Annotated in this window: 61 protein-coding genes (1 of these 61 cut by a window edge); 57 read left to right on the top strand and 4 right to left on the bottom strand. The window is 63.7% G+C overall.

Annotated features, from left to right (window positions below):
- On the bottom strand, nucleotides 1–99 hold the start of the coding sequence (locus SE92_RS07370) for an SDR family oxidoreductase (RefSeq protein WP_063203384.1). It extends 915 nt beyond the left edge of the window; 99 of the gene's 1014 nt are visible here — the first part of the coding sequence; its start codon is at nucleotides 97–99; its stop codon lies off the left edge, out of view.
- Between the two features lie 165 nt (nucleotides 100–264).
- Here SE92_RS07370 and SE92_RS07365 point away from each other — a divergent pair, with 165 nt between their 5' ends.
- From SE92_RS07365 to SE92_RS07120, 50 genes are all read left to right on the top strand, one after another.
- Nucleotides 265–852 carry an SIS domain-containing protein gene (locus SE92_RS07365; RefSeq protein ID WP_245324494.1) on the top strand — a complete coding sequence of 196 codons (588 nt, stop codon included), beginning with the start codon at nucleotides 265–267 and terminating at the stop codon, nucleotides 850–852.
- Between the two features lie 13 nt (nucleotides 853–865).
- Complete coding sequence (locus SE92_RS07360) at nucleotides 866–1885, top strand: lysylphosphatidylglycerol synthase transmembrane domain-containing protein (RefSeq protein WP_063195104.1); 1020 nt, start codon at nucleotides 866–868, stop codon at nucleotides 1883–1885.
- 97 nt (nucleotides 1886–1982) lie between these two features.
- A complete protein-coding gene (locus tag SE92_RS07355) occupies nucleotides 1983–3251 on the top strand; it encodes a class I SAM-dependent methyltransferase (RefSeq protein WP_063195103.1) in 1269 nt (422 codons plus the stop codon).
- Nucleotides 3252–3595: 344 nt separating this feature from the next.
- Nucleotides 3596–3787 (top strand): preprotein translocase subunit SecE, encoded by a 192-nt coding sequence (gene secE, locus SE92_RS07350; RefSeq protein WP_007602984.1) that lies wholly within the window; start codon nucleotides 3596–3598, stop codon nucleotides 3785–3787.
- Entirely contained in the window at nucleotides 3787–4341 is a 555-nt protein-coding gene (gene nusG / locus SE92_RS07345) for a transcription termination/antitermination protein NusG (RefSeq protein WP_007602985.1), read from the top strand. Before secE ends, nusG begins: the two co-directional genes overlap by 1 nt.
- A 222-nt stretch (nucleotides 4342–4563) precedes the next feature.
- Nucleotides 4564–4992 carry a 50S ribosomal protein L11 gene (gene rplK, locus SE92_RS07340; protein ID WP_006611824.1) on the top strand — a complete coding sequence of 143 codons (429 nt, stop codon included), beginning with the start codon at nucleotides 4564–4566 and terminating at the stop codon, nucleotides 4990–4992.
- A 6-nt stretch (nucleotides 4993–4998) separates the two neighbouring features.
- Complete coding sequence (rplA, locus tag SE92_RS07335) at nucleotides 4999–5691, top strand: 50S ribosomal protein L1 (protein WP_014494487.1); 693 nt, start codon at nucleotides 4999–5001, stop codon at nucleotides 5689–5691.
- Between the two features lie 90 nt (nucleotides 5692–5781).
- Nucleotides 5782–6735 carry a 2-hydroxyacid dehydrogenase gene (locus SE92_RS07330; RefSeq protein ID WP_063195102.1) on the top strand — a complete coding sequence of 318 codons (954 nt, stop codon included), beginning with the start codon at nucleotides 5782–5784 and terminating at the stop codon, nucleotides 6733–6735.
- A 578-nt stretch (nucleotides 6736–7313) separates the two neighbouring features.
- Nucleotides 7314–7832, top strand: coding sequence for a 50S ribosomal protein L10 (gene rplJ / locus SE92_RS07325; protein WP_063203383.1), 519 nt, complete (start codon nucleotides 7314–7316; stop codon nucleotides 7830–7832).
- Between the two features lie 54 nt (nucleotides 7833–7886).
- Nucleotides 7887–8264, top strand: coding sequence for a 50S ribosomal protein L7/L12 (gene rplL, locus SE92_RS07320; protein ID WP_008136432.1), 378 nt, complete (start codon nucleotides 7887–7889; stop codon nucleotides 8262–8264).
- Between the two features lie 483 nt (nucleotides 8265–8747).
- Nucleotides 8748–12866 carry a DNA-directed RNA polymerase subunit beta gene (gene rpoB, locus SE92_RS07315; RefSeq protein WP_063195101.1) on the top strand — a complete coding sequence of 1373 codons (4119 nt, stop codon included), beginning with the start codon at nucleotides 8748–8750 and terminating at the stop codon, nucleotides 12864–12866.
- A 129-nt stretch (nucleotides 12867–12995) separates the two neighbouring features.
- Entirely contained in the window at nucleotides 12996–17192 is a 4197-nt protein-coding gene (rpoC, locus tag SE92_RS07310; RefSeq protein ID WP_063195100.1) for a DNA-directed RNA polymerase subunit beta', read from the top strand.
- A gap of 193 nt (nucleotides 17193–17385) precedes the next feature.
- A complete protein-coding gene (locus tag SE92_RS07305) occupies nucleotides 17386–19446 on the top strand; it encodes an FAD-dependent oxidoreductase (protein WP_063195099.1) in 2061 nt (686 codons plus the stop codon).
- Nucleotides 19447–19578: 132 nt separating this feature from the next.
- A complete protein-coding gene (locus SE92_RS07300; protein WP_063195098.1) occupies nucleotides 19579–21597 on the top strand; it encodes an ABC transporter ATP-binding protein in 2019 nt (672 codons plus the stop codon).
- 867 nt (nucleotides 21598–22464) lie between these two features.
- A complete protein-coding gene (gene rpsL / locus SE92_RS07295; protein WP_007603006.1) occupies nucleotides 22465–22836 on the top strand; it encodes a 30S ribosomal protein S12 in 372 nt (123 codons plus the stop codon).
- A gap of 15 nt (nucleotides 22837–22851) precedes the next feature.
- The gene (gene rpsG, locus SE92_RS07290) at nucleotides 22852–23322 is read left to right on the top strand and encodes a 30S ribosomal protein S7 (protein WP_008136420.1); all 471 of its coding nucleotides are present in this window, start codon (nucleotides 22852–22854) and stop codon (nucleotides 23320–23322) included.
- Between the two features lie 30 nt (nucleotides 23323–23352).
- Nucleotides 23353–25425 carry an elongation factor G gene (gene fusA, locus SE92_RS07285; protein ID WP_063195097.1) on the top strand — a complete coding sequence of 691 codons (2073 nt, stop codon included), beginning with the start codon at nucleotides 23353–23355 and terminating at the stop codon, nucleotides 25423–25425.
- A 40-nt stretch (nucleotides 25426–25465) separates the two neighbouring features.
- Nucleotides 25466–26656, top strand: a complete 1191-nt coding sequence (gene tuf / locus SE92_RS07280; protein WP_008136415.1) for an elongation factor Tu — start codon at nucleotides 25466–25468, stop codon at nucleotides 26654–26656.
- Nucleotides 26657–26739: 83 nt separating this feature from the next.
- Entirely contained in the window at nucleotides 26740–27048 is a 309-nt protein-coding gene (gene rpsJ, locus SE92_RS07275; protein ID WP_002712302.1) for a 30S ribosomal protein S10, read from the top strand.
- Between the two features lie 53 nt (nucleotides 27049–27101).
- Nucleotides 27102–27818 (top strand): 50S ribosomal protein L3, encoded by a 717-nt coding sequence (gene rplC / locus SE92_RS07270; protein ID WP_018322262.1) that lies wholly within the window; start codon nucleotides 27102–27104, stop codon nucleotides 27816–27818.
- A gap of 1 nt (nucleotide 27819) precedes the next feature.
- On the top strand, nucleotides 27820–28440 hold the full coding sequence (gene rplD / locus SE92_RS07265) for a 50S ribosomal protein L4 (RefSeq protein WP_020508797.1): 621 nt from the start codon (nucleotides 27820–27822) through the stop codon (nucleotides 28438–28440).
- Nucleotides 28437–28739: a 50S ribosomal protein L23 gene (locus SE92_RS07260; protein ID WP_063195096.1), complete on the top strand. Its 303-nt coding sequence runs from the start codon at nucleotides 28437–28439 to the stop codon at nucleotides 28737–28739. The genes rplD and SE92_RS07260 overlap by 4 nt, the downstream gene beginning before the upstream one ends.
- Before the next feature lie 12 nt (nucleotides 28740–28751).
- The gene (gene rplB, locus SE92_RS07255) at nucleotides 28752–29585 is read left to right on the top strand and encodes a 50S ribosomal protein L2 (RefSeq protein WP_061026880.1); all 834 of its coding nucleotides are present in this window, start codon (nucleotides 28752–28754) and stop codon (nucleotides 29583–29585) included.
- 12 nt (nucleotides 29586–29597) lie between these two features.
- Nucleotides 29598–29876, top strand: coding sequence for a 30S ribosomal protein S19 (rpsS, locus tag SE92_RS07250; RefSeq protein WP_008136357.1), 279 nt, complete (start codon nucleotides 29598–29600; stop codon nucleotides 29874–29876).
- A gap of 10 nt (nucleotides 29877–29886) precedes the next feature.
- A complete protein-coding gene (gene rplV, locus SE92_RS07245; protein WP_008136353.1) occupies nucleotides 29887–30273 on the top strand; it encodes a 50S ribosomal protein L22 in 387 nt (128 codons plus the stop codon).
- 17 nt (nucleotides 30274–30290) lie between these two features.
- Nucleotides 30291–31016, top strand: a complete 726-nt coding sequence (rpsC, locus tag SE92_RS07240) for a 30S ribosomal protein S3 (protein WP_014494500.1) — start codon at nucleotides 30291–30293, stop codon at nucleotides 31014–31016.
- Nucleotides 31017–31046: 30 nt separating this feature from the next.
- The gene (rplP, locus tag SE92_RS07235) at nucleotides 31047–31460 is read left to right on the top strand and encodes a 50S ribosomal protein L16 (RefSeq protein ID WP_008136349.1); all 414 of its coding nucleotides are present in this window, start codon (nucleotides 31047–31049) and stop codon (nucleotides 31458–31460) included.
- 5 nt (nucleotides 31461–31465) lie between these two features.
- Nucleotides 31466–31672 carry a 50S ribosomal protein L29 gene (gene rpmC, locus SE92_RS07230; protein WP_026202715.1) on the top strand — a complete coding sequence of 69 codons (207 nt, stop codon included), beginning with the start codon at nucleotides 31466–31468 and terminating at the stop codon, nucleotides 31670–31672.
- Nucleotides 31673–31685: 13 nt separating this feature from the next.
- A complete protein-coding gene (gene rpsQ, locus SE92_RS07225; protein WP_007603028.1) occupies nucleotides 31686–31934 on the top strand; it encodes a 30S ribosomal protein S17 in 249 nt (82 codons plus the stop codon).
- Nucleotides 31935–32018: 84 nt separating this feature from the next.
- A complete protein-coding gene (rplN, locus tag SE92_RS07220; RefSeq protein WP_007603030.1) occupies nucleotides 32019–32387 on the top strand; it encodes a 50S ribosomal protein L14 in 369 nt (122 codons plus the stop codon).
- Entirely contained in the window at nucleotides 32387–32701 is a 315-nt protein-coding gene (gene rplX / locus SE92_RS07215; RefSeq protein ID WP_007603031.1) for a 50S ribosomal protein L24, read from the top strand. Before rplN ends, rplX begins: the two co-directional genes overlap by 1 nt.
- Nucleotides 32694–33251: a 50S ribosomal protein L5 gene (gene rplE / locus SE92_RS07210; protein ID WP_018322267.1), complete on the top strand. Its 558-nt coding sequence runs from the start codon at nucleotides 32694–32696 to the stop codon at nucleotides 33249–33251. The genes rplX and rplE overlap by 8 nt, the downstream gene beginning before the upstream one ends.
- A 46-nt stretch (nucleotides 33252–33297) precedes the next feature.
- Entirely contained in the window at nucleotides 33298–33603 is a 306-nt protein-coding gene (gene rpsN, locus SE92_RS07205) for a 30S ribosomal protein S14 (RefSeq protein WP_018322268.1), read from the top strand.
- A 14-nt stretch (nucleotides 33604–33617) separates the two neighbouring features.
- Nucleotides 33618–34016 (top strand): 30S ribosomal protein S8, encoded by a 399-nt coding sequence (rpsH, locus tag SE92_RS07200; protein ID WP_018322269.1) that lies wholly within the window; start codon nucleotides 33618–33620, stop codon nucleotides 34014–34016.
- Between the two features lie 16 nt (nucleotides 34017–34032).
- Complete coding sequence (gene rplF, locus SE92_RS07195; RefSeq protein WP_063195095.1) at nucleotides 34033–34566, top strand: 50S ribosomal protein L6; 534 nt, start codon at nucleotides 34033–34035, stop codon at nucleotides 34564–34566.
- An 11-nt stretch (nucleotides 34567–34577) separates the two neighbouring features.
- Complete coding sequence (rplR, locus tag SE92_RS07190; protein WP_007603036.1) at nucleotides 34578–34940, top strand: 50S ribosomal protein L18; 363 nt, start codon at nucleotides 34578–34580, stop codon at nucleotides 34938–34940.
- Between the two features lie 44 nt (nucleotides 34941–34984).
- Nucleotides 34985–35578 (top strand): 30S ribosomal protein S5, encoded by a 594-nt coding sequence (gene rpsE / locus SE92_RS07185; RefSeq protein ID WP_025036985.1) that lies wholly within the window; start codon nucleotides 34985–34987, stop codon nucleotides 35576–35578.
- A 21-nt stretch (nucleotides 35579–35599) separates the two neighbouring features.
- Nucleotides 35600–35806, top strand: a complete 207-nt coding sequence (rpmD, locus tag SE92_RS07180; RefSeq protein ID WP_008136329.1) for a 50S ribosomal protein L30 — start codon at nucleotides 35600–35602, stop codon at nucleotides 35804–35806.
- A gap of 76 nt (nucleotides 35807–35882) precedes the next feature.
- On the top strand, nucleotides 35883–36368 hold the full coding sequence (rplO, locus tag SE92_RS07175; protein WP_063195094.1) for a 50S ribosomal protein L15: 486 nt from the start codon (nucleotides 35883–35885) through the stop codon (nucleotides 36366–36368).
- A 252-nt stretch (nucleotides 36369–36620) separates the two neighbouring features.
- On the top strand, nucleotides 36621–37952 hold the full coding sequence (gene secY / locus SE92_RS07170) for a preprotein translocase subunit SecY (protein WP_028152980.1): 1332 nt from the start codon (nucleotides 36621–36623) through the stop codon (nucleotides 37950–37952).
- Between the two features lie 12 nt (nucleotides 37953–37964).
- Complete coding sequence (locus SE92_RS07165) at nucleotides 37965–39176, top strand: preprotein translocase subunit SecY (RefSeq protein ID WP_063195093.1); 1212 nt, start codon at nucleotides 37965–37967, stop codon at nucleotides 39174–39176.
- The gene (locus tag SE92_RS07160) at nucleotides 39173–40084 is read left to right on the top strand and encodes an adenylate kinase (RefSeq protein WP_063195092.1); all 912 of its coding nucleotides are present in this window, start codon (nucleotides 39173–39175) and stop codon (nucleotides 40082–40084) included. The genes SE92_RS07165 and SE92_RS07160 overlap by 4 nt, the downstream gene beginning before the upstream one ends.
- Before the next feature lie 185 nt (nucleotides 40085–40269).
- Nucleotides 40270–40638 carry a 30S ribosomal protein S13 gene (gene rpsM, locus SE92_RS07155; protein ID WP_008549231.1) on the top strand — a complete coding sequence of 123 codons (369 nt, stop codon included), beginning with the start codon at nucleotides 40270–40272 and terminating at the stop codon, nucleotides 40636–40638.
- A 123-nt stretch (nucleotides 40639–40761) separates the two neighbouring features.
- Nucleotides 40762–41151, top strand: coding sequence for a 30S ribosomal protein S11 (rpsK, locus tag SE92_RS07150; protein ID WP_007603045.1), 390 nt, complete (start codon nucleotides 40762–40764; stop codon nucleotides 41149–41151).
- Between the two features lie 115 nt (nucleotides 41152–41266).
- A complete protein-coding gene (locus SE92_RS07145) occupies nucleotides 41267–42298 on the top strand; it encodes a DNA-directed RNA polymerase subunit alpha (RefSeq protein WP_063195091.1) in 1032 nt (343 codons plus the stop codon).
- A gap of 122 nt (nucleotides 42299–42420) precedes the next feature.
- Nucleotides 42421–42837, top strand: coding sequence for a 50S ribosomal protein L17 (gene rplQ / locus SE92_RS07140; RefSeq protein WP_014494513.1), 417 nt, complete (start codon nucleotides 42421–42423; stop codon nucleotides 42835–42837).
- A 118-nt stretch (nucleotides 42838–42955) separates the two neighbouring features.
- Nucleotides 42956–43795, top strand: coding sequence for a c-type cytochrome (locus SE92_RS07135; protein ID WP_063195090.1), 840 nt, complete (start codon nucleotides 42956–42958; stop codon nucleotides 43793–43795).
- 80 nt (nucleotides 43796–43875) lie between these two features.
- Nucleotides 43876–44664 carry an SDR family NAD(P)-dependent oxidoreductase gene (locus SE92_RS07130; protein WP_063195089.1) on the top strand — a complete coding sequence of 263 codons (789 nt, stop codon included), beginning with the start codon at nucleotides 43876–43878 and terminating at the stop codon, nucleotides 44662–44664.
- A gap of 8 nt (nucleotides 44665–44672) precedes the next feature.
- Entirely contained in the window at nucleotides 44673–44969 is a 297-nt protein-coding gene (locus tag SE92_RS07125) for a DUF1330 domain-containing protein (protein WP_063195088.1), read from the top strand.
- 55 nt (nucleotides 44970–45024) lie between these two features.
- Entirely contained in the window at nucleotides 45025–46353 is a 1329-nt protein-coding gene (locus tag SE92_RS07120) for a chloride channel protein (protein WP_063195087.1), read from the top strand.
- A 3-nt stretch (nucleotides 46354–46356) separates the two neighbouring features.
- Here SE92_RS07120 and SE92_RS07115 read toward each other — a convergent pair whose 3' ends face one another.
- Nucleotides 46357–47370: a zinc-binding alcohol dehydrogenase family protein gene (locus SE92_RS07115; RefSeq protein WP_063195086.1), complete on the bottom strand. Its 1014-nt coding sequence runs from the start codon at nucleotides 47368–47370 to the stop codon at nucleotides 46357–46359.
- A gap of 134 nt (nucleotides 47371–47504) precedes the next feature.
- Here SE92_RS07115 and SE92_RS07110 point away from each other — a divergent pair, with 134 nt between their 5' ends.
- Complete coding sequence (locus SE92_RS07110) at nucleotides 47505–47882, top strand: winged helix-turn-helix transcriptional regulator (protein ID WP_063195085.1); 378 nt, start codon at nucleotides 47505–47507, stop codon at nucleotides 47880–47882.
- A gap of 55 nt (nucleotides 47883–47937) precedes the next feature.
- Here SE92_RS07110 and SE92_RS07105 read toward each other — a convergent pair whose 3' ends face one another.
- Nucleotides 47938–49557, bottom strand: a complete 1620-nt coding sequence (locus tag SE92_RS07105; protein WP_063203382.1) for an OprO/OprP family phosphate-selective porin — start codon at nucleotides 49555–49557, stop codon at nucleotides 47938–47940.
- 315 nt (nucleotides 49558–49872) lie between these two features.
- On the opposite strand from SE92_RS07105, the gene SE92_RS07100 reads away from it, so the two are divergent.
- From SE92_RS07100 to SE92_RS07080, 5 genes are read left to right on the top strand one after another with little or no spacing between them, the layout of a single operon-like run.
- Nucleotides 49873–51279 carry a DegQ family serine endoprotease gene (locus SE92_RS07100; protein WP_063195084.1) on the top strand — a complete coding sequence of 469 codons (1407 nt, stop codon included), beginning with the start codon at nucleotides 49873–49875 and terminating at the stop codon, nucleotides 51277–51279.
- Nucleotides 51276–52607 (top strand): replication-associated recombination protein A, encoded by a 1332-nt coding sequence (locus tag SE92_RS07095; protein ID WP_063195083.1) that lies wholly within the window; start codon nucleotides 51276–51278, stop codon nucleotides 52605–52607. Before SE92_RS07100 ends, SE92_RS07095 begins: the two co-directional genes overlap by 4 nt.
- 56 nt (nucleotides 52608–52663) lie before the next feature.
- On the top strand, nucleotides 52664–52948 hold the full coding sequence (locus SE92_RS07090; protein WP_063203381.1) for a type II toxin-antitoxin system RelE/ParE family toxin: 285 nt from the start codon (nucleotides 52664–52666) through the stop codon (nucleotides 52946–52948).
- Nucleotides 52949–52957: 9 nt separating this feature from the next.
- The gene (locus SE92_RS07085) at nucleotides 52958–53275 is read left to right on the top strand and encodes a HigA family addiction module antitoxin (protein WP_063195082.1); all 318 of its coding nucleotides are present in this window, start codon (nucleotides 52958–52960) and stop codon (nucleotides 53273–53275) included.
- The gene (locus SE92_RS07080; protein ID WP_063195081.1) at nucleotides 53272–54513 is read left to right on the top strand and encodes an RluA family pseudouridine synthase; all 1242 of its coding nucleotides are present in this window, start codon (nucleotides 53272–53274) and stop codon (nucleotides 54511–54513) included. Before SE92_RS07085 ends, SE92_RS07080 begins: the two co-directional genes overlap by 4 nt.
- 164 nt (nucleotides 54514–54677) lie before the next feature.
- Here the strand turns inward: SE92_RS07080 and SE92_RS07075 are convergent, their stop codons facing one another.
- A complete protein-coding gene (locus SE92_RS07075; protein WP_063195080.1) occupies nucleotides 54678–55124 on the bottom strand; it encodes a hypothetical protein in 447 nt (148 codons plus the stop codon).
- A gap of 72 nt (nucleotides 55125–55196) precedes the next feature.
- Between SE92_RS07075 and SE92_RS07070 the strand changes: the two genes are divergently transcribed.
- Nucleotides 55197–55813, top strand: a 617-nt coding sequence (locus tag SE92_RS07070; protein WP_063203380.1) for an ATP12 family chaperone protein, incomplete at its 3' end; no start/stop codon positions are given.

Raw genomic sequence — 55813 nt, 5'->3', positions numbered from 1 at the left:
AAAATTATCGAGCGCGACGACTTCGTGGCCATCGTCTAGGAGCCGATCGACGAGGTGGCTTCCGATGAATCCTGCGCCACCAGTAACAATGCATTTCATGGGGAACATCCGTGACGCGAATGCCCAGCGAAACAGGCCCGCCAATGTTAAGTGAAACCCGAAAGCCGACTATCAGCCGCTCGCCGACTTTGCAAGTATTATACCTTTGCAATCCTTGGTAATAGCCGGTATCACCCGGACATGTTGCAATCGAGCCGCCAGCCCATGCCCGCCGTGTCCGTCGATCCCGATCACAAGGCTTTCCTCGACGATTACGTGGGGCGCCTCCATCGCGCGACGGCGGTCGACGAGCGCGTTTTCGCCTCCATCTCCGGCACCCGCGCCATCTGGCTGCGCGTGCGCGAGCAGGGCGGCCGCGTCATCTTCATCGGCAACGGCGGCTCCGCCGGCATCGCCTCGCATCTGGCGATCGATCTTTCGAAGAACGCATCGGTGCCTGCGCTCTGCTTCAGCGACGCGAGCATGATGTCGTGCCTCGCCAACGACTACGGGTTCGAGGATTGGATCGCGCATGCCGTGCGGCTCAACGCCCGTGCCGGCGACTGCCTCGTCGCGATCAGCTCGTCGGGACGCTCGAAGAACATCCTCAACGCGGTCGCGCAGGCGCGGTCGATGAAGCTCGACGTGATCACGCTGTCGGGGATGAATGCGGACAATCCGTTGCGCAATCTCGGCGACGTCAATTTCTTCGTCGACAGCCGCAGCTACAACATCGTCGAGACCACGCACCAGTTCTGGATGATGGCCGCGATCGACCTCGTCATCGGTCGCGCGGAATATCCGGCATCTTGAGGCAGGGCATCCGATGCAGTCGCGGTTCAAACAGGCGGCCCTGTTTTCGGTAAAGCTGCTGCTGTCGATCGCGGTGCTGGTCTACATCGCGCGCGGTCTCGACCTGCAGCAATTGCGCAATCATCTCGTCTCGGTCGATCCTTTCCTGTTCGTCCTCGCGCTGGCGCTGATCTTCTTCCAGACCTTCGTACTCAACGGTCGGTGGGAGCTGATCATGCGCGCGCTCGGCGTGTCGCTGGATTGGCTCGCGGGCTGGCGCATCCTCATGATCAGCCTCTGGTTCAATCAGGTGTTGCCGTCGTCGGTCGGCGGGGACGCGGTGCGGATGTGGCTGCTGCGCCAGCGGGGCGTGCAATGGCCGGAGGCGGTCAAGGGCGTTGCGGCCGACCGTTTTACGGCGTTGATCGGGTTGATCGTGCTGATGGTGGCCGGATTGCCGTTGCTGCTGTCACGCGTGTCCAACCAGGCGGCGATCCTGGCCATCGGCGGGCTGACGCTGGCAGGCGTCGCCGGCACCGTGGTGCTGCTGACGCTCGATCGTTTGCCGAAGCGCCTCATCGTGCATCCGGCGATCGCAAGCTTCGTCCGGTTCGGAACGCTGGTCAGGTTTCTGCTGCTGCAGTCCGAGCGCCGCGCCTTGTTGTTCGGATCGGCGCTCCTGATCCATCTCGTGACCGCGGCGGCCTGCTACGCCTTGGCGCGTGGTGTCGGAGCGCAGCTCTCGGTGCTGGACGCCGTCGTCCTGATTCCGCCGGTGGTGCTGTTGACGGCCGTCCCGATCTCGATCAGCGGCTGGGGCGTTCGCGAGGGGGCGATGGTCGCCTGCCTCGGTCTGGCGGGCGTGCCCTCCGAGGAAGCGCTGTCGGTTTCGCTGCTGCTGGGCGCCATCAGCGTGATCATAGGGCTCGTCGGCGGCGGGATCTGGCTGGCAAGTCCGGAGCGTGGCTCGTATTCCGCGGACAAGGCCGCCAAGGCGGCGGAGGAAGCGCCCAGCTACGACGGGCTGGGCAAGGAAGTCTCGAGCCACCCATGACCCGCTTCAGTACCCGCTTCAATCCATTGCTGCGGTTCTTGTCTTCACGGGGTGAGATTGCCTCACCCGCCTGCGCATCTCATTTTTCGGTTCCACGATGAAAAACCTGTTCTACGTCCGCCATACCTGCCGCCTCTGTCATTCGGACCAGCAAGAGCTGGTCGTTCCGATGGCAGGCATGCCCATCGGAACACCTAACTTCCAGGTCCCCGACGCCAGCGTCGACGATCCGGTGTTCCGGGCCGCGGTGCCGATGGCGCTGCATCTGTGCCGGGATTGCGGTCATCTCCAGATTCTCCATGTCGGTAATCCCGAGATTCAGTACCGCAACTACGTCTACACAACCTCGCTCTCGCTCGGCCTGCGCGAGCACTTCGCCGGCTATGCCAACGACGTCGTCAGCCGTTTCGGCATCGCGCCGGGCTCGCTGGTCGTCGAACTCGGCAGCAACGACGGATCGCTGCTCGGCTACTTCAAGGAGCGCGGCATGCGGGTCCTGGGTGTCGATCCCGCGGTCGATATCGCCAAGCGCGCGACCGAGGCGGGGATCGAGACCATCGGCGATTTCTTCACCGATGCGATCGGTCACCGCATCCTCAAGAGCCACGGCCCGGCGAGCGTCGTGATCGCCAACAACATGATCGCCAATGTCGATAATCTCGATCCGCTGGTGATCGGGGTTCGCGACGTGCTCGCGCCCGACGGGTTGTTCGTGTTCGAAACACAATACGGCGTCGACGTCACCGAGAAGAACCTGCTCGATACCGTCTATCACGAGCATCTGTCGTATTTTAACATCAAGCCGCTGATCCGTTTCTTTGCCCGGCTCGGCATGGAACTGATCGACGTCCAGCACATCTGGACCAAGGGTGGCTCGATCCGCGTGACCGTGCAGCGGGCCGGTGGCGCCAAGAAGCCGTCTGCCGAGGTCGCGCGCTTCGTCGCCGAGGAAGAACGCCTCGGCGTCGATCAGCCGGCCTATTACGCGCCTTACGTGAAGCGGATCGCCGCGATCCGCGACGAGCTGGTTGCGATGGCCGATGCCGCTCATGCGCGCGGGCAGCTCGTTGCCGGCTACGGTGTCTCGGTCGGCACCACGACGCTGCTGCCGCAGTTCGGCCTGGAGAGCAAAATCGACTTCCTGGTGGACGACGACCCCAAGAAGGCGAACGTGATGGCCGGCCCGGGTTACGACATCCCGATCCTGCCGCCCGCCGCCCTTTACGAGCGCAAGCCGGCCTTCGTGGTCGTGTTCGCCTGGCGCTATGTCGACCCGATCCGGGCCAAGCACGCCCGCTATTTCGCCGAAGGCGGAAAGTTCGTGGTGCCGCTGCCGGGCATTTCGATCGTCGACCGGGCGGACTGACGGCCGTCGAGGCGGGAAGGGGACGCGGCACCAGGCCGCCCCCTGCACCGGTGGATCATCAGGGCCGGTAAAGCCTTGATTCGCTTGGAATCTGCCGGAGCCTGGGGCGGATCCGGGGAGCCTGGCGGGCCCACCGCTACCTTGACCTTTGCTCTCATCCGCAGTAGATACCCCGCACTCGCAGCCGGCCCGTTAGACGCGGATCTCCGGCGCGGCTTTGAAATCCCCGAACAATCGAGCCCGGTTTCCGGCTCATCCTTCGCGACAGAGGGCTGGGCCAACGGCGGCTGTTCGGATCCCTGAAATTCATTCGCGTCTGTCGACGGACGTTGGACATCAAAACGATGGCAGTCAGCCCGTTCAAGTTCTTGCAGGAAGTGCGTTCGGAGACCGCCAAGGTCACCTGGCCGACCCGCCGTGAGACCACGATCACCACCATCATGGTGTTCGTCATGGTCGCCGTGGCCTCGATCTTCTTCTTCGCCGCCGACCAGATCATCCGCGTCCTCATCACCTTCCTTCTGGGCATTCACTGATGGCAACAGCAACCGCTCAACTGTCTGACAAGCGCTGGTACATCGTCCACGCCTATTCGAACTTCGAGAAGAAGGTCGCCGAATCGATCCGCGAGCAAGCCAAGCAGCGCGGGCTCGAGGAGCTGTTCGAGCTGGTGCTGGTTCCGACCGAGAAGGTCACGGAAGTGCGCCGCGGCCGCAAGATCGACGCCGAACGCAAGTTCTTCCCGGGCTACGTGCTGGTGAAGATGAAGCTGACCGACGAGGCGTTTCATCTGATCAAGAACACGCCGAAGGTCACGGGCTTCCTCGGTGCCGAAAACAAGCCGATGCCGATTTCGGAAGCCGAGGCGATGCGGATCCTGCACCAGGTGCAGGAGGGCGTGGAACGGCCGAAGGCGTCGGTGTCGTTCGAGATTGGCGAGAACGTGCGCGTGGCCGACGGCCCGTTCGCCTCGTTCTCGGGTGTGGTCGAGGAAATCGACGAGGCGCGCTCGCGCGTGAAGGTCGCGGTGTCGATCTTCGGCCGCGCCACGCCGGTCGAACTGGAATTCGGTCAGGTCGAGAAGGTCTGATCCGATGCTGTCATTGCCGGGCTTGACCCGGCAATCCATCTGCTTCGTAACAAAGCACTTTACGAAGCGGGATGGATGCCCGGGTCAAGTCCGGGCATGACGAGAGTGGAGGCGGCGACGTCTCTGAAGAGGCCGTGGGAGGGAGAGGGCGGTTGCCAGCCGCATCCGACCCAGACCACGAACCTGAAACCGCCGGCGCTGCCGGCACAACAGGAGTGATACATGGCAAAGAAAGTGACCGGATACCTGAAGCTTCAGGTCCCGGCCGGTGCGGCGAATCCTTCGCCCCCGATCGGTCCCGCGCTCGGTCAGCGCGGTCTCAACATCATGGAATTCTGCAAGGCGTTCAACGCGCAGACCCAGAAGGAAGAGAAGAACACCCCGATTCCCGTCGTGATCACGATCTACGCCGATCGTTCGTTCACGTTCGAGATGAAGACCCCCCCGATGTCGTTCTTCCTCAAGCAGGCTGCCAAGATCCAGTCCGGCTCGAAGGCGCCGGGCCGTGACAAGGCCGGCAAGGTGACCAAGGCGCAGGTGCGCGAGATCGCCGAGAAGAAGATGAAGGATCTCAATTGCGACTCGATCGAATCGGCCATGAAGATGGTCGAGGGCTCTGCCCGTTCGATGGGTCTGGAAGTGGCGGGGTAAGCGGCTATGGCAATCGGAAAGCGTTTGAACAAAGCCCGCGAAGGTGTTGACCGCGAGAAGCTTTATCCGCTCGCGGACGCCATCAAGATGGTCAAGGAACGCGCGAAAGCGAAGTTCGACGAGACCATCGAGGTCGCCATCAATCTCGGCGTCGATCCGCGTCACGCCGACCAGATGGTCCGTGGTGTCGTGACCCTGCCGAACGGCACCGGTCGTACGCTCCGCGTCGGCGTGTTCGCCCGCGGCGCCAAGGCCGATGAAGCCAAGGCTGCGGGTGCCGACGTCGTCGGCGCCGAAGACCTGGTCGAGAAGGTCCAGAACGGCTCGATCGATTTCGACCGCTGCATCGCCACCCCCGACATGATGCCGCTGGTCGGTCGTCTCGGTAAGGTGCTCGGCCCGCGCGGCCTGATGCCGAACCCGAAGATCGGCACCGTGACCATGGACGTCACCGGTGCGGTGAAGGGTGCCAAGGGCGGCTCGGTCGAGTTCCGCGTCGAGAAGGCCGGCATCCTGCAGGCCGGCGTCGGCAAGGCCTCGTTCTCCGAGGAGAAGCTGGTCGAGAACATCAAGGCTCTGGCCGATGCCGTCTCGAAGGCGAAGCCGGCCGGTTCCAAGGGCACCTACATCCAGCGCGTTGCGGTGTCCTCGACGATGGGCCCGGGCGTAAAGGTCGAGCCGGGCACCATCCTCGGCTAAGGTCTCGAAATTGCATGAGGCGAGGGGCGGAATCGGGTGACCGATTCCGCCCCTCGTCGTTTGTGAAGGCATTCACCGGAAACAAGAACAATGGCTGACAAGGTCCTGATCTATTCGCGCTTTCCCAAGACGATGATGGCGCGTTTCGCCGAGCGGTTCGAATTGCTCGACACCGGCGGCAAGCCCGCGGGGGAGGTTTTTCCGGCCGAAGAACTCGCCGGCATCCGCGCGCTGCTGACCGCCGGCGGTTCGCCGCTCGGCGCGGAGGCGATGGACCTTTTTCCAAAACTCGGCGCCATCGTCTGCTACGGCACCGGCTATGACGGCGTCGATCTGAAGGCTGCGGCAGCGCGCAACATCGCGGTCGGCCACAGTCCGGGCGCCAATGCGGCGTCGGTCGCCGACATCGCGATGACCCTGATGCTGGCGACGACACGGCGGATCCTGGCGGCCGATCAATATGTCCGCAGCGGCGATTGGGCCGCCTCGAAGCAATCGCCGATGATGCGACCCCAGGCCGGCATGCCCGGCCGCCGCATCGGCGTCTACGGCATGGGCGAGATCGGCCGCAAGATCGCAGCGCGCTGCGCCGCCTTCGAGAGCGAAATCGGCTATTTCAGCCGCAGCAAATACGATCTGCCCTATCAATATTTCCCGACCCTGGAGGCGCTGGCCGATTGGTGCAGCGTGCTGATGATTGCGGTGCGGGCAGGGGCCGAGACCCAGCATGCCGTCAATGCCGACATCCTGAGGCGTCTCGGCGTCGACGGCTATGTCGTCAACATTTCGCGGGGCTCGGTGATTGATGAGAAGGCTCTCGTAGCGGCCCTCTCCGACAAGACCATCGCCGGCGCTGGCCTCGACGTATTCGAGAAGGAACCGCACGCTCCCGACGCGCTGACGGCGCTGCCGAACGTGGTGTTCGCCCCGCATATCGGCGGTCACACCCTCGAATCGCACGTCGCCATGCAGGCTTGCGTGCTGGCGAACCTGACGGCGTTCTTCGCGGGCAAGCCGCTGCCTCATGAAGTCAAATTGGCCTGAATCAGTCCTTGTCGGCCCGGCTCAAGCCCGGCCGGCAAGGGATTGGAACTGGTGTGAATTTTGCTCTTGGCAAGCAGGGCCGGAGCGGTTAAAGAACCGCATCCGGACGTGCCGGCCTCGGCTGGCGCGTTCGTGCACGCATTCCAAAACCCGACACGACAGGAGATCATTCCTTTTCAGGACGTCCGTGAGGATTTGCCCGAAAAGGAAGGAAAACCCGTCGGTTGGCGGAATGTGGGCAGGGGTCGGGCGGTTCGCCGGCTGACCTCGTCCTGTCCAAGACTGCAGGCGCCCGCGGGGAATTTCGATTTCTCAACGGCTTAATCGCATGGCCTGCATAGACGGGTGAAGACCGGATTTCACTTCGCATCCAGCTTTAACGGCTGGCTTCGCGAAACGGGTCTGGTTCGGACCTCGACACGCCGTGGGCCCTAGGGCTCCCGGAGGGCAGGCTTTGAATCGTCGTTTTGCCCGGCGTGTCCTCAGGCTATTGCCCCGAGGTTCAGGTTTGGGTGGGACGATGGGTGCAACCCGGCGGTCCCGCTTTCGCGTTGACCGCCAACCGGAAAGAGCTTGCTGTGGAACGAGCGGCAAAAAAGGACGCGGTCGAACAGCTCAATGGGGTCTTCAAGACCACGAGCGTCGCGATCGTTGCCCAATATTCCGGCCTGACCGTTGCCCAGATGCAGAAGCTGCGGATGCAGATGAAGCAGGCTGGCGCCTCGGTAAAGGTCTCGAAGAACCGTCTCGCCAAAATTGCTCTTGAAGGCACTGACGTCGTTGCCATCGGTCCCATGCTGAAGGGACCGACCGTGATCGCCACTTCGAACGATCCGGTAGCGGCGCCAAAGGTCGCCGTCGAATTCGCCAAGGCGAACGAAAAGTTCGTCATCATTGGCGGCTCGATGGGAAAGACCGTCCTGAATGTCGACAGCGTGAAGGCCCTTGCCTCACTGCCGTCGCTTGATGAACTGCGCGGCAAGATCGTCGGCCTGCTTGTGGCCCCGGCGACCAAGCTCGCTCAGCTCGCCAATGCGCCCGCGGGCAAGCTCGCGCGCGTCATCCAGGCTCATGCCTCAAAGGGCGAAGCGGCCTGACGCCCTTCGCAAAACTCAAACCCGAACCAGACTTACATCTAAGGAAACTGAACAATGGCTGACTTGCAGAAGATCGTTGACGACCTCTCGAGCCTCACCGTGCTCGAAGCTGCTGAACTCGCGAAGCTCCTCGAAGAGAAGTGGGGCGTTTCGGCTGCCGCGGCCGTCGCCGTGGCCGGTCCGGCTGGTGGTGGCGCTGCCGCCGCTCCGGCTGAAGAGAAGACCGAGTTCACGGTTGTCCTGGCCTCGGCTGGCGACAAGAAGATCGAGGTCATCAAGGAAGTCCGCGCCATCACCGGCCTGGGCCTGAAGGAAGCAAAGGACCTCGTCGAGGGCGCGCCGAAGCCTGTCAAGGAAGGCGTGAACAAGGACGAAGCCGAGAAGATCAAGGTCCAGCTCGAGAAGGCTGGCGCCAAGGTCGAGCTCAAGTAAGCATCGCTTATTGACGAGATCCCGGGCGCGCATCGAGCGAAGCCCGGGATCTTGGTCCATACCTCGAAGGGTGGACCGGATGCAAAAGGCGTGCGACGGAACGTCCCGGCGCAGGTCGAACACGAAAAAGTGTGGGGATTGGAGGGTTTACCCCTCGAATCTGCACTATTGTCGCCCCATATCGGGTCGGCAGCACGAAAGCGCGGTGGGCAGGGATGCCGGATTTCCCTGTAAGCCGTTGGGAGAGCAAGCTATTTCGGGCTTTTGCAGTCCGTGAAAACGATCGTTGTGACGGGCGGGCGTGCCTATGCGCCCCGCGCGTCGTTTTGCGTTTTGAAGGTCTGAAGAACAGATTCAGGACATTCCCACCTGAAACTGAGTCTCCGGCCCCCAAAGCGGGTTCGAAAAATTCAACCCGGGGAGCGGCGGCAGCTGCGTCCCGGACGGTTCGCCCGGAGCGGGCGACGAAAATGAGAGGCCACGATGGCGCAGCAGACATTCACCGGTCGCAAACGCGTTCGCAAGTTCTTCGGACACATCAAGGAAGTGGCGGAGATGCCGAACCTCATCGAGGTTCAGAAGGCGTCCTACGACCAGTTCCTGATGGTCGATGAACCCCAGGGTGGCCGTCTCGACGAGGGTCTGCAGGCGGTGTTCCGCTCGGTGTTTCCGATCTCCGACTTCTCGGGCACCTCGATGCTGGAATTCGTCCGCTACGAGTTCGAGCAGCCGAAATACGACGTCGACGAGTGCCGCCAGCGCGGCATGACCTTCGCGGCTCCCCTCAAGGTGACGCTGCGCCTCATCGTGTTCGATATCGACGAGGAAACCGGCGCGAAGTCGGTCAAGGACATCAAGGAGCAGGACGTCTACATGGGCGACATCCCGCTCATGACGATGAATGGCACCTTCATCGTCAACGGCACCGAGCGCGTCATCGTCTCGCAGATGCACCGCTCGCCCGGCGTGTTCTTCGACCATGACAAGGGCAAGACCCATTCCTCGGGCAAGCTGCTGTTCGCCGCCCGCGTGATCCCGTATCGCGGCTCCTGGCTCGACATCGAGTTCGACGCCAAGGACATCGTCTATGCGCGTATCGACCGTCGCCGCAAGATTCCGGTGACGTCGCTGATGTTCGCCCTCGGCCTCGACGGCGAGGCGATCCTGTCCACGTTCTACAAGAAGATTCTCTACAAGCGGACCAAGGAAGGCTGGCGCGTTCCGTTCGACGCCAATCGTTTCCGCGGCTACTCGACCGTCAACGATCTGATCGATGCCGACACCGGCAAGGTCGTGCTCGAGGCCGGCAAGAAGCTCACCGTCCGCGCCGCCCGCCAGCTCCAGGAGAAGGGGCTGAAGGCGCTGCGCCTGGCCGACGAGGAACTGGTCGGCAACTACATCGCCGAGGACCTCGTCAACCCGAAGACGGGCGAGATCCACGCCGAAGCCGGTGAGGAAATCACCGACAAGTCGATGAAGGTGCTCAACGAGCACGGCTACAAGGAACTGCCGCTGCTCGACATCGACCACGTCAATGTCGGTCCCTACATCCGCAACACGCTCTCGGCCGACAAGAACATGACGCGTGAAGACGCGCTGTTCGACATCTACCGCGTGATGCGTCCGGGCGAGCCGCCGACGCTGGATTCGGCGCAGGCCATGTTCCAGTCGCTGTTCTTCGACGCCGAACGCTACGACCTTTCCGCGGTCGGCCGCGTCAAGATGAACATGCGCCTCGACCTCGATGCGCCCGACACCCAGCGCACGCTGCGCAAGGAAGACATCCTCTCCGTCATCAAGACGCTGGTGGATTTGCGCGACGGCAAGGGCGAGATCGACGACATCGACCATCTCGGCAACCGCCGTGTGCGTTCGGTCGGCGAGCTCATGGAGAACCAGTACCGCATCGGCCTGCTGCGCATGGAGCGCGCGATCAAGGAGCGCATGTCCTCGGTCGACATCGACACGGTCATGCCGCAGGACCTGATCAACGCGAAGCCGGCGGCTGCCGCCGTGCGCGAGTTCTTCGGCTCCTCGCAGCTCTCGCAGTTCATGGACCAGACCAACCCGCTCTCGGAGATCACCCATAAGCGCCGTCTCTCGGCGCTTGGACCGGGCGGTCTGACCCGCGAGCGCGCCGGCTTCGAAGTCCGCGACGTGCATCCGACCCATTACGGCCGCATCTGCCCGATCGAGACGCCGGAAGGTCCGAATATCGGCCTGATCAACTCGCTCGCGACGTTCGCGCGCGTGAACAAGTACGGCTTCGTCGAGACGCCGTACCGCAAGGTCAAGGACGGCCGCGTCACCGACGAGGTCGTGTACCTCTCGGCGATGGAAGAGGGCCGCTACACGGTCGCGCAGGCCAACGTGCCGCTCGACCCGAAGGGCCGCTTCACCGAAGACCTCGTGGTCTGCCGTCACGCCGGCGAAGTCTTGCCGGTGACGCCGGACAAGGTCGACTACATGGACGTGTCGCCGAAGCAGCTCGTTTCGGTCGCCGCGGCGCTGATCCCGTTCCTCGAGAACGACGACGCCAACCGCGCGCTGATGGGCTCGAACATGCAGCGCCAGGCGGTGCCGCTGGTTCGCGCCGAGGCGCCGTTCGTCGGTACCGGCATGGAAGGCGTGGTCGCGCGTGACTCGGGTGCCGCGATCGCGGCGCGCCGTTCGGGCGTGATCGATCAGATCGACGCGACCCGCGTCGTCATCCGCGCCACGGAAGATCTCGATCCGACCAAGTCGGGCGTCGATATCTACCGTCTGATGAAGTACCAGCGCTCCAACCAGTCGACCTGCATCAACCAGCGTCCGCTGGTGAAGGTTGGCGACATCGTCAAGAAGGGCGACATCATCGCCGACGGTCCGTCGACCGATCTCGGCGAGCTCGCGCTCGGCCGGAACGTGCTCGTCGCGTTCATGCCGTGGAACGGTTACAACTTCGAAGACTCGATCCTGCTCTCCGAGCGGATCGTGAAGGAAGACGTCTTCACCTCGATCCACATCGAGGAGTTCGAGGTGATGGCCCGCGACACCAAGCTCGGCCCTGAGGAAATCACCCGCGACATTCCGAACGTCTCGGAAGAAGCGCTGAAGAACCTCGACGAAGCCGGTATCGTCTACATCGGTGCGGAAGTGCGCGCCGGCGACATCCTGGTCGGCAAGATCACGCCGAAGGGCGAGAGCCCGATGACGCCGGAAGAAAAGCTCCTGCGCGCCATCTTCGGCGAGAAGGCTTCCGACGTTCGCGACACCTCGCTGCGCGTTCCCCCGGGCGTGCAGGGCACGATCGTGGAAGTCCGCGTGTTCAACCGTCACGGCGTCGACAAGGACGAGCGTGCGCTGGCGATCGAGCGGGAAGAGATCGAACGTCTGGCCAAGGACCGCGACGACGAGCAGGCGATCCTGGACCGCAACGTCTACAACCGTCTTGCCGAGCTGCTCGAAGGGCGGCAGGGCATTGCCGGTCCCAAGGGCTTCAAGAAGGACACCAAGATCACCCGTGCGGTGCTCGAGGAGTACCCGAAGTCGCAGTGGTGGCTGTTCGCCTCGCCGAACGACAAGCTGATGGCCGAGATCGAGGCCATGCGGAAGCAGTACGACGAGTCGAAGAAGGGCCTCGAGCAGCGCTTCCTCGACAAGGTCGAGAAGCTTCAGCGCGGTGACGAATTGCCGCCCGGCGTGATGAAGATGGTCAAGGTCTTCGTCGCGGTGAAGCGCAAGATCCAGCCCGGCGACAAGATGGCCGGCCGCCACGGCAACAAGGGCGTGGTGTCGAAGATCGTGCCGATCGAGGACATGCCGTTCCTCGAAGACGGTACGCATGCCGACATCGTGCTCAATCCGCTCGGCGTGCCCTCGCGCATGAACGTCGGACAGATCCTCGAGACCCATCTCGGCTGGGCCTGCGCCGGCCTCGGCAAGCGTATCGGCCAGACGGTCGATGCGTATCTGTCGAAGCAGGACATCAAGCCGCTGAAGGAAACCTTGAAGAAGGTCTACGGCGAAGACGAGACGATCAAGTCGCTCAACGACAACGAGCTGATCGAGCTCGGCCATAACCTCAGCCGCGGCGTGCCGATCGCAACGCCCGTGTTCGACGGCGCCAAGGAAGCCGACATCGAGGAGATGCTGAAGCTTGCGGGTCTCGACGCTTCGGGCCAGTCGACCGTCTATGACGGCCGTACCGGCGACGCGTTCGATCGCAAGGTGACGGTGGGCTACATCTACATGCTCAAGCTGCACCATCTCGTCGACGACAAGATCCATGCGCGTTCGATCGGTCCGTACTCGCTCGTGACCCAGCAGCCGCTGGGTGGCAAGGCGCAGTTCGGCGGCCAGCGCTTCGGCGAAATGGAGGTGTGGGCGCTCGAGGCTTACGGCGCGGCGTACACGCTCCAGGAAATGCTGACGGTGAAGTCGGACGACGTCGCCGGCCGCACCAAGGTGTACGAGGCGATCGTGCGCGGCGACGACACGTTCGAGGCCGGTATTCCGGAATCGTTCAACGTGCTGGTCAAGGAAATGCGCTCGCTCGGCCTCAACGTCGACCTGCACAACTCCAAGGTTGGACCGGCGCCGACGTCGGAAGCGGCCGAGTAACGCGACCTTTCATGCCCGGCCTTCACGGCCGGGCATCGGCGCCCCTCCCGATGCCTTGAGGGCAGGGCGCCCTGCTTGAGTGATTTTCGAATTTGCGGCCGGAGGCGACCGGCACGCGAGGAGAAGACGATGAACCAAGAAATTATGAATCTCTTCAACCCGACGACGCCGGCTCAGGTCTTCGACCAGATCCGGATCTCGATCGCGTCTCCAGAGAAGATTCTGTCCTGGTCCTACGGCGAGATCAAGAAGCCGGAGACCATCAACTACCGTACCTTCAAGCCCGAGCGCGACGGCCTGTTCTGCGCCCGCATCTTCGGGCCCATCAAGGACTACGAGTGCTTGTGCGGCAAGTACAAGCGCATGAAGTACAAGGGCATCATCTGCGAGAAGTGCTCGGTCGAGGTCACGCTGTCGCGCGTCCGGCGTGAGCGTATGGGCCATATCGAGCTCGCGGCCCCCGTCGCCCACATCTGGTTCCTGAAGTCGCTGCCCTCGCGCATCGGCCTGCTGCTGGACATGACGCTGAAGGATCTCGAGCGGATCCTCTATTTCGAATACTACGTCGTGCTGGAGCCGGGCCTCACCGCGCTCAAGGACCGTCAGCTGCTGTCTGAAGACGAGTATCTGAAGGCGCAGGACGAGTACGGCCAGGACAGCTTCACCGCCATGATCGGCGCCGAGGCGATCCGCGAGCTGCTCAAGGGCATGGACCTCGAGAAGCTCGAGGCGAGCTTGCGCGTCGAGATGCAGGAGACCGACTCCGACATCAAGCACAAGAAGCTCGCCAAGCGCCTGAAGATCGTGGAAGCGTTCCGCCACTCCGGCAACAAGCCGGAATGGATGATCATGACCGTGGTCCCGGTGATTCCGCCGGACCTGCGTCCGCTCGTGCCGCTCGACGGCGGCCGTTTCGCGACCTCTGACCTCAACGACCTCTACCGCCGCGTCATCAACCGCAACAACCGCTTGAAGCGGCTGATGGAGCTGCGCGCGCCGGACATCATCATCCGCAACGAGAAGCGCATGCTTCAGGAAGCGGTCGATGCGCTGTTCGACAACGGCCGCCGCGGCCGCGTCATCACGGGCGCCAACAAGCGCCCGCTGAAGTCGCTCGCCGACATGCTCAAGGGCAAGCAGGGCCGCTTCCGTCAGAACCTGCTCGGCAAGCGCGTTGACTATTCGGGCCGTTCGGTGATCGTGGTCGGTCCCGAGCTGCGCCTGCATCAGTGCGGCCTGCCGAAGAAGATGGCGCTCGAGCTGTTCAAGCCGTTCATCTATTCGCGGCTTGACGCCAAGGGCCTGTCCACCACCGTCAAGCAGGCCAAGAAGCTCGTCGAGAAGGAGCGGCCCGAGGTCTGGGACATCCTGGACGAGGTGATCCGCGAGCATCCGGTGCTGCTGAACCGCGCGCCGACGCTGCATCGCCTCGGCATCCAGGCGTTCGAGCCCGTGCTGATCGAAGGCAAGGCGATCCAGCTTCACCCGCTGGTCTGCTCGGCGTTCAACGCCGATTTCGACGGCGATCAGATGGCCGTGCACGTCCCGCTGTCGCTCGAAGCGCAGCTGGAAGCGCGCGTCCTGATGATGTCGACCAACAACATCCTGCATCCGGCGAACGGACAGCCGATCATCGTGCCGTCGCAGGACATCGTGCTCGGTCTCTACTACGTCTCGATCATGCGCGAAGGCCTGCCCGGCGAGGGCAAGATCTTCGGCGACATGGCCGAGCTCGAGCACGCCCTGCACGCGAAGGTCATCCACCTGCACACCAAGATCAAGTACCGGTGGCAGGGCATGGACGAGACCGGCAAGGTCTCGACGCGCTGGATCGAGACTACCGCCGGCCGCGTCATGCTCGGCAATCTGCTGCCGAAGAACCCGCGGATCACGTACGAGATCATCAACAAGCTGATGACCAAGCGCGAGATCTCGGGCGTCATCGACCAGGTCTACCGTCACTGCGGCCAGAAGGAGACGGTGATCTTCTGCGACCGCATCATGGCGCTCGGCTTCTACAACGCGTTCAAGGCCGGCATCTCGTTCGGCAAGGACGACATGGTCGTGCCGCACTCCAAGTGGAAGATCGTCGACACCACCCGTACGCTGGCGAAGGATTTCGAGCAGCAGTACAACGACGGTCTGATCACCCATGGCGAGAAGTACAACAAGGTCGTCGACGCCTGGTCGAAGGCCACGGAAGAAATCGCCAAGGCGATGATGAAGGAGATCTCCTCCACCAAGAAGACGGCGAGTGGAGCGGATGCCGACATCAACTCGATCTACATGATGGCCCACTCCGGTGCCCGCGGTTCGCCGGCCCAGATGCGCCAGCTCGCCGGCATGCGCGGCCTGATGGCCAAGCCGTCGGGTGAGATCATCGAGACGCCGATCATCTCGAACTTCAAGGAAGGCCTCTCGGTTCTCGAGTACTTCAACTCGACCCACGGCGCCCGCAAGGGTCTCGCGGACACCGCGTTGAAGACGGCGAACTCGGGCTACCTGACCCGTCGTCTGGTCGACGTCGCGCAGGACTGCATCATCACGCAGAGCGACTGCGGCACCAAGCTCGGCATCAAGATGCGCGCCATCGTCGATGCCGGCACGGTGGTGGCTTCGCTCGGCTCGCGCATCCTCGGACGCACGGCCTGCGAAGACATCCGTGACAGCTCGGGCAAGGTGATCATCAAGCGCGATACGCTGATGGAAGAAAGCCATCTGGACGCCATCCAGCAGGGTGGCGTGCAGGAGGTGAAGATCCGCTCGGCGCTGACCTGCGAACTCGTCAACGGCATCTGCGGCATGTGCTACGGCCGCGACCTCGCCCGCGGCACGCCGGTCAACCACGGTGAAGCGGTCGGCGTCATCGCGGCGCAGTCGATCGGCGAGCCGGGCACCCAGCTCACCATGCGCACCTTCCACATCGGCGGTGCGGCGCAGCTCAACGAGCAGTCGTTCGTCGAAGCCAATTTCGACGGCAAGATCGTGATCCGGAACAAGGCCATCGCCCGAAACAGCGAAGGTCACCTGGTCGCGATGGTGCGCAACATGGTGGTGGCGATCGTCGATGCCGACGGCACCGAGCGTGCGACGCACCGCGTCCAGTACGGCTCGCGCCTGCACGTCGACGAGGGCGACACCGTCAAGCGCGGCCAGCGCATCGTCGAGTGGGATCCGTACACCCGTCCGCTTCTCACTGAAGTGGAGGGCACCATCGGCTTCGAGGACCTGATCGAAGGTCTGTCGATCTCGGAAACGCTCGACGAAGCCACCGGCATCGCCAAGCGCGTGGTCATCGACTGGCGTTCGACGCGCGGCGGCGGGGACCTGCGTCCTGCCATCGTGGTCAAGGGCAAGGACGGCAAGGTGCTCAAGCTCGCCCGTGGCGGCGATGCCCGCTACATGCTGTCGGTCGACGGCATTCTGTCCGTCGACATCGGAGCCAAGGTCCAGGCCGGCGACATCCTCGCCCGTGTCTCGACCGAAAGCGCCAAGACGCGTGACATCACCGGCGGTCTGCCGCGGGTGGCGGAACTGTTCGAGGCACGGCGTCCGAAGGATGCGGCGATCATCGCCGAAATCTCGGGCACCATCCGGTTCGGACGCGACTACAAGAACAAGCGTCGCATCTCGATCGAGCCGATGGACAAGACCGACGAGGCGCGCGAGTACCTGATCCCGAAGGGCAAGCACATCCACCTTCAGGACGGCGACGTCGTCGAAAAGGGCGACTTCATCGTCGAAGGCAACCCGGCGCCGCACGACATCCTCGCGGTCAAGGGCATCGAGGAGCTCGCGGCTTACCTGGTCAACGAGATCCAGGAGGTCTACCGGCTCCAGGGCGTGCTCATCAACGACAAGCACATCGAGGTGATTGTCCGTCAGATGCTCCAGAAGGTGGAAGTCACCGACCAGGGCGACACGGACATGATCTCCGGCGAGCAGGTCGACAAGATCGAGTTCGACGCGCTGAACGAGAAGGCCAAGGAAGAGGGCAAGAAGATCGCCACGGGTACGCCGGTTCTGCTCGGCATCACCAAGGCGAGCCTCCAGACCCGTTCGTTCTTCTCGGCGGCCTCGTTCCAGGAGACCACCCGCGTCCTCACGGAAGCGGCGGTCAACGGCAAGGTCGATCCGCTCGAAGGCCTCAAGGAGAACGTCATCGTCGGCCGTCTGATCCCGGCGGGCACCGGCGCCTCCATGGCCAAGATCCGCGAAGTCGCCATGAAGCGCGACAAGCTGATCCTGGACGAGCGCGAGAAGCAGGCGGCCGTGGTGTCCCCCGCGCCGGAAACGGAGCTTCCTGCGCTGCCGCCGGCGGAATGATGGTTCATCCGTAGGAATACCGAGGACAATGAAAAGGCCGGCGCAAGCCGGCCTTTTTGCTGCTTTCATTGCCTGTTGCGATGCGGGATCAACCTTTGTTCATCTTTCCTTCAGGCGCAAAAGCGCTTCTGCTAGGGGAGTTTAGACCGGTGGATCCCGTGACGGGGACAGGGCCGGAGACCACGGAACTCACATGCTTGATCTCGCAATCGTCGGCGGCGGCCCCGGTGGGCTGATGAGCGCCTGGTACCTGAAGCGCAAGCTCGGCGATCTCTGTCGCGTCACCATTTACGAGGCCTCCGACCGGCTCGGCGGCAAGATCGTCACGCGCAAGTTCGATTCGGCGCCTGCGATATACGAGGCCGGCGTTGCCGAGATCTACGACTACTCGATGACCGGGCCGGATCCGCTGCGCGAGCTGATTCAGCATTTCGGGCTGCAGACCATTCCGATGGATGCCGAGCAGGTGCAGTTCGGCGGCGAGCTGCTGAACGATGTGCCCGGCATGCGCCGCAAATACGGCGCCAAGACCGCGGCCGCGATCGAGGCGTTCCGCAAACGTTGTACCGAGGTGATGTCGCCGATCGAATATTACGAGGGCGTCGGCGCGCACGACAACGACAACCCCTGGGCCTACAAGACCGCCGAGCAGGTGCTCGACGAGGAGGTCGAGGACGAGACCGCAAAGCGCTTCTTCAAGGTGATGGCGCGCTCCGACATCGCGACCGAGAGCCACAACACCAACGGCCTCAACGCGCTCAAGAACTATCTGATGGATGTCGACGGCTATATCGGCCTCTATTCCATCCAGAACGGCAATGAGCAGCTGATCGAGTGCCTCCAGTCGGAGGTCAACGCCGACATCCAGCTCAATCACCGCGTGCTCGCCGTCGGCAAGGCGCCGACCGGCCGCTACCAGCTCAAGATGATGAACGGCAAGGGACCGGAGACGCGCGACTTCGATCTCGTGCTGGTCTGCCTGCCGCATTCCTGGCTCGCCACCTTGGGGTGGGAAGGCGAGCAGCTGCGCAAGTCGATGGTCAAGCACGTCTCCTATTTCGACCGGCCCGCGCATTACCTGCGCGTCTCGATCCTGTTCGACACCCCGTTCTGGGGCGAGAAGATCCCCGGCGCCTGGTTCATGTCGGAGGCTTTCGGCGGCTGCTGCGTCTACAACGAGGGCGCGCGCCACGACGTCGGCAAGCACGGCGTGCTGAACTGGCTGATTCCCGGCTCCGACGCGCTGGCCTTCGCCAATCTGTCGGACCAGGAGCTGATCGACGCCGCGCTGAAGTCGCTGCCGGCCTCGCTCGGCGATGCGCGTTCGCATTTCATGGAAGGCAAGATCCACCGCTGGCTGTCGTCGGTGAACGCGATCCCGGGTGGTCTGCCCGTGCGCGACGTCATGACCAACCACCGGCCGGAGCCGAAGGAGCATCCCGGCATCGTGGTGGTCGGCGACTATCTGTTCGACTCGACGCTGAACGGCTTGCTCGACTCCTCGGACGCGGCGACCGACATCATCCTGACCGAGATGATGCGCCTGCGCCGCCAGCGCGCGCAGGATGGCAAGCCGGTCTCCGACAAGATCGACCGCGACTATTTCGAGAACTATCGCGGCCTTGGTCCCTATCACGAGGCATGGCGCCACTTCACCGACCCCGACTATCTCACCAAGCTGCTCGGAATCGTCTGGGGCAAGACCAAGGGCGCCAAGCTGCTCGTCGCGGGCTCGGCCAGCGGTGAGCTGGTCGGCGCGCTGCGCGAGCGCGGCATCGATGCCTTTGGCATCGAGAACAACCGTGCCGTCCACGCCCGGACGCCGAAGGCGCTGAAGAAGTACAACAAGCTCGGCTCGATCACCGACATGCCGTTCAAGGACGGCGCGTTCGATTTCGTGTTCGAGACCAGCCTCTGCCATGTTTCCCCGAAGCAGGTGGTCCGCGCGATCAAGGAACTGAACCGCGTGGTCAAGACCGGCCTCGTGTTCGGCTCGATCACCTCGGACATGGCGCCGGCTCTGATCGATCGCTACGATCTCTTGCGCGGGGTCAAGAAGCTCGGCACCTGGTGGGAATGGTCCGAGCTGTTCTTCGGCAACGGGTTCGACCTCTCGATGCACCGCAAGGATTGCACCGACGCGCTCTGGGAGGCGACGCTCGCTGCCAACAAGGGGCCGGGGCAGTGGTACGCCGACGCCGACAGCCTGCGCTATTCCTTCTTCGACAAGGTCGAGGACGAGGATGACGATTAGCCGCTTGGAGCGAAAGCCTTCGCCAATTGTTTTGCCGAATTCATCTTGATCGCATAGAATCGGTGCAATAGCGGTTACCGCTATTTCCTGCTTTCTCTGCGGTCATGCCGGCCGTCAGCATCGGTTGGTTTCATGGCGTCCAAGCCCCTCCCGCCCGACAAACAGAAGCTCGCCGCGGAAGAGGCGGCCGAGCTCGACGACAAGCTCGCCGCGTCTGCCAAGTCGGGCCTCGAAGACGACGAGGACGACGAAGACGAGGGTGATGACGAGCTGGAGCTCGATGACGACGATGAGGACGAGGACCTCGTCGTCTTTACCGCGCGCGAGGCCGCCGGCGCGCTCGCGACCATCGTCGGGTTCGTCAAGCCCCATCTGACCAACTACAAGCGGATGCTGTCCTTCGTGGCGTTTGGCGTCTTCGTCGAGACGCTGTTCAACGTCATCATGCCGCTCAGCCTCAAGTTCCTGATCGACGACGCGCTCGGCGAGGAGGACTTCCAGGCGCTCTACAAGATCCTCGGCGTGCTCGCCGTCGCCGGCATCTTCACCTCGATCGTCGCCGTCTGGTACGAGCGCTGGGATGCGCGGCTGGCGGCCTGCATCATCTCGGATGTCCGCAGGCGCCTGTTCGAGCACGTCCAGGACCTGCCGACGGCCTATTTCGGCCGCACCAAGCGCGGCGAGATCCTGTCGCGCTTCTCGGTCGACCTCTCGGCCTTCGAAGGCTCGGTGAAGACCTTCGCCAACAGCGCCGCGCTGCCGTTTCTGGAATTGATCGCCGGCATCGTCCTGATGGTGTTCTTGAACTGGCAGCTCGCGGCGGTTGCGCTGCTCGTGTTTCCGATCACGCTGATCGGCCCGCGGATCCTGACGCCCAAGGCGGTGCAGGCCAATTACGAGCAGAAGCTCAACGAGAGCGCGCTGCTCGGCATGGTGCAGGAGAACGTGGCGGCGCAGGCCGTGATCAAGGCCTTCAGCCTGCAGCGCAAGATGTTCGGATTCTTCACCTTCCGTAACGACGAGACGCGCAACAAGATCGCCTCGGCCGCGTTCCTCTCGACCATGGTGGAGCGCACCGTGACCATCTCGGTGCTGTTGCTGCATCTCGTGGTGCTCGCGATCGGCGCGTATCTGGCGACCAAGGGCCAGATCACCATCGGCACCTTCGTGACCTTCGAGAGCGCGTTCTGGGAGGTCTCCTACAACATCGCCCATGTGATGCATTTCATCCCGGTGTCGATCTCCTCGGCCGCCGCGATCCGCCACATCCAGGAGCTGCTGGACCAGCCGACCCGCGCCGCCGATCGCCCTGGCGCGCCCGACCTGCCGCGCATCACCAACGACATCACCTTCGACCACGTCACTTTCCAGTACGAGGGCAGTCAGACGCCGGTGCTGGACAATCTCAGTCTCAAGCTCAATGCGGGCAAGCGCATCGCGATCGTCGGTCCGAGCGGCTCCGGCAAGAGCACGTTGCTCAACCTGATCCTGCGGCTCTACGTGCCCGATGAAGGGCGCGTCACCATCGACGGAGTCGATGTCCGCAAGGTGACGCTGGATTCGCTGCGCCGGAGCATGGCGGTGGTGTTCCAGGAGAACATGCTGTTCAACATGTCGATCCGCGAGAACATCCGGCTCGGCAAGGAGGGCGCGAGCGACGAAGAGGTGGAGGAGGCCGCCAAGAAGGCCGAGATCCACCGCTACATCATGAGCCTGCCGCAGCGCTACGACACGCCGGTCGGCGAGCGGGGCGATACCCTGTCGGGCGGCCAGCGCCAACGCATCGCGATCGCGCGCGCGATCATTCGCAACCCTTCGGTGCTGCTGCTGGACGAAGCCACCTCGGCGCTGGACCAGACCACGGAAGCTGCGATCAACCGGACGCTGCTCAAGGTCGCCAAGGGCCGCACCATGATCTGGTCGACGCATCGCCTGACCTCGGTGGTCGAGATGGACGAGATCATTGTGATTTCAGGGGGCAGGGCGATCGAACGCGGCTCGCATGCCCAGCTGCTCGCCAAGAACGGCACCTATCGCAAGCTGTGGAACGACCAGATCCACCAGCCGCACGGCGCGGCGGCTCTCGCCGACGACGGCGGGGACGACGAAGACGACCTCGAGGATGATGAGGACGAGGACGACGAGGAGTGACCGGGCCGCGCCGATTCTGTGATTCTGGTCTTCGGCGGTCGCGGAATCGTACCGATGAATTCCTCGATTCGAAAGCTCGGCCGGATAGCTCTCATGTGAATCGATTGGGATCGGATGTCCCGGACGTTGATCGCGCGGGCGACCTTTCGCCCAGCATGGTAACGTCCCGGCTGCCGATTGGCTGTCGAAGCGAAGAGTTTAACGCGCATTAACGCTTCAAGAGCCCAAAAAGGCCTTGAGGATCGTTATAAAATTATATTTCGCCCGGATTTAAATGTTCGGCAGGCTGGCGAACAGGGTGCTGCGCTCCTATATCAGGGGCAGGCGGTGAGGGCGGCAAATAGCGATTTTGACAGGCTCCAGAGCGCTTTGTGACTGTCGTTTCGCCTTGACTTGATCGATTCTCACGCATAGAAAGCGCCTCACTTAACGACAGGCGGTGAGCATCGCCAGCGTCGGAACGGGCCACCCGTTAGATCCCCCAGGACCAAAGCCGTAAGGGATCGCTCAGGACGGGCACCAACCTCGACGAATGCCGCTCAAACGCTGTCGATCATAGCTAGGCAATGCCAGTGCGATTCTAGTTCTCTTGAGCTCGTTCTCTTGAGATCGAATTCGGATGCATGACCTCAGTGCGCGGGCCGCGGCTTTATGCTGAACGGCCTCAATACTGCGGTCCTCTGTGGCGTCGAAGCGCTTTCCGCCCGTTGATGGGGCGGTTGGCGCGATTTCGCTTTGTGCGGATTGTTCCGTGCCAAGCGACCTCGTCGGGCGGGTAGCTCGAAAGAATTTGCAGTCCCGGCAACGGGCTGCGGCAAGACAGTGAATCCGAAGAGGGTTCGCGACAGAACAAAGGGTAAGGCCAGGATGCCGACGATCAACCAGCTGATCGCTCAACCGCGTGAAGTGCAGAAGTCGCGCAAGAAGGTGCCGGCGCTGCAGCAGTCGCCGCAGAAGCGTGGTGTTTGCACCCGCGTCTACACCACGACCCCGAAGAAGCCGAACTCGGCGCTTCGTAAGGTCGCCAAGGTGCGCCTGACCAACGGCTTCGAGGTGATCGGCTACATCCCCGGTGAGGGCCATAACCTCCAGGAGCACTCGGTCGTCATGATCCGCGGCGGTCGTGTCAAGGACTTGCCCGGCGTGCGTTACCACATCCTCCGCGGCGTGCTGGATACCCAGGGCGTCAAGAACCGTAAGCAGCGTCGTTCGAAGTACGGCGCGAAGCGTCCGAAGTAAGCGGGAACCAGCTCCATGTCTCGTCGCCACTCAGCGGAAAAGCGCGAAGTCCTTCCCGATCCGAAGTTCGGGAACATCATCGTCACGAAGTTCATGAACTCGGTGATGTACGCCGGCAAGAAGTCGGTCGCGGAAGGCATCGTCTACGGTGCGTTCGGCATCATCGAATCCAAGACCAAGCAGAACCCGCTCGGCGTGTTCGAGCAGGCCCTCGAGAACGTCATGCCGACGATCGAAGTGCGCTCCCGCCGCGTCGGCGGCGCGACCTACCAGGTTCCGGTCGAAGTTCGTTCGACCCGCCGTCAGGCGCTGGGCATCCGCTGGCTGATCTCCGCCGCGCGCGAGCGCAACGAGAAGACCATGACCGAACGCCTCTCGGCCGAGCTTCTGGACGCGTCGAACAATCGCGGAAACGCCGTCAAGAAGCGCGAAGACGTGCACCGGATGGCGGAAGCCAACCGCGCCTTCTCGCACTATCGCTGGTAACGGCGACACACGGAATCTAAGGAACACCCCATGCCCCGCGTTCATGCCATAGAGAATTACCGCAACTTCGGTATCATGGCGCATATCGATGCCGGCAAGACCACGACCACCGAGCGCATCCTCTATTACACCGGCAAGAGCCACAAGATCGGCGAAGTGCACGAAGGTGCCGCGACGATGGACTGGATGGAGCAGGAGCAGGAGCGTGGCATCACGATCACCTCGGCTGCGACCACTGCGTTCTGGGCCGGCAAGCGTCTGAACATCATCGACACCCCCGGCCACGTCGACTTCACCATCGAAGTCGAGCGTTCGCTGCGCGTGCTCGACGGCGCCGTCTGCGTGCTCGACTCCAACCAGGGCGTCGAGCCCCAGACCGAGACCGTCTGGCGCCAGGGCGACAAGTACAAGGTTCCGCGCATCGTCTTCGCCAACAAGATGGACAAGACCGGTGCCGACTTCTTCAAGTGCCTGGCCGACATCGTCGAGCGCCTCGGCGCCAAGCCGATCGCGATCCAGCTTCCGATCGGTGCCGAGAACAACTTCAAGGGTCTCGTCGACCTCGTGAAGATGCAGGGCATCATCTGGAATGATGAATCGCTCGGCGCGAAGTTCGATTACGTCGACATTCCGGAAGATCTCGTCGAGCAGGCCAAGGAATACCGCGAGAAGATGGTGGAAGCCGCCGTCGAGCTCGACGACGACGCCATGGCCGCCTATCTCGACGGCAAGGAGCCGGACGAAGAGACGCTGAAGCGGCTGATCCGCAAGGCGGTTCTGACCGGCGCGTTCTATCCCGTGCTGTGCGGCTCGGCCTTCAAGAACAAGGGCGTTCAGCCGCTGCTCGACGCCGTCGTCGACTATCTGCCGTCGCCGATCGACGTGCCCGCGATCAAGGGCACCGACGACCGCGGCAACGAGGTCGTGCGCAAGGCGGACGACAAGGAGCCGCTCGCGCTGCTCGCGTTCAAGATCATGGACGACCCGTTCGTCGGCACCATCACCTTCTGCCGCATCTACTCCGGCGTTCTGCAGAGCGGCACCGGCGTCGTGAACTCGACCCGCGAGAAGAAGGAGCGCATTGGGCGCATGCTCCTGATGCATGCGAACAACCGCGAAGACATCAAGGAAGCCTATGCCGGCGACATCGTCGCGCTGGCCGGCCTGAAGGAAGCGCGCACCGGTGACACGCTGTGCGATCCCGACAAGCAGGTGATCCTGGAGAAGATGGAATTCCCCGAGCCGGTCATCGAGATCGCGATCGAGCCGAAGTCCAAGGCCGACCAGGAAAAGCTGGGCGTGGCGCTGGCCAAGCTCGCCGCGGAGGATCCGTCCTTCCGCGTGTCGACCGACCAGGAGTCCGGCCAGACCATCCTCAAGGGCATGGGCGAACTCCATCTCGACATCAAGGTCGACATCCTCAAGCGCACCTACAAGGTCGACGCCAATATCGGCGCGCCGCAGGTTGCGTTCCGTGAGCGCGTCACCAAGAAGGCCGAGGTCAAGTACACCCACAAGAAGCAGACCGGCGGTACCGGTCAGTTCGCGGAAGTGTCGATCGTGGTCGAGCCGAACGAGCCCGGCAAGGGCTACGAGTTCGAGTCCAAGATCGTCGGTGGTGCGGTTCCGAAGGAATACATCCCCGGCGTTGAAAAGGGCCTCAACAGCGTGATGAGCTCTGGCGTGGTCGCGGGCTTCCCCGTGGTCGACGTCAAGGTTCAGCTCGTCGACGGCAAGTATCACGACGTCGACTCGTCGGCGCTCGCCTTCGAAATCGCATCGCGCGCGGCTTTCCGCGAAGCGCTGCAGAAGGGCAAGTCCGTCCTGCTCGAGCCGATCATGAAGGTCGAAGTGGTGACTCCGGAAGACTACACCGGCTCGGTCATCGGCGACCTGAATTCGCGGCGCGGTCAGATCCAGGGTCAGGACATGCGCGGCAACGCCAACGTCATCAATGCGATGGTGCCGCTCATGAACATGTTCGGTTACGTGAATAACCTGCGCTCGATGAGCCAGGGTCGCGCAACCTTCACCATGCAGTTCGACCACTACGCAGAAGCGCCGGCCAACGTGTCGGCAGAAGTCCAGAAGAAGTTTGCCTGATTGTCGTCGGTCACGAACTGACGATTGAACGGAGAGTCAAATGGCCAAAGCAAAGTTTGAACGTAACAAGCCGCACTGCAACATCGGCACCATCGGTCACGTCGACCATGGCAAGACGTCGCTGACCGCGGCGATCACCAAGGTTCTCGCCGAAGCGGGCGGTGCGACGTTCACCGCGTACGACCAGATCGACAAGGCGCCGGAAGAGAAGGCGCGCGGCATCACCATCTCGACCGCGCACGTCGAGTACGAGACGCCGAACCGCCACTACGCGCACGTCGATTGCCCCGGCCACGCCGACTACGTGAAGAACATGATCACCGGCGCCGCCCAGATGGACGGTGCGATCCTGGTCGTGTCGGCTGCTGACGGCCCGATGCCGCAGACCCGCGAGCACATCCTGCTCGCCCGCCAGGTCGGCGTGCCCGCGCTGGTCGTGTTCCTGAACAAGTGCGACATGGTCGACGATCCGGAACTGCTCGAGCTCGTCGAGCTCGAAGTTCGCGAGCTGCTCTCGAAGTACGACTTCCCGGGCGACAAGATCCCGATCATCAAGGGTTCGGCGCTCGCCGCTCTCGAAGACTCCGACAAGAAGCTCGGCCACGACGCCATCCTCGAGCTGATGAAGAACGTCGACGAGTACATCCCGCAGCCGGAGCGTCCGATCGACCAGCCGTTCCTGATGCCGGTCGAAGACGTGTTCTCGATCTCGGGCCGCGGCACCGTCGTCACCGGCCGTGTCGAGCGCGGCATCGTCAAGGTCGGCGAGGAAATCGAGATCGTCGGTCTGCGCGCCACGCAGAAGACCACGGTCACCGGCGTCGAAATGTTCCGCAAGCTGCTCGACCAGGGCCAGGCCGGCGACAACATCGGTGCGCTGCTCCGCGGCACCAAGCGTGAAGACGTCGAGCGCGGCCAGGTGCTGTGCAAGCCGGGTTCGGTCAAGCCGCACACCAAGTTCAAGGCCGAGGCTTACATCCTCACCAAGGAAGAGGGCGGTCGCCACACCCCGTTCTTCACCAACTACCGTCCGCAGTTCTACTTCCGCACCACCGACGTGACCGGTGTCGTGCATCTGCCGGAAGGTACCGAGATGGTGATGCCGGGCGACAACATCGCGATGGAAGTGCACCTGATCGTGCCGATCGCGATGGAAGAGAAGCTCCGCTTCGCGATCCGCGAAGGCGGCCGCACCGTCGGCGCCGGCGTCGTCGCCTCGATCATCGAGTAACAAGCGAATAGGGAATGGTGAGTGGCGAATAGGGAGTTCTATTCGCTACTCGCTACTCGCCACTCACTAGAGAAAGCACGGCAATGAACGGCCAAAATATTCGTATCCGTCTCAAGGCGTTCGACCATCGTATCCTCGATACGTCGACCCGCGAGATCGTGAACACGGCGAAGCGCACCGGCGCGCAGGTCCGCGGACCCATTCCGCTGCCCACCCGCATCGAGAAGTTCACCGTCAACCGTTCGCCCCACGTCGACAAGAAGAGCCGCGAGCAGTTCGAGATGCGCACTCACAAGCGTCTGCTCGACATCGTCGATCCGACCCCGCAGACCGTCGATGCTTTGATGAAGCTCGACCTGGCCGCCGGTGTCGACGTCGAGATCAAGCTCTAAGATTTTTTGGATCCCGTTCGCGCAAGCGGACAGAAAGAACAGGAAGCAAGCCGATGCGCTCCGGAGTGATCGCACAAAAGGTCGGGATGACGCGGGTCTTTACTGAGGCCGGCGAACATATCCCCGTGACCGTGCTGAAGCTCGGCAATTGCCAGGTCGTAGGCCACCGCACCGAAGAGAAGAACGGTTACGTCGCGCTCCAGCTTGGTTCTGGCGCCCGCAAGACCGTTTACATGCCCAAGGCTGAGCGCGGCCAGTTCGCGGTCGCCAAGGTCGAGCCGAAGCGCCGGGTCGAGGAATTCCGCGTCACCGCGGATGCCATGATCCCGGTCGGCGCCGAGATCCTTGCCGACCACTTCGTCGTCGGCCAGTTCGTCGACGTCACCGGCACCTCGGTCGGTAAGGGCTTCGCCGGCGGCATGAAGCGCTGGAACTTCGGCGGTCTGCGCGCCACCCACGGCGTCTCAGTCTCGCACCGCTCGATCGGTTCGACCGGTGGCCGTCAGGACCCCGGCAAGACCTGGAAGAACAAGAAGATGCCCGGCCACATGGGTGTCGACCGCATCACCACGCTCAACCTTCGCGTCGTTCAGCTCGATGTCGAGCGCGGCCTGATCCTCGTCGAGGGTGCCGTTCCCGGCTCCAAGGGCGGCTGGATTCGCGTGCGCGACGCCGTCAAGAAGCCGCTGCCGAAGGAAGCTCCGAAGCCCGGCAAGTTCAAGGTTGCGGGTGGCGAAGCCGAGGCTGCGGCCCAGCAGGAGGGTGCGTGAGATGGAATTGAAGGTCACCACCCTCGAAGGTAAGGAAGCCGGCTCCGTCCAGCTGTCCGACACCATTTTCGGTCTCGAGCCGCGCCAGGATATCATTGCACGTTGCGTGCAGTGGCAGCTCAACAAGCGCCAGGCCGGTACCCACAAAGCCAAGGGGCGCGCCGAGATCTGGCGCACCGGCAAGAAGATGTACAAGCAGAAGGGCACCGGCGGTGCTCGTCACGGCTCGGCCCGCGTGCCGCAGTTCCGTGGCGGCGGCCGTGCCTTCGGTCCGGTGGTGCGTTCGCACGCCACCGACCTGCCGAAGAAGGTCCGCGCGCTGGCACTGAAGCATGCGCTCTCGGCCAAGGCCAAGGACGGCGATCTCGTCGTGATCGAGAAGGCCGCGCTGGAAGCCGCCAAGACCAAGGCGCTGCTCGGTCACTTCTCGGGTCTGGGTCTGACCAACGCGCTGATCATCGACGGCGCCGAGCTCAACAACGGCTTCGCCGCTGCGGCTCGCAACATCCCGAACATGGACGTGCTGCCGATCCAGGGCATCAACGTCTACGACATCCTGCGCCGTCAGAAGCTCGTTCTGACCAAGGCCGCCATCGATGCGCTGGAGGCGCGCTTCAAATGACGAAGAACATCGAGGCTCGCCACTACGACGTGATCCTGTCGCCGGTCGTGACCGAAAAGGCGACGATCGCTTCGGAGCACAACAAGGTGCTGTTCAAGGTCGCCGCCAAGGCGACCAAGCCGCAGATCAAGGAAGCGATCGAGAAGCTGTTCGACGTCAAGGTCAAGAGCGTCAACACGCTGGTCCGCAAGGGCAAGACCAAGATCTTCCGCGGCAATCTCGGTTCGCAGTCGAACTCCAAGCGCGCGATCGTGACTCTCGAAGAGGGTCACCGGATCGACGTGACCACCGGTCTGTAAGGTCGCACGACGATGGCACTGAAGACATTCAATCCCACGACGCCGGGCCAGCGCCAGCTGGTCATGGTCGATCGTTCGGCCCTCTACAAGGGCAAGCCGGTCAAGGCGCTCACCGAAGGCAAGCACTCCTCGGGCGGCCGCAACAGCACGGGTCGCATCACTGTGCGTTTCCGCGGCGGTGGTCACAAGCGGACGCTGCGCACCGTCGATTTCAAGCGTGAGAAGGTCGACGTTCCCGCGACCGTCGAGCGGCTGGAATACGATCCGAACCGCAGCGGCTTCATCGCGCTGATCAAGTATCAGGACGGCGAGCAGGCCTACATCCTGGCGCCGCAGCGCCTGGCCGTGGGTGACACCATCGTCGCCGGCAACTATGTCGACGTGAAGCCGGGCAACGTCATGCCGCTCGGCAACATGCCGGTCGGCACGATCATCCACAACATCGAGCTCAAGATCGGGAAGGGCGGCCAGCTCGCCCGTTCCGCGGGTACCTATGCCCAGCTCGTCGGCCGCGACCAGGATTACGTGATCATCCGCCTGAATTCGGGCGAGCAGCGCCTGGTGCACGGCCGTTGCCGCGGCACGATCGGCGCGGTGTCGAACCCGGATCACATGAACACCTCGATCGGCAAGGCCGGCCGCAACCGTTGGCTGGGCCGCAAGCCGCATAACCGCGGTGTTTCGATGAACCCGATCGACCATCCGCACGGCGGTGGTGAAGGTCGTACCTCGGGCGGCCGCCACCCGGTCACCCCGTGGGGCAAGCCGACCAAGGGCAAGAAGACCCGGACCAACAAGTCGACCAACAAATTCATTCTCCTAAGCCGCCACAAGCGGAAGAAGTAAGGAACGCCGGACATGGTTCGTTCAGTCTGGAAAGGCCCGTTCGTCGAGGGTTCTCTGCTCAAGAAGGCAGATGCCGCCCGCGCGTCCGGCCGTCACGACGTCATCAAGATCTGGAGCCGTCGCTCGACGATCCTGCCGCAGTTCGTCGGCCTGACCTTCGGCGTCTACAACGGTCAGAAGCACGTACCGGTCGCCGTCAACGAGGAAATGGTGGGGCACAAGTTCGGCGAGTTCTCGCCGACCCGGACCTTCCATGGCCACTCCGGCGACAAGAAAGCCAAGAAGGCTTGAGGATTAAACGATGAGCAAACCCAAGCGCGAACGGAGCCTCGCCGAGAACGAGGCCAAGGCGGTCGCCCGCATGCTGCGGGTGAGCCCGCAGAAGCTCAACCTGGTCGCCCAGCTCATTCGCGGCCGGAAGGCGGCTGCTGCGCTCGCCGACCTGCAGTTTTCGCGCAAGCGGATCGCGGTCGACGTGAAGAAGTGCCTGGAATCGGCTATCGCCAACGCCGAGAACAACCACGACCTCGACGTCGACGATCTCGTCGTGGCGCAGGCCTTCGTCGGCAACGGCCTCGTGATGAAGCGCTTCGCCGCTCGCGGCCGTGGTCGCTCGGGCCGTGTCTACAAACCATTTTCGCAGCTGACGATCATTGTTCGTCAGGTCGAAGCTGAAGCCGCCGCTTAAGGGCGCAGGAGAACACGATGGGTCAAAAGATCAATCCGATCGGTCTGCGCCTCGGCATCAACCGTACCTGGGATTCCCGCTGGTTTGCCGGCAAGCAGGAATACGGCAAGCTGCTGCACGAGGACGTCAAGATCCGTGAGATCCTGCACAAGGAACTTAAGCAGGCAGCCGTCGCCCGCATCGTGATCGAGCGTCCGCACAAGAAGTGCCGCGTCACCATCCACTCGGCCCGTCCGGGCGTGGTGATCGGCAAGAAGGGCGCTGACATCGACAAGCTTCGCAAGAAGGTCGCGGACATCACCTCGTCCGACGTCGTCATCAACATCGTCGAAATCCGCAAGCCGGAGCTCGATGCGACGCTGGTGGCCGAGTCGATCGCTCAGCAGCTGGAGCGCCGCGTGGCGTTCCGCCGCGCCATGAAGCGCGCCGTGCAGTCGGCGATGCGTCTCGGCGCGGAAGGCATCCGCATCAACTGCTCGGGTCGTCTGGGCGGTGCGGAAATCGCGCGCATGGAGTGGTACCGCGAAGGTCGCGTGCCGCTGCACACGCTGCGCGCCGACATCGACTACGGCGTTGCGACCGCGTTCACGACCTTCGGCACCTGCGGCGTCAAGGTCTGGATCTTCAAGGGCGAGATCCTCGAGCACGATCCGATGGCCCAGGACAAGAGAATGGCCGAAGGCGAGACGGGTGGCAGTGGTGATCGTGGTGGCCGTCAGCGCCGCGATACGGCTGCAGCCTAAAGCCGCACAGGAATTTGAGGGCTCAAAGCCATGATGCAACCTAAGAAAACGAAGTTCCGGAAGGCGCATAAGGGCCGCATCCACGGCGTTGCGTCTTCGGGCGCGACGTTGGCGTTCGGCCAGTTCGGCCTGAAGGCGACTGAGCCTGAGCGCGTTACCGCGCGCCAGATCGAAGCCGCCCGCCGCGCGCTGACCCGTCACATGAAGCGCGCCGGCCGCGTCTGGATCCGCGTATTCCCCGACGTTCCGGTGTCGAAGAAGCCGGCCGAAGTCCGCATGGGCTCCGGCAAGGGTTCGCCGGAATTGTGGGTCGCGCGCGTCAAGCCGGGCCGGGTTCTGTTCGAGATCGACGGCGTCAACACCCAGACGGCGCGTGAAGCGCTGACCCTGGCGGCCGCCAAGCTGCCGATCAAGACGCGCTTCGTCGAGCGCATTGCGGAGTAATGGCCATGGCCCAGATGAAGATCGAAGACATCCGCGCGATGAGCCCCGACCAGCAGGACGACGCCGTCCTGAACCTCAAGAAGGAGCGCTTCAACCTGCGCTTCCAGCGTGCCACCGGGCAGCTCGAGAACACCTCGCGCCTGCGCGAGGCCCGCCGTGACATCGCCCGGATCAAGACCGTCGCCGCGCAGACGCGCGCGAAGAAGAAGTAAGAGGCTTACGAAGATGCCGAAACGTACTTTGCAGGGCGTGGTCGTCAGCGACAAGCAAGCCAAGACCATCGTGGTGCGCGTCGATCGCCGCTTCACCCACCCGATCTACAAGAAGACGATCCGCCGTTCGAAGAACTACCACGCGCACGACGAGAGCAACGAGTTCAAGCCGGGCGACATGGTGTGGATCGAGGAATCGAAGCCGATTTCGAAGTTGAAGCGCTGGGTCGTGATCCGGGGCGAACACAAGAAAAGCGCCTGATCTGTTGGCTTTAGCCGACTGACTTCAGGGAAATGTTGAGCGCCGGCTGGGCTGGCGCAAGAGAGAAGAGGACGAGGTGCATCAATGATTCAGATGCAGACCAACCTCGACGTGGCCGACAATTCTGGCGCACGCCGTGTCATGTGTATCAAGGTGCTCGGGGGCTCCAAGCGCCGCTACGCCACGATCGGCGACATCATCGTCGTTTCGATCAAGGAAGCAATTCCGCGTGGCAAGGTGAAGAAGGGCGACGTGATGAAGGCCGTCGTGGTGCGCGTCCGCAAGGACATCCGCCGCGCCGACGGTTCGGTCATCCGCTTCGACCGCAACGCCGCCGTTCTGATCAACAATCAGTCCGAGCCGGTCGGCACCCGTATCTTCGGGCCCGTGCCGCGCGAGCTGCGCGCCAAGAACCACATGAAGATCATCTCGCTCGCGCCGGAGGTGCTGTGATGGCTGCGAAGATCCGCAAGGGCGACAAGGTCGTCGTGCTGACCGGTCGCGACAAGGGCCGCACCGGCGAAGTGTTCGAAGTGCGCCCCGACGCCGGCACGGCGCTGGTGCGCGGCATCAACATGGTCAAGCGTCACCAGAAGCAGACGCAGGCCCAGGAGGGCGGCATCATCTCGAAGGAGTCGCCGATCCAACTGTCCAACATCGCGTATGTCGGCAAGGACGGAAAGCCGACCCGCGTCGGATTCAAGATTCTGGCGGACGGCAAGAAGGTCCGCATCGCCAAGAGCTCGGGAGCTGAGATCGATGGCTGAGGCCGCTTACACCCCGCGCCTGCGCGCGGAATACGATGCGAAGATCCGCACGGCCATGACCGAGAAGTTCGGTTATGAGAACGTTATGCAGGTTCCGCGCCTGGACAAGGTCGTGCTGAACATGGGCGTTGGCGATTCCGTCAACGACCGCAAGAAGGCCGAGACCGCCGCTGCCGAGCTGACCCAGATCGCCGGCCAGAAGGCGATCGTGACCTATTCGCGTATCGCGATTGCGACCTTCAAGCTGCGCGAGAACCAGCCGATCGGCTGCAAGGTCACGCTGCGCAAGGCCCACATGTACGAGTTCATCGATCGCCTGGTGACGGTCGCGCTGCCGCGCGTCCGCGACTTCCGCGGCCTGAACCCGAAGAGCTTCGACGGCCGCGGCAACTACTCGCTCGGCATCAAGGAGCACATCATTTTCCCCGAGATCGACTTCGACAAGGTCACGGAAGCCCGCGGCATGGACATCACCGTCTGCACCACGGCCAAGACCGACGAAGAGGCGAGGGCCTTGTTGACCGCTTTCAATTTCCCGTTCCGGCAGTGAGACGCTGACCTAAAGCCTCTCAAACGCGGATACCCAGGAGCCAAGCATGGCAAAGAAGAGTTCAGTCGAGAAGAACAACCGGCGCAAGCGGATGGTGAAGAACGCCGCCGCCAAGCGCGAGCGGTTGAAGGCGATCATCGCCGACAAGAAGCTGCCGATGGAGGAGCGGTTCGCCGCCACCCTGAAGCTCGCGGAAATGCCGCGCAATTCGTCGGCAACCCGCATCCGCCTGCGTTGCGAGCTGTCGGGTCGCCCGCGCTCGAACTACCGCAAGAACAAGCTGTCCCGTATCGCGCTGCGCGAACTTGGCTCCAAGGGCATGGTCCCGGGCCTCGTGAAGTCCAGCTGGTAAGGAGGGTCGTTTAGATGTCTACGCACGATCCAATCAGCGATCTGATCACCCGTATCCGCAACGCGCAGATGCGCTCCAAGACCAAGGTTTCCACGCCTGGTTCGAAGATGCGCGAGAACGTGCTCGAGGTCCTCAAGTCCGAGGGCTACATCCGCGGTTACGCCACGCTCGAGCACTCCTCGGGCCGCAGCGAGATCGAGATCGAGCTGAAGTATTTCGACGGCGAGCCCGTCATCCGCGAGATCGAACGTGTTTCCAAGCCCGGGCGTCGCGTCTACGCCTCGGTGAAGAACCTGCCGCGGGTCAACAACGGGCTCGGCATTTCGGTGTTGTCGACGCCGAAGGGGATCATGGCCGACCACAGCGCGCGCGACGCGAATGTGGGCGGTGAAGTCCTCTTCACGGTGTTCTGAGAAGGATTTTTCATCCATGTCACGTGTTGGCAAAAGGCCTGTGGCGGTGCCGTCGGGTGTTACCGCGACCGTCGATGGGCAGACCGTCAAGATGAAGGGGCCGAAGGGTCAGCTTCAGTTCGTCGTCCACGACGACGTCGAGGTGAAGCTCGAGAGCGGCCAGATCAAGGTCAAGCCGCGGCTCGAGACCAATCGCGCGCGCGCGCTCTACGGTACCGCTCGCGCCCAGGTCGCGAATCTGGTCGAAGGCGTCACCAAGGGCTTCGAGAAGAAGCTCGAGATCACCGGCGTCGGTTACCGCGCCGCGATGCAGGGCAAGAACCTGCAGCTCGCGCTCGGCTATAGCCACGACGTGATCTACACGATCCCCGAGGGGATCACGATCGCCGTGCCGAAGCCGACCGAAATCACGGTCTCGGGCAGCGACATCCAGCGTGTCGGCCAGGTCGCGGCCGAGATCCGCAGCTATCGCCCGCCGGAGCCCTACAAGGGCAAGGGCGTGAAGTATGTTGGCGAATTCATCTTCCGCAAGGAAGGCAAGAAGAAGTAACGGAGCCGGTCATGTCCAAAGCCAAGGTTACGAATGCCCGGCGCAAGCGGAGTGTGCGGCTGAAGCTGCGCCGCTCCGGTGGTGGCCGTCCGCGTCTGTCGGTGTTCCGCTCGTCCAAGCACATCTACGCCCAGGTCATCGACGACCTGAAGGGCGAGACGCTGGCCTCTGCCTCATCGCTCGAGAAGTCGATGCGCGACGGCGGCAAGACCGGCGCCGACATCGATGCGGCGAAGGCGGTCGGCAAGCTGCTGGCCGAGCGCGCCGCCGAGAAGGGTGTCAAGGAAGTCGTGTTCGATCGCGGCAGCTATCTCTATCACGGGCGCGTCAAGGCTCTTGCCGACGCGGCGCGTGAGAGTGGGCTGAGCTTCTAACGCAATTTGAGGATTGAGGCGCAAGCCTCTGAAGGATTGGAAAAATGGCAGAACGCGAACAGCGTGGTGGACGCGATCAACGCGGCGGCGGACGTGAACGCAGGGAGCGCGAGGAGCGCGACAGCGAGTTCGTCGACAAGCTCGTCCACATCAACCGCGTGGCCAAGGTCGTCAAGGGCGGCAAGCGCTTCGGTTTCGCAGCGCTGGTCGTGATCGGCGACCAGAAGGGCCGCGCCGGCTTCGGTCACGGCAAGGCGCGCGAAGTGCCCGAGGCGATCCGCAAGGCCACCGAGTCCGCCAAGCGCAACCTGACCCGCGTGTCGCTGCGCGAGGGCCGCACCCTCCATCACGACATCGCCGGCCGTCATGGCGCGGGCCGTGTCTACCTGCGTGCAGCTCCGGCCGGTACCGGCATCATCGCGGGCGGTCCGATGCGCGCCGTGTTCGAGACGCTCGGCGTCCAGGACGTGGTCGCCAAGTCGATCGGCTCGTCGAATCCCTACAACATGGTTCGCGCAACCTTCGACGCGCTGAAGCATCAGGATTCGCCGCGTTCGGTCGCAGCCCGCCGCAACATCAAGGTGTCCACTCTGCAGTCGCGCCGTATCGGTGGCGATGCCGAGGCGGCTGCCGACTAACGGAAGCTGGAGTAGACTCCCATGGCCAAGGACGCCGCTAAGTCCAGCAAGACGATCAAGCTCGAGCAGATCGGCAGCGCGATCCGCCGCCATCACTCGCAGCGCTCGACGCTGATCGGGCTCAAGCTCAACAAGATCGGTCGCACCAGCGAACTGCAGGATACCCCGGCAGTCCGCGGCATGATCGAGAAGGTTCACCATCTCGTCCGCATCGTCGACGAGAAGTAAGAAGCGGCGTGCGATCCCGAGAAGCGGGCTACCCGTTCTCGGTGAAGATCGTGCGCAAGACACAAGGAGAAGGGCGATGAAGCTCAGCGATATCGCCGACAACGCCGGCTCGCGCAAGAAGCGTATGCGCGTCGGCCGCGGCATCGGTTCGGGCAAGGGCAAGCAGTCCGGCCGCGGTGGCAAGGGCCAGACCGCGCGTTCGGGCGTGCGCATCAAGGGTTTCGAAGGCGGCCAGATGCCGATGCATCGCCGTCTGCCCAAGCGCGGCTTCAACAACATCTTCCGCGTCGAGCTCGCCGAGATCAATCTCGACCGGCTCCAGGAAGCGGTCGATGCCAAGAAGATCGACGCCGGCAGCGTCGTGAACGTCGAGGCCCTGGTGAAGGGCGGCGTGCTGCGTCGCGCCAAGGGCGGCTTGCGGCTGCTCGGCCGCGGCGAGCTCAAGTCGAAGCTCAACATCGAAGTGCACGGCGCCTCCAAGACCGCGATCGCCGCGGTCGAGAAGGCCGGCGGTTCGGTGAAGATCCTCGCCCCTGCCAAGGAAGAAGGCGAGGCGGCGTAACAACTGCGTCATTGGCCCGCGGCTCGCGGGCCTTTACGCATGAGGGACGTGGACTTATCGAAGCCGAGCCCCAGATAATGTCCGGCGTCCGCTAGAGCATGATCCGGACCCGAAGGGCCGCGCTAGCGCAAAGTGCGACGCGGTTTTCCGGAAAGATCATGTTCAAACGATAGCCTGAAGCGCGATATGTTCGCGCTTTAGTAGCCCGGCCGCGGGCATGACGGCGCAATAGGCGGCGGGAGAAAGTCCAAGATGGCCTCTGCAGCGGAACAACTGGCAGCCAATCTCAATTTCGGTGCGTTTGCCAAGGCTGACGAACTGAAGAAGCGCATCTGGTTCACCCTGGGTGCGCTGCTCGTTTATCGGCTCGGGACCTACATCCCGCTCCCCGGCATCGATCCCAATATCTGGGAGCAGGTGTTCCGCTCCCAGGCGGGGGGCATCCTCGGCATGTTCAACATGTTCGCCGGCGGCGGCATCCACCGCATGGCGATCTTCGCGCTGAACATCATGCCGTATATCTCGGCCTCGATCATCATCCAGCTCCTCACCACCGTCTCGCCGCAACTCGAGGCGCTGAAGAAGGAAGGCGAGTCCGGCCGCAAGCTGCTGAACCAGTACACCCGCTATCTCACGGTGATCCTGGCCGCGTTCCAGTCCTACGGCATCGCCGTGGGCCTCGAGGGCGCCGGCAACGTCGTCAGCGACCCCGGCATGTTCTTCCGCCTGTCCACCGCGATCACGCTGACCGGCGGCACCATGTTCCTGATGTGGCTGGGTGAGCAGATCACCTCGCGCGGCATCGGCAACGGCATCTCGCTGATCATTCTCGCCGGCATCGTCGCCGAGCTGCCCGCTGCGCTCGCCAACATGCTCGAGCTCGGCCGTCAGGGCGCGATGTCGACCGGCCTCATCCTGGTCGTCATCATCATGGCCGTCGCCGTGATCGCCTTCATCGTGTTCATGGAGCGCGCGCAGCGCCGCCTCCTGATCCAGTATCCGAAGCGCCAGGTCGGCAACAAGATGTTCGAGGGCCAGTCCTCGCATCTGCCGCTCAAGCTGAACACGTCAGGCGTGATCCCGCCGATCTTCGCGTCCTCGCTGCTGCTGCTGCCGACCACGGTCGCGAACTTCAACGCGGGCAGTGGGCCGGAATGGTTCCAGTGGATCACCACCCAGCTCGGCCACGGCCGTCCGCTGTTCCTGATCATGTATCTGGCGCTGATCGTGTTCTTCGCCTTCTTCTACACCGCGATCGTGTTCAACCCGACCGAGACCGCGGACAATCTGAAGAAGCACGGTGGCTTCATTCCGGGCATTCGTCCCGGCGAGCGCACCGCGGAATATATCGACTACGTGCTCTCGCGCATCACCGTGCTGGGCGCGATTTATCTCGCGATCGTCTGCTTGATCCCGGAGATCCTGATCTCCTACGCCTCGGTGCCGTTCTACTTCGGCGGCACCTCGCTGCTGATCGTCGTCAGCGTCACCATGGATACGGTGGCACAGGTGCAGGGCTATCTGCTGGCGCACCAGTATGAAGGCCTGATCCGCAAGTCGAAGCTGCGCGGCCGCCGCAGGTAAGCCCGCCCGCAAATGACCATCGAGCTCGCGCGCCGCATCGCCATCACGATCGGCGCGCTTCTCGTTTTCAGGCTGGGCACGCAGATCCCGATTCCCGGGGTTGATGTCTTCGACGTCTCGCCGACGCTGGATCTCGTCTCCCGGCTCTCGATCTTTGCGCTGGGCCTCATTCCTTATCTGACGGCAGCAATCCTGATCCGGCTGCTGTCTGTGGTGTGGCGTCGCCTGAATTCCCTCGAGCGGTCAGGCGAGCGCGGACGGCGCAAGATTGCGCGTGCCACGCTTGGCCTGACGCTCGGACTTACGGCCTTTCAAGCCTACGGCTTCGCCTCGGCGCTGACGTCGATCCCGGGCCTCGTCAGGAATCCCGACGGCTGGTTCGTGATGACGGCCTCGGCCTCATTGGTCGGCGGCGTCTTCATGCTGGTCTGGCTGAGCGAGCAGATCACACGCCACGGCATCGGGAACGGCCTGGCGCTGATCCTGAGCGCCGGTTTTCTGGTCGCGATTCCGCAAAACATCGCCGGCATCATGGATGCTTTCCGGCAAGGCATGATCTCGGGTAACCTCGTCCTCGGCCATGCCGTGTTCTGGGTCGTGGCCGTTGTCGTGATCGTGCTCGTCGAAGGTGCGCGGCGAAATATCCAGGTCCGGTTTGCCGCACGCAACGTCGGCTCGCGGCAACTGCCGGCACGGGACGCGACGCTGTCGATCAAGCTCAACAACGCCGGGTTTTTGCTTCCGGCCACCGTGGCGCCCTGGATTTTCTTTCTGCCGCTTGCCTTTGCCGGCTTCGTCCTGGGCAGCGATCATCCGCTGGTCGCGGCGGCCTATCAGCATCTTCAGCTGGGCCAGCCGCTGCACATGATCCTGGTGTCGATCGCCGTGTTCGCGCTCGCCTTCATCTACACGGCCTATGTCGTCGATCCCGAGTACACGGCGAAATCCCTGGCGCAGCGTGACGGTATCATTCCCGGGGTCGCGCCCGGCGAGGCGACCGCTGCCCATCTCGATCGCGTCGTGTCATTGACGACGGTCGTCGGAGCCGTCTACCTGACTGCGTTGCAGTTGATTCCGGAGGTGTTCGAGCTTTACGGGATCGGACTGCCTTATAGTATGGTCGTCAATGGTGGTGCGGCGGTGGTAGTGGTTTGCACTGCTCTTGATATCAAAACACAGGTGCGCGACGTATCGCTCACCAATCCGGGGGGCGTACGCCGATGAGAATTATACTTCTGGGACCGCCGGGGTCGGGCAAGGGGACCCAGGCGCAGCTCTTGGTGCAGCGCTATGGCATCGTCCAGCTCTCGACCGGGGAGATGCTGCGTGCGGCGGTTGCGGCGGGAACGCCGGTCGGGCTGAAGGCCAAGGAGATCATGGCCAGCGGTGCTCTCGTGCCCGACGAGGTCGTGGTCGGAATCATCTCCGACCGGATCGACCAGCCGGACGCCCGCAACGGCTTCATCCTCGATGGTTTCCCACGCACCGTGCCGCAAGCCGAGGCGCTGGACGATCTGCTCAAGCAGAAGCACCTCAAGCTCGATGCCGTGATCGAGCTCCGCGTCAACGAGAGCGCGCTGCTGCACCGTGTCGAGACCCGCGTCGCCCAGATGCGTGAGCGAGGGGAGGAGGTCCGACTCGACGACACCCCGGAGGTCCTGACCAAGCGGTTGGCCAACTACCGCAACCAGACGGAACCGCTGATTCACTACTATTCCGAGCGGCGGAAGCTCTCGACCATCGACGGTATGATGGCCATCGACGAGGTCACCCGCGCCATCCATCGCCAGCTCCTGGCGCTGGGGGCGGTCGAGCCCGCTACCCGCGCCAAGAGCGTAGCCAAGGCGGCGCCGGCCAAAAAGGCGAGGGCGGCCAAGGCAGCGACCCCAAAGGCCGCCAAAAAGCCGGCGAAAACGGCCAAAAAGCCCGCCAAATCGACGAAAAAGGCCGCCAAGGCGGTGAAGGGCCCGAAGGCAGCCAAGAAGACTGTCAAGAAGGCCGGCAAGAAAGCCGGTAAGAAAGCCGGTAAGAAAGCAGCGAAAAAGGCCACCAAAAAGACCGCCAGGAAGGCGGTCAAAAAGGGTGCCAGGAAGGCTGCAAAAAAGGTCACGAAAAAGCGAGCCAAACGCTAGCAGCGGTTGACGAAAGCCCCCGGAATCCCCTAATAAGCCCCGCATCCAAGTCGGATAGTTTCAGACGATGCCGGGCCCCAGGAAGACCGGGGGTGGGCGTCGTGTTCGCGTTTGTGAACACCTGCCCGAGAAACATAAGCACTTAAGCCCGGTCCTGACGAGGATCGGCGACAGGAGAGAAGGCCGTGGCCCGTATTGCCGGCGTGAACATTCCCACCAACAAGCGCGTGCTGATCGCGCTCCAGTACATCCATGGCATCGGTCAGAAGATCGCCGGTGAGATCCTGGAGAAAGTGAAGATCCCCGTGGATCGTCGCGTCAATCAGCTCAGCGACGCTGAAGTGCTCCAGATCCGCGAAGTGATCGACCGCGACTATCTCGTCGAGGGCGACCTGCGCCGCGAAGTCGGCATCAACATCAAGCGTCTGATGGACCTCGGCTGCTATCGCGGCCTGCGTCATCGTCGCGGTCTGCCGGTGCGCGGCCAGCGCACCCACACCAATGCGCGCACGCGCAAGGGTCCGGCGAAGGCCATCGCTGGCAAGAAGAAGTAAGTTTTCGAATCTAACCACGGCGTGCGGCGAACAGGGGATGACCCGTTCGCTGCGCGCTTTTCGTTCCACAGGTGTAGCCGCTGGCATTACGGCGGCGTTTGAGATCTTCAGGAAAGGTACTCTATGGGCAAGGAAGCCACCCGCGTTCGTCGTCGTGAGCGCAAGAACATCGCCTCCGGCGTCGCGCATGTGAACTCGTCGTTCAACAATACGACCATCACCATCACCGACGCGCAGGGCAACACGATTGCCTGGTCCTCGGCCGGCACGATGGGCTTCAAGGGCTCGCGCAAGTCGACCCCGTACGCCGCGCAGGTTGCCGCCGAGGACGTGTCCAAGAAGGCGCAAGAGCACGGCATGCGCACGCTGGAAGTCGAAGTTGCCGGTCCCGGTTCGGGCCGCGAATCGGCGCTCCGCGCGCTTCAGGCCGCAGGCTTCACCGTCACCTCGATCCGCGACGTGACCACGATCCCGCACAACGGTTGCCGTCCGCGCAAGCGTCGTCGCGTTTGATTTCGACCGGTTGCGGGCGCATTGGCGCCCGCAATGACTTTTCTAAGAAGCCGCGGGAATGATCTGCGGCCTTTCTCCAACGCCAGTATTTGAACTTTCAAATGGACTGGCCTGTATGGGTGAAACAGTGACGATCCAGAAAAATTGGCAAGAACTGATTCGACCGAACAAGCTCCAGGTCACGCCCGGCAGCGATTCGAACCGTTTCGCAACCATCGTCGCCGAGCCGCTCGAGCGCGGCTTCGGCCAGACCCTCGGCAACGCGCTGCGCCGCATCCTGCTCTCCTCGCTCCAGGGCGCGGCAGTGCAGTCGGTGCACATCGACGGCGTGCTGCACGAGTTCTCCTCGATCGCGGGCGTCCGTGAGGACGTCACCGACATCGTGCTCAACATCAAGGACATCTCGATCAAGATGCAGGGCGAAGGCCCCAAGCGCATGGTCGTGAAGAAGTCCGGCCCGGGCGTCGTCACCGCCGGCGACATCCAGACCGTCGGGGACGTCGTGGTGCTCAATCCGGACCTGCAGATCTGCACCCTCGACGAGGGCGCCGAGATCCGCATGGAGTTCACCGTCGCCACCGGCAAGGGGTACGTGCCCGCCGAGCGCAACCGTCCCGAGGATGCGCCGATCGGCCTGATCCCGGTCGACAGCCTGTACTCGCCGGTCCGCAAGGTCTCCTACAAGGTCGAGAACACCCGCGAGGGCCAGATCCTCGACTACGACAAGCTGACCATGACGATCGAGACCAACGGCGCGATCTCGCCGGATGATTCGGTGGCTTACGCCGCCCGCATCCTGCAGGATCAGCTCAACGTGTTCGTCAACTTCGAAGAGCCGCGCAAGGAAGTCGCCCAGGAGATCATCCCGGACCTCGCCTTCAACCCGGCCTTCCTCAAGAAGGTGGACGAACTCGAGCTGTCGGTGCGTTCGGCCAACTGCTTGAAGAACGACAACATCGTCTACATCGGCGACCTCGTGCAGAAGAGCGAAGCGGAAATGCTCCGCACCCCGAACTTCGGCCGCAAGTCGCTGAACGAGATCAAGGAAGTGCTGGCCCAGATGGGTCTGCATCTCGGCATGGAAGTGCCGGGTTGGCCGCCGGAGAACATCGACGAGCTCGCCAAGCGCTTCGAGGATCACTACTGATCTGAATTCACCGTCGCGGCCGGATATCTCCGGCCGCGATTTTTATGGGCGAACGCAGGCAGCCCACCTGAGCAACATGTCCGACGAACCGTCGCGGCAGTATCGAACGAAGGAATAGTCACATGCGTCACGGCAAGGTTCATCGGAAGCTCAACCGCACTGCCGAGCATCGCCGCGCGATGTTCGCCAACATGTGCGCCGCGCTGATCAAGCACGAGCAGATCGTCACCACGCTGCCCAAGGCCAAGGAGCTTCGTCCGATCGTCGAGAAGCTCGTCACCCTCGGCAAGAAGGGCGGCCTCTCGATGCGCCGCCAGGCGATCTCCGAAATGCGCGACAAGGATCAGGTCAAGAAGCTGTTCGACGTCCTGGCGCCCCGCTACAAGGACCGCCAGGGCGGCTATACCCGCATCATCAAGGCCGGCTTCCGCTACGGCGACAACGCCGCGATGGCCGTGATCGAGTTCGTCGATCGCGACGTCGATGCCAAGGGCCAGGATTCCGGTCCGGTGCAGGAAAAGGAAGCCGAGGCGGCGTAAGCCGACCGGCTTTGAGGTTTTCGAAAGCGGCGCCCCTGGGCGCCGCTTTTTTGTATGGCGCGGCCATTTCTCAAGCTGCGCATCGTCTGATGAACGCGATGCCGGTCGGGGGCTTTCGATGAGGATGGTGTTGGGGATCGTGCTGGCGCTCGCGATGGCGCCGGCCTCCAGCGAGACGCTGGTCGAGCGCGGCGCCTATCTCGTCGGCAGTGTGATGGTCTGCCATAACTGCCACACGCCGCGCGGGCCGCAGGGCCCCGATCTCTCGCGTGCGCTCTCGGGCGGCAGCCAGGTCTTCGACGAGCCTCGGTTCAAGGTCTCCGGCTCCAACATCACGCCGGACAAGGACACCGGGATCGGCGGCTGGAGCGATGCCGAGCTGAAGCGGTTTCTGGTCAGCGGCAAGCGGCCCGATGGCACCAGGGTGGCGCCGATCATGCCGACGGCGTTCTACGACGTGCTGACGGCGCGCGATCTCGACGCGCTCACGGCGTATCTGCGCTCGGTGCCGGCGGTGCGCCACGAGGTGCCGGCGCCGGAATACAGGATGGCGTCGAAGCCGGAGACACCGACCTATGCCGGCAAGCAGGCGAGCGAGGCCGAACTGGGCGACCCGCTGGCGCGCGGCCGATACCTGCTGACCATTGCCCATTGCCTGGAGTGCCACACGCCGGAGGGACCGTCCGCCGTGCACGATTTCGCCGGCGCGAGCGGTAAGGGCGGCCGCACCTTCAAAGGACCGTGGGGCGAGTCCGTCTCCGCCAACATCACCTCCGATCCCGCCGCCGGCCTTGGCCGGTGGAGCGACGAGGAAATCAAACGTGCGATTACGCAAGGCATCGCGCGCGACGGACACAAGCTCAAGCCGCCGATGGCCTATGCTGCCTATGCCGGCATGACGGCGCAGGATCTCGATTCCATCGTCGCCTTTCTCAGAACACTGCCGCCGCGGAGTTAACTCCTCACGCGTCGGTGAGGGACGATTGAAGCTGCTTATGCAGCGCACGATATCTCCGTCAGCGTCAATGGAGATGATTCATGAAGATCGACCTTTCCGGAAAAACCGCTCTCGTTACCGGCTCGACTGCCGGCATCGGCCATGCCATCGCCAAAGGCCTGGCGGCGTCCGGCGCCAGCGTCGTGATCAACGGCCGCGGTCAGGACAAGGTCGATGCGGCCGTGCGCAAGCTGGCAGGGACGGGTGGCAAGGTCCGCGGCGTCGCCGCCGACGTCTCGACCGCCGCGGGCTGCAAGGCGCTGGTCGCGGCGCTGCCAAGCGTCGACATCCTCATCAACAATGCCGGCATCTTCGAGCCCAAGGACTTCTTCGAGATTCCGGACGAGGACTGGAGCCGCTTCTTCGAGGTCAACGTGATGAGCGGCGTGAGGCTGTCGCGGGCCTACATGAAGGGCATGATCGAGCGCAATTGGGGCCGCATCGTCTTCATCTCATCGGAGTCCGGGCTCAACATTCCCGTCGAGATGATCCACTACGGCATGAGCAAGACGGCCCAGCTCTCGGTGGCGCGGGGTCTCGCGCAGCTCACCCGCGGCACCGGCGTCACCGTCAATTCCGTGCTGCCGGGCCCGACCATGTCGGAAGGCGTCGAGACCTTCGTGAAGGATCTCGCGAAACAGAACGGCCAGTCCGTGGACGAGGCCGCCGCCAATTTCGTCAAGCAGCATCGCCCGAGCTCCCTGATCCAGCGTTTTGCCAGCGTCGACGAGATCGCCAACATGGTGGTCTATGTCGCCTCGAAGGAAGCCTCCGCCACCAACGGCGCGGCGTTGCGGGCGGAAGGCGGCATCGTCAATACGATCGCCTGAGGTCGCTCATGGCTGCCTACGTGATTTCCGAGGTCGAGATGCGGGATCAGGCCGCAATGGAGGCCTATCGCGCGCTCGCGGCGCAGACCATCGCTCAATATGGCGGCCGCTATCTCGCGCGCGGTGGCGCCACCGAATTGGTGGAGGGCGGCCCGCCGGCGAAAACCATCATCATGGTGGAGTTTCCCTCGATGGCTCGCGCGCGGGAATGGTACGCTTCGCCCGAGTATGCCGAAGCGCTCAAGCTGCGGGAGACCGCATTGGAGCGGCGACTCATGTTCGTGGAGGGTGTGGTTCCAGCCTAGCTGATCTGCCCACTTGTCGCTTCATTTCGGAGCACAAGGCGCTTAAACGGCGTTTATGCTCTGGTCCCTGTCTACGCGCCACAAACGTCTGTTCAGGCTGACTTCCGCGCGATGGCAGCGGCAGGCGATCTTCCTGCTCGGTGGCATCGGGGTTGGCGCAGCGGCGGTGGGGCTGGCGCAGCTTGCCGATCTAGCTCAGCAAGCTTTCGTGCTGCTGCTGGCGAAGTCGCGCTACGCCGTGCTGGCGGTGACCCCGCTCGGCTTCATGCTGTCGGCCTATCTGACCATCCGGCTGTTTCCCAACGCGCAGGGCAGCGGCATTCCACAGGCGATCGCCGCACGCCATCTGACCGATCAGAGGGCACGCGAGAGTCTGGTCTCGATTCGGATTGCGGTCGGAAAAGTGATCCTCACTCTGTTCGGTCTGCTGTGTGGCGCCTCCGTCGGCCGGGAAGGGCCCACGGTTCAGGTCGGTGCGTCCATCATGTTCGCGCTCGGCCGCGTCTCGCCGCGCCGCCAGCCGGGCTTGATCCTGGCCGGCGCCGCAGCAGGCGTCGCCGCAGCGTTCAACACGCCGCTGGCCGGCATCGTTTTCGGCATTGAAGAGATGAGCCGCGCGTTTGAGACCCGCACCTCCAGCCTGATCATTGCGGCCGTGATCGCGGCTGGTCTGACCTCGCTGGCTCTGGCGGGCAATTACGCGTATTTCGGCAGCAGCACGATGTCGCTGGCGCCTGGCACGGACTGGCTGGCCGTTCCGCTCTGTGGCGTGGTCGGCGGCCTCGCGGGCGGCATCTTCAGCCGCATCGTCATCGCGATGGCGCGCGGGTTCAAGAATCCGCTCGGACGCGCGATCAAAGGGCATCCGCTCTGGTTCGCATTCGCGTGCGGCATCGCTGTCGCGATCTGCGGCCTGGTGTCCGGCGACACGATCTACGGCACCGGCTATGAGCAGGTGAAGACGGCGCTGGAGCATGGCTCGTCATTGCCGCAGGATTTCGGCGTGCTCAAGCTCCTCGCGACGACCTTTGCCGCGATCAGCGGCATACCGGGCGGCATTTTCTCGCCGTCGCTGGCCGTCGGTGCCGGTATCGGCAGCAACATCGCCTCGCTCTTCCACGACGCGCCGCTCGGCGCGATCATGCTGCTCGGCATGGTCTCGTACTTTGCCGGCGTGGTGCAGGCGCCGATCACGGCGTTCGTGATCGTGACCGAGATGACGGACAATCACGGCATGGTCGTGCCGTTGATGGCGGCCGCGCTGATTGCGCACGTGACCTCGCGGATGATCTGCGAGGAAGGCATCTATCACGCACTGGCAAAGGGCTTTGTCGAGCGGACGGCGCGTCCGCCTGAAGCGAAGGCGCCGCACGCTTCGCGCTAAAGCCTACCACCCCTCCAGCACGATCTTGCCGCGCGACTTGCCGCTCTCGAGCAGCGCGTGCGCGCGCTTGAGGTTGGCGGCGTTGATCGTGCCGAAGGTCTGGTCGAGCGTGGTGCGCAATACGCCCTTGTCGATGAGGTCGGCGACGTCGTTCAACAGATGATGCTGCGCGATCATGTCCGCCGTCTGGAACGAGGACCGCGTGAACATCGATTCCCAGTGGACCGAGATCGCCTTGCCCTTGAAGGTGCTCATGGTGAACTCCGGGGGATCGTCGATCAGGCCGAACTTGCCCTGCGGCGCCATGAAGTCGGCGATCGCCTTGTAGTGCTGATCGGTGAAGGTGAGGCTCGCCACCAGCGCGACCGGAGGAAGCTTCAGCTTCTCGATCTGCTCCTTCATCGGCTTGCCGTGGTCGATCACCGCATGCGCGCCGAGATCGAGACACCATTTCTGCGAGTCCGGCCGCGTCGCGGTCGCAACCACCGTGAGACCAGTGAGGCGGCGGGCAAGCTGGATCAGGATCGAGCCGACGCCGCCGGCGCCGCCCGTGATCAGCAGCGTGCGTGGGTCGACGCTCTTGCCGGGTACCGCGCCGAGCCGGTCGAACAGCAGCTCCCATGCGGTGATGGAGGTGAGGGGAAGCGCGGCGGCCTGCGCGAAGGACAGGCTCTTCGGCTTGAGGCCTGTGATGCGCTCGTCGACCAGATGGAATTCGGCGTTGGTGCCCTGGCGCAGGATCGAGCCGGCATAAAACACCTCGTCGCCCGGCTTGAACAGCGTGACCTCGGGCCCGACCGCATCGACCACGCCGGCCGCGTCGTAGCCCAGGATCTTGGTCTCGCCCTCTGGCGGAGCAGCGCGCTTGCGCACCTTGTAGTCGACCGGATTGGCCGAGATCGCCTTCACGGCGACGCGGATGTCGCGTCCCTTGGGCTCGGGTTTTGCGGTCTCGAAATCGATCAGCGAATCCGCGTCCTCGATCGGAAGCGATTTCTTGTAGCCGACGGCCTTCATGGCTTGTCTCCATCAGATGGCGCAAGGCTTTGGCATGGGCGCCTGACCTGCTAACTGTCCCGCTAGCTCCGATTTGGCAAGTACTGTAAATTCGGGGATATAGTCCCTGTTTGTATACTATTGGGAAAACACGCATGAAACGGCGCGATTTTGCCCGGCGCCCGGGCTGCTCGGTCGAGGCGACGCTGGACCTGATCGACGGCAAGTGGAAGGGCGTGATCCTCTATCACCTGCAGAGCGGCACCCAGCGCTTCGGCGAGCTGCGCCGCCGGATGCCCGGCATCACCCAACGCATGCTGACAAAACAGCTTCGTGCGCTGGAGGAGGATAAGCTCGTCATCCGCAAGGTCTATGCCGAGGTGCCACCGCGGGTGGAGTATTGTCTCTCCGAGCTCGGCGAGAGCCTCAAGCCGGTGATCGACATCCTGAAGGCCTGGGGCGAGAGTCACCAGCAGCGGCTGTCCTGCGCGCCGCCGCCGGTGGTGGTGAGGAAGCCGAAGCGCGCGGCGTAATTCCAGCATTGGTCCCGGGCTCGCGCTTGCGCGCGCCCGGGGATGACGGGAGATGTTAGAACGCGAACTGCGTCCGCATCGCGACCGCGTCGAACTTCGAGCCGACATTGGCGGTCGAGACCGGTGAAGCCTGCCGCGACACCGTGCCATGCAGATAGTCGAGCATGAAGCGGACGTTGCCGTTGACGTACCAGTTGAGCGCTGCGGTGTAGACGGTCTGCCGCCCGCCGGCGATCCCGGTCGCTGTGCCCAGCTGATTGTTGAGGTCGACCGTCGAGAACCGTCCCGCGATTTCCCACGCGCCCCAGCCGCCGCCTTCGAGCGAAAACGGGTGCGCCGGCTTGACGCCGCCATAGGCCGCGTTCGCGGCGTTGTAGCTGCGGCCTTCGCCTGTCAGCACGTAGCCGGCCTGCGCATAGCCGCCCTGGAATTTCAGGCTGGGTGCGCCGACCAGCGGGACGCCGGTGTTGGCGGTTCGGTCGATATTGTACCAGAAGTACTCGCCCTGAACGATGAACGGACCATAGGTCGCCGCCGCTTCGACGCTGTAGACCTGCGCGCCCGAGGCATTGGCGATCGCGCCGGTCGAGATCAGCGTGGTCGGATCGAGACGCAGTTCCGGGCGATCGCTGAGCGTGACGGTTTGCGTGTTGGCGATGAGGTTGCGCGGCGGCTGGATCAGCCACTGGGCGTCGGCGCCGATATGCACCGAATAGTCCTTGCCGCTGATGGGGTTGCCGGCAACGCGCGCGACGGCGCCATATTGCTCGCTGGTGCCCGCCGGCGCCGCGCTCGAAGCCGAGTGGATCGCCCCGGTCGACGGCCCCGTGACATAGCCGCCGATCCAGAGCTGGTCGTTGTACCAGCGCGTACCGGCCGCGGAGCGGAAATCGCCGGCGGCGATATTGGTGGCGATGATACCGGCCGAGGCGCGCTCCATGAACATGATGTCGTTGGAGCTGGTGGCCTCGTCGAGCGTGTAGGGCAGGTCCATGATGCCGGCTTCGACCGCCATCTTGCCGCCGAACGGCTTCAAGCCGGTATAGCTGAGATAGGCGTTTTCGACGCCGGAGACGCCGCCGCCCGGCAGTGAGCCTGGCGCCGCGCCGCCAAAGCCGTCGGACGAGCCGCCGAAATCGTAGATGAGCGCGAAGTTCCAGTCGTTGAGAAACTTGCCGGTGACGCCGATGCGGGCGCGGCGCACGTTCTGGCCACTGTCGAGCTTCTGCGGCACGGTGGCGGCTGTGTTGGGACGATAGTCGTAGCCGCCGACATCGTAGTGCACGCGGCTGGTGATGGCGACGCAATTGGCCTGGTCGGCGGTGCAGATGGTGGGCCGGTTGTTCGGCATGGTCACGACCACGCCGGACGCCGGTGCCGGGCCCTTGACCGGGATCGCCGCGTTTGCGTTGGCCACCACCGCCTTCTCCTCCGAGCGCGCCTCAGCCTTCGCCTTCGCCTCCGCCTTTGCCTCGGCCTTGGCCTTCGCCGTCGCGGCCGTGTTCGCCGCGGTCTGGCTCTGGAGTTTGTCGAGCTTCTGCTCCAGCATCTTCAGCTGCTGCTTGAGCAGCGCGATCTCCTGCTCGCTGCTGTTTGCCGATTGAGCCCGGGCCTGCGAGGCCGCCAGCACGCCGGCGAGGCCCATCGCCGTGGCCGCGATCAATGTCCTGCTCACGTTCACACCTCCATCGTTTGACGAAACTTCCCCAAGTCGAACGCGGGAGAGCCTAGGTATGATCGATGACTGCCCCGCGACGCTGCGTCCCGTTGACCGGGTTCCCGATGATGCAAATTCGTCGCAACCGAATCCACTCGGCTCCACAATGCGGGATGATGCATTTGATGCCAATCGAGCCTTCCAGCGAATTGCCGATTCGCACGCCGAGCTTGCATTCCGGGCACACCGGCAAGGCGGCCGAATTGCCGCCCGGCGCCCTTCTATTGGCTGCCGAAAACGCCTATATTCCATCGTCTTTTCCGAGAGGTATGAATGTTTCGATCGACCTGGACCGCCGTCGTCACGGCGGTGTGCATAGCGCTTTCGTCCAACTTCAATCCGGCCGCGGCGCAGGACCGCCGGGTGCCGTCCTCGCCGGCCGAGCTGCGGCTGTCCTACGCGCCGATCGTGCAGCGGGTGCAGCCGGCCGTGGTCAACGTCTATGCCGCCAAGGTGGTGCAGAACCGCAACCCGCTGCTCGATGATCCGATCTTCCGCCGCTTCTTCGGTGTGCCGGGCCAGCAGCCCGAGCAGATGCAGCGCTCGCTCGGTTCCGGCGTCATCGTCGATGCCTCCGGCCTCGTCGTCACCAACGTGCACGTCATCGAGGGCGCGGACCAAGTGAAGGTGTCGCTGTCGGACAAGCGCGAGTTCGAGGCCGAGATCCTGCTGAAGGATTCCCGCACCGATCTCGCCGTCCTCCGTCTGAAGGACACCAAGGAGAAATTCCCGACGCTGGACTTCACCAATTCCGACGAGCTGCTGGTCGGCGACGTCGTGCTCGCGATCGGCAATCCCTTCGGCGTCGGCCAGACCGTGACCCACGGCATCATCTCGGCGCTCGCGCGCACGCAGGTCGGCATCACCGACTACCAGTTCTTCATCCAGACCGACGCGGCGATCAATCCCGGCAATTCCGGCGGTGCGCTGGTCGACATGAGCGGCAAGCTCGCCGGGATCAACACCGCGATCTATTCGCGCTCCGGCGGCTCGCAAGGCATCGGCTTTGCAATTCCCTCCAACATGGTTCGCGTCGTCGTCGCCTCTGCCAAGAGCGGCGGCAAGGCGGTGAAGCGTCCCTGGCTCGGGGCAAAATTGCAGGCGGTGACGCCCGAGATCGCCGAGAGTCTCGGTCTGCGCTCGCCAACCGGCGCGCTGGTCGCGAGCGTGGTGTCGAACGGCCCCGCGGCGAAGGCCGGCTTGAAATCCTCCGATCTCATCACTGGGATCGATGGCCAGACCGTGGATGATCCCAACGCGTTCGACTATCGCTTCGCCACCCGTCCGCTCGGCGGCACCGCGCAGATCGACGTGCAGCGCGGCGGCAAACCGCTCAAGCTGACGATCGCGCTGGAGACGGCGCCCGATACGGGCCGCAACGAGCTGGTCGTCACCGCGCGATCGCCGTTCCAGGGCGCGAAAGTCTCGACCATCACGCCTGCGGTCGCCGACGAGCTGCATCTTGATGCCGACACCGAAGGCGTCGTGATCACCGATCTCGGCGGCGACAGCGCAGCCGCGAATGTCGGCTTCCAGAAGGGCGATATCATCCTCGCGGTCAACAACGTGAAGATCAGCAAGACTGGCGACCTCGAAAAGGCGGCCGGTGAGCGCCCGCGAATCTGGCGCATCACGCTGGTGCGCGGCGGTCAGCAGATCAACGTCACGCTAGGCGGATGAGTCCGAAGCGGCCACAAACGCCAACTCTCTTTGCCGCGGCGGGGCTCGACCACGAGGCTCCGCATCCGCTGCCGGACCGGCTGCGCCCGCGCACGCTGTCGGAAGTCGTCGGCCAGGACCACATCCTCGGCCCCGATGGCGCGCTGACGCGCATGCTGGAGACGCGCACGCTGGGATCCCTGGTGTTCTGGGGACCGCCCGGCACCGGCAAGACCACGGTGGCGCGGCTGCTGGCGGATGCGACCGACCTGCATTTCGAGCAGATCTCCGCGGTGTTCTCCGGCGTTGCCGATCTGAAGAAGGCCTTCGATGCCGCCCGCGCACGCCGCGAGATGGGCAAGGGCACGCTGCTGTTCGTCGACGAGGTGCACAGGTTCAATCGCGCCCAGCAGGATTCGTTTCTGCCGGTGATGGAAGACGGCACGGTGGTGATGGTCGGCGCTACCACCGAGAACCCGTCCTTTGAGCTCAATGCGGCGTTGCTCTCTCGCGCGCGCGTGCTGGTGTTCCGCTCGCTCGATGCCGCCGCGATCGAAAAGCTGTTCACGCATGCCGAGGAGGTCGAGGGCCGCAAGCTGCCGCTCGATGACGAGGCGCGCGCGGTGCTGGTGCGCATGGCCGACGGCGATGGCCGCGCGTCGCTGACGCTCGCCGAAGAGGTCTGGCGCTCGGCGCGGGCGGACGAGATTTTCAACGCTGCGCAATTGCAGGACATCCTGCAGCGCCGCGCGCCGATCTACGACAAGTCGGCCGACGGCCATTACAATTTGATCTCGGCGCTGCATAAATCGGTGCGCGGCTCCGATCCCGATGCCGCGCTCTACTATCTCTGCCGCATGTTCGATGCTGGCGAGGATCCGCTGTTCCTGGCCCGCCGCGTCGTGCGCATGGCGGTGGAGGACATCGGGCTTGCCGATCCGCAGGCGCTCGTCATCGCCAACGCAGCGAAGGACGCCTTCGATTTCCTCGGCCATCCCGAAGGCGAACTCGCGATCGCCCAGGCCGTGGTCTATCTCGCCACCGCGCCGAAATCGAACGCGGTCTACACCGCCTTCAAGGCTGCGATGCAGACCGCAAAGCACGGCGGCTCGCTGCTGCCGCCAAAGCACATCCTGAATTCGCCGACCAAGCTGATGAAGTCGGAAGGCTACGGCGCGGCCTACGAATACGACCACGACGCCCCAGACGCCTTCTCCGGCCAGGACTACTTCCCGGAAGCCCTCGGCCGCCAGACCTTCTACGACCCGCCCGAACGCGGCTTCGAGCGCGAGATCCGCAAGCGGCTGGATTACTGGGCCAAGCTGCGCAAGGAGCGGGGCGGGAAGTAGGCATTCCTGGCGAATTTACTATTTACGTAACTCGTAAATCCTGCTAACGGATGCACATGATCGTCAGCTACCGCGACAAGCGTACGGAGCGATTTGCAGCTGGCCAGCACGTCAAGGAATTCTCGGGATTTGCCCGCCAGGCAGAGACTCGCCTCGATCGATTGGACGCGGCAACGAGCTTAGCCGACTTGGCGGCATTGCCCGGTAATCGGCTGGAGACCTTGAAGGGCGATCGTGTAGGACAATTCTCGATCCGAATCAACGATCAATGGCGGATCTGCTTCGTTTGGTCAGAGGGATCGCCAGGTCCAACCGATGTAGAGATCGTCGACTATCACTGAAGGAAGCTCATGCCCCGCACGCCCATTCATCCCGGCGAACAGCTCGCCGAAGAACTGCGCGAACTCGGCATCACGGCCGCGGAGCTGTCGCGTCAGATCGACGTGCCGGTCAATCGCATCACCGGCATCATCAACGGCCAGCGCGGTATCACCGCCGACACCGCGCTGCGCCTTGGTCATTGGTTTGGCACCAGCCCGCAATTCTGGATGAACCTGCAACAGCAATATGAGCTGCGGCTGGCGGAGAAGGAGGTCGGCGCGCAGGTTGCGTCGCTGCCCCGCCGCGCCAGCGCGCAGTCGACACGCAAGCTTGGAAAGACCGCATGAGCCGCCGCATCAAGAGAATGAATCCCAAGCCTCGCGATCGCGACGAGCGCAAGGAGGCGCGCCCGTTCAAGGCAGGGAGCGCGAAGAAGGCCGGGCCGCGCCCGGGCGGCAAACCCAGTGGTAAGCCCAGCAGCAAGCCGCCGCGCTTTGCGGGCGAGCGTGCCGAGCGGCGTCCGCCCAAAGCCAGGCTGGAGAAGGCTGAATTCGAAAGGACTGCGCCCGAAAAATCCGTTGAGCCGCTGCTGCCGACCAAGGTGCAGACCGTCAAGGTGAGCGCCGACGAGAACAACATGCGCGTCGACCGCTTCCTCGAAGCGCGTTTTCCCGGCCTGTCGTTCTCCCACATCCAGCGTGTCGTCCGAAAAGGCGAGCTGCGCGTCGACGGCAAACGCGTCGACAGCAAGGATCGTCTGGAGGAGGGGCAGAGCGTCCGCATTCCGCCGCTGAAGCTGGACGCGCCGAAGGTCGTCGGCGAGCTCTCGGAAGCCGCGCAGAAGACGCTCAAGGCGCTGAAGGAGATGACGATCTACGAGGACGACGACGTTCTCGTTCTGAACAAGCCCGCCGGCCTTGCGGTGCAGGGCGGCTCGGGCATGACGCGTCACATCGACCAGATGCTTGAGGTGATGCGCGATTCCAAGGGCCAGAAGCCGCGCCTCGTGCACCGCATCGACCGCGAGACGTCGGGCTGTCTGCTGATCGCCAAGACGCGCTTTGCCGCCTCGCATCTGACCGGCGCCTTCCGCTCGCGGTCGGCGCGAAAGACCTATTGGGCGCTGGTGCCGGGCCTGCCGAAGCCGAAACAGGGCCGCATCTCGACTTTCCTTGCCAAGGAGGAGACCGAGGACGACACCATCATGCGCATCGCCGAGCACGGCGACGAGGGCGCCAGCCATGCGGTGACGTATTACGCGGTGGTAGAAACCGCCGGCAACAAGCTGACCTGGGTGTCGCTCAAGCCGGTGACGGGCCGCACGCATCAGCTCCGCGCTCACATGGCCCATATCGGGCATCCCATCGTCGGCGATCCCAAATATTTCAACATCGAGAACTGGCAGCTGCCGGGCGGCCTGCAGAACCGGCTGCATCTGCTCGCGCGACGCATCGTCATCCCGCACCCGCGCGGCGGCGTGATCGACGCCACCGCGCCGCTGCCGCCGCACATGCAGCAGTCGTGGAATCTGCTCGGGCTCGATGCCAGCCGGTTCGACCCGATCGAGAACGCGCCGGAGGAGTAGGGGCTGGTGCGCCAAACACTCGGTGTCATCGCCCGCCTTGTGCGCAGTTGCGCACTGGGGCGGGCGATCCAGTATTCAAGAGGCCAACGTTTGAGGGCCCGCTCTCACGATGTCCGCCGCGGCGTACTGGATGCCCCGGTCAAGCCGGGGCATGACAGCGGTCACTAATTCCGAAACTGCTCCAGAAACATCCGCAGACTGTCATGCGGGCTCTCGACATCCGTGATCAACCAACCCTCCGGTCCGTTGACGACGATGAAGTTCAGCGTCACGGGCTTGCCGCGATTGTCGAAATTCGCCGCGACGTAGGTCTTGTCGTATTGCCTGCGAACGACAGCGATGGCGATCGGGCCGAGCTTCCAGCTCTGGCTTTGCACCAGGAAGTCGTAGGGCTCGGCCCGCGGCGCGGACCAGGCCTTGCGCAGGGCCGGATCGAAGAATTGCCGGGCGGTCGCCGTATCCCGCGGCAGTCCTTTGGACAGCGCCGGCGCGCCGTCGCCGTAATGGGCGTAGACGTTGCGGACCAATGATTCCGGGGTGCGAAAGCCGGCCTCCGCCGCGGCCAGCCAAAGCCCGGCGAACAGGGCCGCAATGCCCGCAAGTTCCCTCATGCCGCTGCTCGCTTTATCGGCCACGGATCTTATCTTAAAAGCCTAGCATCCAGCGACCGGGGCCGAAACGAAATGCGTGAACTGTTCGAAGAAGCGGGACAGACCCCATCCGATCCGCAAGGCGCGATCCGGCGGGCCGCGCGCCCGCCGCAGCGCAAGCGCTTTTACAAGGAGGCCGGTGTCACTGAGGCCGAGGGCGGCTTCGCCATCACCCTCGACGGCAAGCCGATCCGCACGCCCTCCGGCCGTCAGGTGGTGATGCCCTCACGCGCACTGGCTGATGCCGTGGCTGCGGAATGGGCGGCTCAGGGCGAGAGCATCGATCCCGTGAGCATGCCGCTGACGCGGATCGCCAACAGCGTCGTGGAGGGCGTCGTCGATCGCGTCGAGCTCGTCGCCGAGGACCTCGCAAAATATCTCGAGTCCGATTTGGTGTTCTATCGCGCCGGCCATCCGGAAGGGCTTGTCGCCCGCGAGGCCGCGCATTGGGATCCCGTGGTGTTCTGGGCCGCGGAGGCGCTTGGAGCGCATTTCATCCTGTCCGAGGGCGTCATGCATGTGAAGCAGCCGGATGAGGCGCTTCAGGCCGCGCGCGCCGCGCTGCCCGCCGATGCCTGGTCGGTCGCCGCGCTCCACGTGGTGACGACCCTGACCGGCTCGGCGCTGCTGGCCTTGGCATTGGCCCATGG

The sequence above is a fragment of the Bradyrhizobium sp. AT1 genome, from assembly GCF_001590795.1.
Taxonomy (GTDB): domain Bacteria; phylum Pseudomonadota; class Alphaproteobacteria; order Rhizobiales; family Xanthobacteraceae; genus Bradyrhizobium.
The sequence above is the reverse complement of the archived record's forward strand: the minus strand, read 5'-3'. Positions and strand labels throughout refer to the sequence as shown.

Coding starts and splice junctions, on each gene's coding strand:
- SE92_RS07365 (WP_245324494.1), top strand. CDS start 265: ATGCCCGCCGTGTCCGTCGATCCCGATCACAAGGCTTTCCTCGACGAT.
- SE92_RS07360 (WP_063195104.1), top strand. CDS start 866: ATGCAGTCGCGGTTCAAACAGGCGGCCCTGTTTTCGGTAAAGCTGCTG.
- SE92_RS07355 (WP_063195103.1), top strand. CDS start 1,983: ATGAAAAACCTGTTCTACGTCCGCCATACCTGCCGCCTCTGTCATTCG.
- secE (WP_007602984.1), top strand. CDS start 3,596: ATGGCAGTCAGCCCGTTCAAGTTCTTGCAGGAAGTGCGTTCGGAGACC.
- nusG (WP_007602985.1), top strand. CDS start 3,787: ATGGCAACAGCAACCGCTCAACTGTCTGACAAGCGCTGGTACATCGTC.
- rplK (WP_006611824.1), top strand. CDS start 4,564: ATGGCAAAGAAAGTGACCGGATACCTGAAGCTTCAGGTCCCGGCCGGT.
- rplA (WP_014494487.1), top strand. CDS start 4,999: ATGGCAATCGGAAAGCGTTTGAACAAAGCCCGCGAAGGTGTTGACCGC.
- SE92_RS07330 (WP_063195102.1), top strand. CDS start 5,782: ATGGCTGACAAGGTCCTGATCTATTCGCGCTTTCCCAAGACGATGATG.
- rplL (WP_008136432.1), top strand. CDS start 7,887: ATGGCTGACTTGCAGAAGATCGTTGACGACCTCTCGAGCCTCACCGTG.
- rpoB (WP_063195101.1), top strand. CDS start 8,748: ATGGCGCAGCAGACATTCACCGGTCGCAAACGCGTTCGCAAGTTCTTC.
- rpoC (WP_063195100.1), top strand. CDS start 12,996: ATGAACCAAGAAATTATGAATCTCTTCAACCCGACGACGCCGGCTCAG.
- SE92_RS07305 (WP_063195099.1), top strand. CDS start 17,386: ATGCTTGATCTCGCAATCGTCGGCGGCGGCCCCGGTGGGCTGATGAGC.
- SE92_RS07300 (WP_063195098.1), top strand. CDS start 19,579: ATGGCGTCCAAGCCCCTCCCGCCCGACAAACAGAAGCTCGCCGCGGAA.
- rpsL (WP_007603006.1), top strand. CDS start 22,465: ATGCCGACGATCAACCAGCTGATCGCTCAACCGCGTGAAGTGCAGAAG.
- rpsG (WP_008136420.1), top strand. CDS start 22,852: ATGTCTCGTCGCCACTCAGCGGAAAAGCGCGAAGTCCTTCCCGATCCG.
- fusA (WP_063195097.1), top strand. CDS start 23,353: ATGCCCCGCGTTCATGCCATAGAGAATTACCGCAACTTCGGTATCATG.
- tuf (WP_008136415.1), top strand. CDS start 25,466: ATGGCCAAAGCAAAGTTTGAACGTAACAAGCCGCACTGCAACATCGGC.
- rpsJ (WP_002712302.1), top strand. CDS start 26,740: ATGAACGGCCAAAATATTCGTATCCGTCTCAAGGCGTTCGACCATCGT.
- rplC (WP_018322262.1), top strand. CDS start 27,102: ATGCGCTCCGGAGTGATCGCACAAAAGGTCGGGATGACGCGGGTCTTT.
- rplD (WP_020508797.1), top strand. CDS start 27,820: ATGGAATTGAAGGTCACCACCCTCGAAGGTAAGGAAGCCGGCTCCGTC.
- SE92_RS07260 (WP_063195096.1), top strand. CDS start 28,437: ATGACGAAGAACATCGAGGCTCGCCACTACGACGTGATCCTGTCGCCG.
- rplB (WP_061026880.1), top strand. CDS start 28,752: ATGGCACTGAAGACATTCAATCCCACGACGCCGGGCCAGCGCCAGCTG.
- rpsS (WP_008136357.1), top strand. CDS start 29,598: ATGGTTCGTTCAGTCTGGAAAGGCCCGTTCGTCGAGGGTTCTCTGCTC.
- rplV (WP_008136353.1), top strand. CDS start 29,887: ATGAGCAAACCCAAGCGCGAACGGAGCCTCGCCGAGAACGAGGCCAAG.
- rpsC (WP_014494500.1), top strand. CDS start 30,291: ATGGGTCAAAAGATCAATCCGATCGGTCTGCGCCTCGGCATCAACCGT.
- rplP (WP_008136349.1), top strand. CDS start 31,047: ATGATGCAACCTAAGAAAACGAAGTTCCGGAAGGCGCATAAGGGCCGC.
- rpmC (WP_026202715.1), top strand. CDS start 31,466: ATGGCCCAGATGAAGATCGAAGACATCCGCGCGATGAGCCCCGACCAG.
- rpsQ (WP_007603028.1), top strand. CDS start 31,686: ATGCCGAAACGTACTTTGCAGGGCGTGGTCGTCAGCGACAAGCAAGCC.
- rplN (WP_007603030.1), top strand. CDS start 32,019: ATGATTCAGATGCAGACCAACCTCGACGTGGCCGACAATTCTGGCGCA.
- rplX (WP_007603031.1), top strand. CDS start 32,387: ATGGCTGCGAAGATCCGCAAGGGCGACAAGGTCGTCGTGCTGACCGGT.
- rplE (WP_018322267.1), top strand. CDS start 32,694: ATGGCTGAGGCCGCTTACACCCCGCGCCTGCGCGCGGAATACGATGCG.
- rpsN (WP_018322268.1), top strand. CDS start 33,298: ATGGCAAAGAAGAGTTCAGTCGAGAAGAACAACCGGCGCAAGCGGATG.
- rpsH (WP_018322269.1), top strand. CDS start 33,618: ATGTCTACGCACGATCCAATCAGCGATCTGATCACCCGTATCCGCAAC.
- rplF (WP_063195095.1), top strand. CDS start 34,033: ATGTCACGTGTTGGCAAAAGGCCTGTGGCGGTGCCGTCGGGTGTTACC.
- rplR (WP_007603036.1), top strand. CDS start 34,578: ATGTCCAAAGCCAAGGTTACGAATGCCCGGCGCAAGCGGAGTGTGCGG.
- rpsE (WP_025036985.1), top strand. CDS start 34,985: ATGGCAGAACGCGAACAGCGTGGTGGACGCGATCAACGCGGCGGCGGA.
- rpmD (WP_008136329.1), top strand. CDS start 35,600: ATGGCCAAGGACGCCGCTAAGTCCAGCAAGACGATCAAGCTCGAGCAG.
- rplO (WP_063195094.1), top strand. CDS start 35,883: ATGAAGCTCAGCGATATCGCCGACAACGCCGGCTCGCGCAAGAAGCGT.
- secY (WP_028152980.1), top strand. CDS start 36,621: ATGGCCTCTGCAGCGGAACAACTGGCAGCCAATCTCAATTTCGGTGCG.
- SE92_RS07165 (WP_063195093.1), top strand. CDS start 37,965: ATGACCATCGAGCTCGCGCGCCGCATCGCCATCACGATCGGCGCGCTT.
- SE92_RS07160 (WP_063195092.1), top strand. CDS start 39,173: ATGAGAATTATACTTCTGGGACCGCCGGGGTCGGGCAAGGGGACCCAG.
- rpsK (WP_007603045.1), top strand. CDS start 40,762: ATGGGCAAGGAAGCCACCCGCGTTCGTCGTCGTGAGCGCAAGAACATC.
- SE92_RS07145 (WP_063195091.1), top strand. CDS start 41,267: ATGGGTGAAACAGTGACGATCCAGAAAAATTGGCAAGAACTGATTCGA.
- rplQ (WP_014494513.1), top strand. CDS start 42,421: ATGCGTCACGGCAAGGTTCATCGGAAGCTCAACCGCACTGCCGAGCAT.
- SE92_RS07135 (WP_063195090.1), top strand. CDS start 42,956: ATGAGGATGGTGTTGGGGATCGTGCTGGCGCTCGCGATGGCGCCGGCC.
- SE92_RS07130 (WP_063195089.1), top strand. CDS start 43,876: ATGAAGATCGACCTTTCCGGAAAAACCGCTCTCGTTACCGGCTCGACT.
- SE92_RS07125 (WP_063195088.1), top strand. CDS start 44,673: ATGGCTGCCTACGTGATTTCCGAGGTCGAGATGCGGGATCAGGCCGCA.
- SE92_RS07120 (WP_063195087.1), top strand. CDS start 45,025: ATGCTCTGGTCCCTGTCTACGCGCCACAAACGTCTGTTCAGGCTGACT.
- SE92_RS07115 (WP_063195086.1), bottom strand. CDS start 47,370: ATGAAGGCCGTCGGCTACAAGAAATCGCTTCCGATCGAGGACGCGGAT.
- SE92_RS07110 (WP_063195085.1), top strand. CDS start 47,505: ATGAAACGGCGCGATTTTGCCCGGCGCCCGGGCTGCTCGGTCGAGGCG.
- SE92_RS07100 (WP_063195084.1), top strand. CDS start 49,873: ATGTTTCGATCGACCTGGACCGCCGTCGTCACGGCGGTGTGCATAGCG.
- SE92_RS07095 (WP_063195083.1), top strand. CDS start 51,276: ATGAGTCCGAAGCGGCCACAAACGCCAACTCTCTTTGCCGCGGCGGGG.
- SE92_RS07090 (WP_063203381.1), top strand. CDS start 52,664: ATGATCGTCAGCTACCGCGACAAGCGTACGGAGCGATTTGCAGCTGGC.
- SE92_RS07085 (WP_063195082.1), top strand. CDS start 52,958: ATGCCCCGCACGCCCATTCATCCCGGCGAACAGCTCGCCGAAGAACTG.
- SE92_RS07080 (WP_063195081.1), top strand. CDS start 53,272: ATGAGCCGCCGCATCAAGAGAATGAATCCCAAGCCTCGCGATCGCGAC.
- SE92_RS07075 (WP_063195080.1), bottom strand. CDS start 55,124: ATGAGGGAACTTGCGGGCATTGCGGCCCTGTTCGCCGGGCTTTGGCTG.